Origin of the sequence: Acidiferrimicrobium sp. IK (assembly GCF_025499425.1) — a bacterium.
In the GTDB taxonomy this organism is placed as follows: Bacteria; Actinomycetota; Acidimicrobiia; order Acidimicrobiales; family Palsa-688; genus Acidiferrimicrobium.
The window spans coordinates 647451-703486 of record NZ_JAIMCB010000001.1; the positions used below are offsets into that span (position 1 = coordinate 647451).

55 protein-coding genes (2 of these 55 cut by a window edge) are annotated in these 56036 nt (G+C 71.4%); 33 read left to right on the plus strand and 22 right to left on the minus strand.

Going from position 1 to position 56036, the window contains the following annotated elements; genetic code table 11:
* From K6U06_RS03150 to K6U06_RS03180, 7 genes are all read left to right on the plus strand, one after another.
* Window positions 1-72, plus strand: the 3' portion of a protein-coding gene (locus K6U06_RS03150; protein WP_262320428.1) for a histone-like nucleoid-structuring protein Lsr2. It extends 282 nt beyond the left edge of the window; 72 of the gene's 354 nt are visible here — the last part of the coding sequence; the start codon falls outside the window, past its left edge; the stop codon is at window positions 70-72.
* Window positions 73-286: 214 nt separating this feature from the next.
* Entirely contained in the window at window positions 287-1024 is a 738-nt protein-coding gene (gene rplJ, locus K6U06_RS03155) for a 50S ribosomal protein L10 (protein WP_262320429.1), read from the plus strand.
* Between the two features lie 36 nt (window positions 1025-1060).
* Complete coding sequence (rplL, locus tag K6U06_RS03160) at window positions 1061-1444, plus strand: 50S ribosomal protein L7/L12 (protein WP_262320430.1); 384 nt, start codon at window positions 1061-1063, stop codon at window positions 1442-1444.
* Window positions 1445-1930: 486 nt separating this feature from the next.
* Complete coding sequence (locus K6U06_RS03165; RefSeq protein ID WP_262320431.1) at window positions 1931-3160, plus strand: chloride channel protein; 1230 nt, start codon at window positions 1931-1933, stop codon at window positions 3158-3160.
* Between the two features lie 93 nt (window positions 3161-3253).
* Window positions 3254-4663, plus strand: a complete 1410-nt coding sequence (locus K6U06_RS03170; RefSeq protein ID WP_262320432.1) for a UDP-glucose dehydrogenase family protein — start codon at window positions 3254-3256, stop codon at window positions 4661-4663.
* A 147-nt stretch (window positions 4664-4810) separates the two neighbouring features.
* Window positions 4811-5041 (plus strand): hypothetical protein, encoded by a 231-nt coding sequence (locus tag K6U06_RS03175; protein ID WP_262320433.1) that lies wholly within the window; start codon window positions 4811-4813, stop codon window positions 5039-5041.
* Entirely contained in the window at window positions 5038-5817 is a 780-nt protein-coding gene (locus K6U06_RS03180; protein ID WP_262320434.1) for a maleylpyruvate isomerase family mycothiol-dependent enzyme, read from the plus strand. Before K6U06_RS03175 ends, K6U06_RS03180 begins: the two co-directional genes overlap by 4 nt.
* Window positions 5818-5859: 42 nt before the next feature.
* On the opposite strand, the gene K6U06_RS03185 is transcribed toward K6U06_RS03180, so the two are convergent.
* The 3 genes from K6U06_RS03185 to K6U06_RS03195 all read right to left on the minus strand — a co-directional run bounded on the left by K6U06_RS03185 (window position 5860) and on the right by K6U06_RS03195 (window position 8804).
* On the minus strand, window positions 5860-6606 hold the full coding sequence (locus K6U06_RS03185; protein ID WP_262320435.1) for an SDR family NAD(P)-dependent oxidoreductase: 747 nt from the start codon (window positions 6604-6606) through the stop codon (window positions 5860-5862).
* A gap of 81 nt (window positions 6607-6687) precedes the next feature.
* Window positions 6688-7311 carry a TetR/AcrR family transcriptional regulator gene (locus K6U06_RS03190; protein WP_262320436.1) on the minus strand — a complete coding sequence of 208 codons (624 nt, stop codon included), beginning with the start codon at window positions 7309-7311 and terminating at the stop codon, window positions 6688-6690.
* Entirely contained in the window at window positions 7308-8804 is a 1497-nt protein-coding gene (locus tag K6U06_RS03195) for an MFS transporter (protein ID WP_262320437.1), read from the minus strand. Before K6U06_RS03195 ends, K6U06_RS03190 begins: the two co-directional genes overlap by 4 nt.
* Before the next feature lie 236 nt (window positions 8805-9040).
* Between K6U06_RS03195 and K6U06_RS03200 the strand changes: the two genes are divergently transcribed.
* From K6U06_RS03200 to K6U06_RS03210, 3 genes are all read left to right on the plus strand, one after another.
* Window positions 9041-9784: an enoyl-CoA hydratase/isomerase family protein gene (locus tag K6U06_RS03200; protein WP_262320438.1), complete on the plus strand. Its 744-nt coding sequence runs from the start codon at window positions 9041-9043 to the stop codon at window positions 9782-9784.
* 277 nt (window positions 9785-10061) lie between these two features.
* The gene (locus K6U06_RS03205) at window positions 10062-11534 is read left to right on the plus strand and encodes an aldehyde dehydrogenase family protein (RefSeq protein WP_262320439.1); all 1473 of its coding nucleotides are present in this window, start codon (window positions 10062-10064) and stop codon (window positions 11532-11534) included.
* A gap of 216 nt (window positions 11535-11750) precedes the next feature.
* Window positions 11751-12590: a hypothetical protein gene (locus K6U06_RS03210; protein ID WP_262320440.1), complete on the plus strand. Its 840-nt coding sequence runs from the start codon at window positions 11751-11753 to the stop codon at window positions 12588-12590.
* Window positions 12591-13023: 433 nt separating this feature from the next.
* Here K6U06_RS03210 and K6U06_RS03215 read toward each other — a convergent pair whose 3' ends face one another.
* Window positions 13024-13644 (minus strand): hypothetical protein, encoded by a 621-nt coding sequence (locus K6U06_RS03215; RefSeq protein ID WP_262320441.1) that lies wholly within the window; start codon window positions 13642-13644, stop codon window positions 13024-13026.
* Between the two features lie 99 nt (window positions 13645-13743).
* Here K6U06_RS03215 and K6U06_RS03220 point away from each other — a divergent pair, with 99 nt between their 5' ends.
* The 9 genes from K6U06_RS03220 to K6U06_RS03260 all read left to right on the plus strand — a co-directional run bounded on the left by K6U06_RS03220 (window position 13744) and on the right by K6U06_RS03260 (window position 23853).
* Window positions 13744-14217 (plus strand): GNAT family N-acetyltransferase, encoded by a 474-nt coding sequence (locus K6U06_RS03220; protein ID WP_262320442.1) that lies wholly within the window; start codon window positions 13744-13746, stop codon window positions 14215-14217.
* A complete protein-coding gene (locus tag K6U06_RS03225; RefSeq protein WP_262320443.1) occupies window positions 14214-15743 on the plus strand; it encodes an ATP-binding protein in 1530 nt (509 codons plus the stop codon). Before K6U06_RS03220 ends, K6U06_RS03225 begins: the two co-directional genes overlap by 4 nt.
* A gap of 214 nt (window positions 15744-15957) precedes the next feature.
* Window positions 15958-17811 carry a putative bifunctional diguanylate cyclase/phosphodiesterase gene (locus K6U06_RS03230; RefSeq protein WP_262320444.1) on the plus strand — a complete coding sequence of 618 codons (1854 nt, stop codon included), beginning with the start codon at window positions 15958-15960 and terminating at the stop codon, window positions 17809-17811.
* Window positions 17812-17848: 37 nt separating this feature from the next.
* The gene (locus tag K6U06_RS03235) at window positions 17849-18745 is read left to right on the plus strand and encodes an ABC transporter ATP-binding protein (protein WP_262320445.1); all 897 of its coding nucleotides are present in this window, start codon (window positions 17849-17851) and stop codon (window positions 18743-18745) included.
* A complete protein-coding gene (locus K6U06_RS03240; RefSeq protein ID WP_262320446.1) occupies window positions 18742-19959 on the plus strand; it encodes an ABC transporter permease in 1218 nt (405 codons plus the stop codon). The genes K6U06_RS03235 and K6U06_RS03240 overlap by 4 nt, the downstream gene beginning before the upstream one ends.
* A 113-nt stretch (window positions 19960-20072) precedes the next feature.
* Entirely contained in the window at window positions 20073-21008 is a 936-nt protein-coding gene (locus tag K6U06_RS03245; protein WP_262320447.1) for an ABC transporter ATP-binding protein, read from the plus strand.
* Between the two features lie 5 nt (window positions 21009-21013).
* Window positions 21014-21820 (plus strand): ABC transporter permease, encoded by an 807-nt coding sequence (locus tag K6U06_RS03250; RefSeq protein ID WP_262320448.1) that lies wholly within the window; start codon window positions 21014-21016, stop codon window positions 21818-21820.
* Between the two features lie 27 nt (window positions 21821-21847).
* On the plus strand, window positions 21848-23191 hold the full coding sequence (locus K6U06_RS03255; RefSeq protein ID WP_262320449.1) for a sensor histidine kinase: 1344 nt from the start codon (window positions 21848-21850) through the stop codon (window positions 23189-23191).
* Entirely contained in the window at window positions 23188-23853 is a 666-nt protein-coding gene (locus tag K6U06_RS03260) for a response regulator transcription factor (RefSeq protein WP_262320450.1), read from the plus strand. The genes K6U06_RS03255 and K6U06_RS03260 overlap by 4 nt, the downstream gene beginning before the upstream one ends.
* 52 nt (window positions 23854-23905) lie before the next feature.
* Here K6U06_RS03260 and K6U06_RS03265 read toward each other — a convergent pair whose 3' ends face one another.
* From K6U06_RS03265 to K6U06_RS03310, 10 genes are all read right to left on the minus strand, one after another.
* Entirely contained in the window at window positions 23906-24502 is a 597-nt protein-coding gene (locus tag K6U06_RS03265) for a GNAT family N-acetyltransferase (protein WP_262320451.1), read from the minus strand.
* A gap of 30 nt (window positions 24503-24532) precedes the next feature.
* A complete protein-coding gene (locus K6U06_RS03270) occupies window positions 24533-24979 on the minus strand; it encodes a hypothetical protein (RefSeq protein ID WP_262320452.1) in 447 nt (148 codons plus the stop codon).
* Window positions 24980-25052: 73 nt separating this feature from the next.
* The gene (locus tag K6U06_RS03275) at window positions 25053-27512 is read right to left on the minus strand and encodes a SpoIIE family protein phosphatase (protein ID WP_262320453.1); all 2460 of its coding nucleotides are present in this window, start codon (window positions 27510-27512) and stop codon (window positions 25053-25055) included.
* 16 nt (window positions 27513-27528) lie between these two features.
* Window positions 27529-27906, minus strand: coding sequence for a circadian clock KaiB family protein (locus K6U06_RS03280; protein ID WP_262320454.1), 378 nt, complete (start codon window positions 27904-27906; stop codon window positions 27529-27531).
* Window positions 27903-29306: a circadian clock protein KaiC gene (kaiC, locus tag K6U06_RS03285; RefSeq protein ID WP_262320455.1), complete on the minus strand. Its 1404-nt coding sequence runs from the start codon at window positions 29304-29306 to the stop codon at window positions 27903-27905. The genes K6U06_RS03280 and kaiC overlap by 4 nt, the downstream gene beginning before the upstream one ends.
* A gap of 144 nt (window positions 29307-29450) precedes the next feature.
* Entirely contained in the window at window positions 29451-29627 is a 177-nt protein-coding gene (locus K6U06_RS03290) for a hypothetical protein (RefSeq protein ID WP_262320456.1), read from the minus strand.
* Window positions 29628-30491 (minus strand): hypothetical protein, encoded by an 864-nt coding sequence (locus K6U06_RS03295; RefSeq protein ID WP_262320457.1) that lies wholly within the window; start codon window positions 30489-30491, stop codon window positions 29628-29630.
* A gap of 98 nt (window positions 30492-30589) precedes the next feature.
* On the minus strand, window positions 30590-30973 hold the full coding sequence (locus tag K6U06_RS03300) for a MerR family transcriptional regulator (protein WP_262320458.1): 384 nt from the start codon (window positions 30971-30973) through the stop codon (window positions 30590-30592).
* Between the two features lie 255 nt (window positions 30974-31228).
* A complete protein-coding gene (locus K6U06_RS03305; RefSeq protein ID WP_262320459.1) occupies window positions 31229-31504 on the minus strand; it encodes a ribbon-helix-helix domain-containing protein in 276 nt (91 codons plus the stop codon).
* 2 nt (window positions 31505-31506) lie between these two features.
* A complete protein-coding gene (locus K6U06_RS03310; RefSeq protein WP_262320460.1) occupies window positions 31507-31749 on the minus strand; it encodes a hypothetical protein in 243 nt (80 codons plus the stop codon).
* A 192-nt stretch (window positions 31750-31941) separates the two neighbouring features.
* Between K6U06_RS03310 and K6U06_RS03315 the strand changes: the two genes are divergently transcribed.
* The 3 genes from K6U06_RS03315 to K6U06_RS03325 all read left to right on the plus strand — a co-directional run bounded on the left by K6U06_RS03315 (window position 31942) and on the right by K6U06_RS03325 (window position 33741).
* Window positions 31942-32178: an antitoxin MazE5 gene (locus K6U06_RS03315; RefSeq protein ID WP_316044682.1), complete on the plus strand. Its 237-nt coding sequence runs from the start codon at window positions 31942-31944 to the stop codon at window positions 32176-32178.
* Window positions 32175-32504, plus strand: a complete 330-nt coding sequence (locus tag K6U06_RS03320; RefSeq protein WP_410050955.1) for a type II toxin-antitoxin system PemK/MazF family toxin — start codon at window positions 32175-32177, stop codon at window positions 32502-32504. Before K6U06_RS03315 ends, K6U06_RS03320 begins: the two co-directional genes overlap by 4 nt.
* Window positions 32505-32595: 91 nt before the next feature.
* Window positions 32596-33741 carry a sensor domain-containing diguanylate cyclase gene (locus K6U06_RS03325; protein WP_262320461.1) on the plus strand — a complete coding sequence of 382 codons (1146 nt, stop codon included), beginning with the start codon at window positions 32596-32598 and terminating at the stop codon, window positions 33739-33741.
* Between the two features lie 208 nt (window positions 33742-33949).
* On the opposite strand, the gene K6U06_RS03330 is transcribed toward K6U06_RS03325, so the two are convergent.
* On the minus strand, window positions 33950-35242 hold the full coding sequence (locus K6U06_RS03330; protein WP_262320462.1) for a glucosaminidase domain-containing protein: 1293 nt from the start codon (window positions 35240-35242) through the stop codon (window positions 33950-33952).
* Between the two features lie 233 nt (window positions 35243-35475).
* Here K6U06_RS03330 and K6U06_RS03335 point away from each other — a divergent pair, with 233 nt between their 5' ends.
* Window positions 35476-35865 (plus strand): TraR/DksA family transcriptional regulator, encoded by a 390-nt coding sequence (locus K6U06_RS03335; protein ID WP_262320463.1) that lies wholly within the window; start codon window positions 35476-35478, stop codon window positions 35863-35865.
* Window positions 35866-35921: 56 nt separating this feature from the next.
* Here the strand turns inward: K6U06_RS03335 and K6U06_RS03340 are convergent, their stop codons facing one another.
* Complete coding sequence (locus tag K6U06_RS03340; RefSeq protein WP_262320464.1) at window positions 35922-36251, minus strand: hypothetical protein; 330 nt, start codon at window positions 36249-36251, stop codon at window positions 35922-35924.
* Between the two features lie 179 nt (window positions 36252-36430).
* Between K6U06_RS03340 and mrdA the strand changes: the two genes are divergently transcribed.
* Together mrdA and K6U06_RS03350 are read left to right on the plus strand one after the other, a co-directional pair.
* Window positions 36431-38422 (plus strand): penicillin-binding protein 2, encoded by a 1992-nt coding sequence (gene mrdA / locus K6U06_RS03345; RefSeq protein WP_262320465.1) that lies wholly within the window; start codon window positions 36431-36433, stop codon window positions 38420-38422.
* A 97-nt stretch (window positions 38423-38519) separates the two neighbouring features.
* On the plus strand, window positions 38520-39299 hold the full coding sequence (locus K6U06_RS03350; RefSeq protein ID WP_262320466.1) for a class I SAM-dependent methyltransferase: 780 nt from the start codon (window positions 38520-38522) through the stop codon (window positions 39297-39299).
* Here the strand turns inward: K6U06_RS03350 and K6U06_RS03355 are convergent.
* Window positions 39265-40416 (minus strand): alpha/beta hydrolase family protein, encoded by a 1152-nt coding sequence (locus K6U06_RS03355; RefSeq protein WP_262320467.1) that lies wholly within the window; start codon window positions 40414-40416, stop codon window positions 39265-39267. The two genes, K6U06_RS03350 and K6U06_RS03355, sit on opposite strands and share 35 nt — an antisense overlap.
* Before the next feature lie 48 nt (window positions 40417-40464).
* Between K6U06_RS03355 and K6U06_RS03360 the strand changes: the two genes are divergently transcribed.
* Window positions 40465-41220 (plus strand): GNAT family N-acetyltransferase, encoded by a 756-nt coding sequence (locus tag K6U06_RS03360; protein ID WP_262320468.1) that lies wholly within the window; start codon window positions 40465-40467, stop codon window positions 41218-41220.
* A 35-nt stretch (window positions 41221-41255) separates the two neighbouring features.
* Here K6U06_RS03360 and K6U06_RS03365 read toward each other — a convergent pair whose 3' ends face one another.
* Complete coding sequence (locus tag K6U06_RS03365) at window positions 41256-41552, minus strand: UBP-type zinc finger domain-containing protein (protein WP_262320469.1); 297 nt, start codon at window positions 41550-41552, stop codon at window positions 41256-41258.
* A gap of 78 nt (window positions 41553-41630) precedes the next feature.
* Here K6U06_RS03365 and K6U06_RS03370 point away from each other — a divergent pair, with 78 nt between their 5' ends.
* From K6U06_RS03370 to K6U06_RS03390, 5 genes are all read left to right on the plus strand, one after another.
* Entirely contained in the window at window positions 41631-43220 is a 1590-nt protein-coding gene (locus K6U06_RS03370; RefSeq protein WP_262320470.1) for an MFS transporter, read from the plus strand.
* Between the two features lie 169 nt (window positions 43221-43389).
* Entirely contained in the window at window positions 43390-45717 is a 2328-nt protein-coding gene (locus K6U06_RS03375) for a 2OG-Fe(II) oxygenase (protein ID WP_262320471.1), read from the plus strand.
* Between the two features lie 65 nt (window positions 45718-45782).
* A complete protein-coding gene (locus K6U06_RS03380; RefSeq protein WP_262320472.1) occupies window positions 45783-46028 on the plus strand; it encodes a DUF1778 domain-containing protein in 246 nt (81 codons plus the stop codon).
* Window positions 46025-46381 carry a type II toxin-antitoxin system PemK/MazF family toxin gene (locus tag K6U06_RS03385; protein WP_262320473.1) on the plus strand — a complete coding sequence of 119 codons (357 nt, stop codon included), beginning with the start codon at window positions 46025-46027 and terminating at the stop codon, window positions 46379-46381. Before K6U06_RS03380 ends, K6U06_RS03385 begins: the two co-directional genes overlap by 4 nt.
* A gap of 72 nt (window positions 46382-46453) precedes the next feature.
* On the plus strand, window positions 46454-47260 hold the full coding sequence (locus K6U06_RS03390) for an alpha/beta fold hydrolase (protein ID WP_262320474.1): 807 nt from the start codon (window positions 46454-46456) through the stop codon (window positions 47258-47260).
* Window positions 47261-47280: 20 nt separating this feature from the next.
* On the opposite strand, the gene K6U06_RS03395 is transcribed toward K6U06_RS03390, so the two are convergent.
* Together K6U06_RS03395 and K6U06_RS03400 are read right to left on the minus strand one after the other, a co-directional pair.
* Complete coding sequence (locus tag K6U06_RS03395) at window positions 47281-47634, minus strand: TfoX/Sxy family protein (RefSeq protein ID WP_262320475.1); 354 nt, start codon at window positions 47632-47634, stop codon at window positions 47281-47283.
* 24 nt (window positions 47635-47658) lie between these two features.
* Complete coding sequence (locus tag K6U06_RS03400; protein WP_262320476.1) at window positions 47659-48231, minus strand: DinB family protein; 573 nt, start codon at window positions 48229-48231, stop codon at window positions 47659-47661.
* Between the two features lie 130 nt (window positions 48232-48361).
* Here K6U06_RS03400 and K6U06_RS03405 point away from each other — a divergent pair, with 130 nt between their 5' ends.
* On the plus strand, window positions 48362-49126 hold the full coding sequence (locus K6U06_RS03405) for an SDR family NAD(P)-dependent oxidoreductase (RefSeq protein ID WP_262320477.1): 765 nt from the start codon (window positions 48362-48364) through the stop codon (window positions 49124-49126).
* Window positions 49127-49192: 66 nt separating this feature from the next.
* Here K6U06_RS03405 and K6U06_RS03410 read toward each other — a convergent pair whose 3' ends face one another.
* Both K6U06_RS03410 and K6U06_RS03415 read right to left on the minus strand, forming a co-directional pair.
* Window positions 49193-51634 carry an HAD-IC family P-type ATPase gene (locus K6U06_RS03410; RefSeq protein WP_262320478.1) on the minus strand — a complete coding sequence of 814 codons (2442 nt, stop codon included), beginning with the start codon at window positions 51632-51634 and terminating at the stop codon, window positions 49193-49195.
* A gap of 428 nt (window positions 51635-52062) precedes the next feature.
* Window positions 52063-52782: a DUF4389 domain-containing protein gene (locus tag K6U06_RS03415; RefSeq protein ID WP_262320479.1), complete on the minus strand. Its 720-nt coding sequence runs from the start codon at window positions 52780-52782 to the stop codon at window positions 52063-52065.
* A 449-nt stretch (window positions 52783-53231) separates the two neighbouring features.
* On the opposite strand from K6U06_RS03415, the gene K6U06_RS03420 reads away from it, so the two are divergent.
* On the plus strand, window positions 53232-56036 hold the 5' portion of the coding sequence (locus tag K6U06_RS03420; protein ID WP_410050976.1) for a DNA-directed RNA polymerase subunit beta. 714 nt of this gene lie beyond the right edge of the window; only the first 2805 of its 3519 coding nucleotides appear in the window; the start codon lies at window positions 53232-53234; the stop codon falls past the right edge of the window.

A 56036-nucleotide genomic window follows, 5' to 3' on the forward strand; every position in this document is an offset into this window, starting at 1 on the left:
ATCAGCGACCGAGGCCGTATCCCCGGCGAGGTCCGCGAGGCCTACGAGGCCGCGCACAAGGGCAAGCGCTGAGCCTTCCCGCCCCGAGGCGGGTAGCCGGGCCGGACCGGCTCGGCTACCCTGTAGTCTCTGTTGTGCATAGGCCGCTCACGCGGTCGCTGAAGCCGTAGAAATCCGGTGCGTCCCGCGGGACGCCGAAGTGGGCGAAAGCCCAGCCTGACGAGGCGACCTGACTCCTCCTGGAGTGTCGTCGCGCGTCAAGCCCGACATGTGAAGGAGGTGACCCATGGACAATCCGAGAGCCGAGAAGGTGGCCGTCGTCGACGAGGTGCGACAGCACTTCGACGAGGCAGACGCCGCGATCCTCACCGAGTACCGAGGCCTCAAGGTCAAGGAGCTCGCCGATCTGCGTCGTAGCCTGGCCCCGGCCGGCGGTGAGTACCGGGTCTACAAGAACACCCTGGTCCGCTTCGCGGCACGCGACGCCGGCCTGGGGGACCTGGAGCCGTTGCTCGAGGGTCCGACCGGCATTGCCTTCGTCAAGGGTGATGCCGCGGCGGTAGCCAAGTCGCTGCGGGACTACGCCCGCACCCAGCCGCTGCTGATCATCAAAGGCGGCGTCCTCGGTGACAAGGTCCTGACCCCGGCGGAGACCACGGCCCTCGCCGACCTCCCGTCGCGTGAGGTCCTCTTGGCCCGCTTCGCCGGCGCTCTGGCAGCGCCGATGCAGCAGCTCGCCGGGCTGCTCCAGGCCCTGCCCCGCAACCTGGCGTACGGCCTGGCCGCACTGCGCGACCAGAAGGTCGCCAACGGCGAGGGTGGCGCACCCGACGCGGCCGCCGAGCCCGACGCGGCCGGCGAGGCCGCCGAGGGCAGCACCGACGCAGGCGCCGTCGCCGCCGAGCCGGCGGAGGCCGCTGCTGAAGCTGCCGCCGCCGACGCCGAATCCAGCGCTGCCACGCTCGACGACGCCGAGTCGCCGGTCCTGGCCGCAGAAGCCGTAGACCCCACCCCGCCCGAGTAGTCACCCACCTTTTTTCCCAAAGGAGAAGCACCCAGAATGGCAACCAAGGAAGAGATCCTCGACAGCATCGCCGCTCTCACCGTCCTCGAGCTCTCAGAGCTGCTGAAGGACTTCGAGGAGCGTTTCGGCGTCACTGCGGCGGCCCCCGTCGCTGTGGCCGCGGCCCCCGCCGGCGGTGGCGGCGACGCCGCTCCCGCCGCTGAGGAGCAGGACGAGTTCGACGTTGTGCTCACCGGGGCCGGCGACAAGAAGATCCAGGTGATCAAGGAAGTCCGGGCCCTGACCAGCCTGGGCCTCAAGGAGGCCAAGGACCTCGTGGACAGCGCCCCCAAGCCTGTCCTCGAGAAGGTCTCCAAGGAGGACGCCGAGAAGGCCAAGGCCCAGCTCGAGGGCGCCGGCGCCACCGTCGAGCTCAAGTAGCCAGCACCAAGCTCGAGTAGTTCTGTAGCACCCCGCCGCGACCCGGCCCGGCTCTGGCAGTCAGGCCGGGTCGCGGCGCGTCCGGGCAGCGTCGACCGGCGAAGCGTGCCAACCCCGCCGCCGGCCGGTCGCTCCGGCGGAAAGGCGTCAACAACCCGAGGGTGCGTAAGCCCGGAGGCCGAAGGGTACGACCAACCCGTCCCGGACAAGACCCATGTCCATCCCGCCGCTCGCTCCCAGAATCGCTGGTAGGAGACCATTTCTGCGTCCATGGAGGATCCGGCCCCGGTCGGCCAAAGCGAGCGCCCTCACCGACCCCGAGGCTCGTTTGGTCGACCCGCCCGCCTGACTTGGCGGCGTCGGTGGCCGCCGCCGGTTGACCCTCGGGGGGACCGGCAGCCGAACGCCCGGCGGGCCTTCGCCGGTTACCAGCCGCGGTTTTGGGTGGGGTTGGCCCTCACGGGTGTCGGGGCTGGGATCGGGGCGATGACGCTGATGGGGGTCCTCCACCTGGTTCAGCACGCGGCGTTCGACTACCAGAGCGGCGGCTTCTCCGCCGCGGTCGCTGCCCGCAGTGATCTGCGCCGGGTGGCGGTTCTCGTCGCCAGCGGCGTGTTCGCCGGGCTCGGCTGGTGGGTGCTGCGCCGCCGGGCGGGGGGCACCGGGGGCGAGCCGACCAGCTCGGTGTGGTCCGGGCAGGGTGATCTCTGGCTGGGTCCGACGGTGACCAGCGGGGTCCTGTCCGAGGTGGTGATCGGCATGGGGGCTTCCCTCGGACGCGAGGCGGCTCCCCAACACGCCGGGGCGGCGTGGGCGTCGTGGTTGAGCCGACGGTTGAGTCTTTCGCCCGACCAGAAGGTCGTCCTCGTCGCTTGCGGCGCCGGCGCTGGGGTGGGGGCGGTCTACAACGTGCCGCTGGCCGGCGGCGTTTTCGCAGCGGAGCTGTATCTCGGCTCGCTGACGTTGACCGCGGTGGTGCCCGCCTTGATCGCCTCGGCTATCGCCACGGCGGTGGCTTGGATCACGCTGCCCGCGGGGCCCCTCTACCAAGTACCGGCCTTGCCCACCCCGTCGGCTTCGACGTTGGGGTTCGCTCTGTCGGCCGGGTTGTTGATCGGGGGGATGTCGGCCGGGTTCGTCCGGTTGATCGGATGGGCCAGCGACCACCGGCCGGAAGGTTGGAAGCTGCTCGTCGGGCCCGTTTTGGCTCTGGGTGTTCTCGGCTTGTTGTCCGTCGAGTACCCGCTGCTGCTCGGCAACGGGCGGGACCTGGCCCAGTTCGCCTTCGACGGCCGCGGAGCGGTGTTGACGTTGGTTGCGTTGGCCGCGCTGAAACCGGTGGTGACGTCGATGTGCCTGCGGGGCGGGGCGTCGGGCGGACTTTTCACCCCGACGGTCAGCTTCGGTGCGGTGGTCGGAGCGCTGCTCGGCCACGCATGGGCGCTGGCGTGGCCCGGGTCCTCGCCGGCTACTTACGCGGTGATCGGCGCGGCCGCCATGTTGGGGGCGGCCATGCAGGCGCCCGTGTCGGCGTTGGTGTTCACAGTCGAGCTCACCGGCACCGCCGGCGCCCAGATGGTGGCCCTGGCGCTGGCGGTTGCCGTCGCGGTGGTGGTCAGCCGCAGCCTCGAGCGGCGCTCGATCTACTCCGCGAGGCTCTCCGCCGGGGCGGACGCTGAGGCGGGCCCAACGACTGAGCGCCGCCCCGGGGACTGAACCGGCCGGGAGCGCCCCGACGGAGGTCTCGAGCCACGCCGGAGCGCAGGTGGGCGGCGGCCGGCGGCCCGGCGGCGTGCCAGACTGGTGGCTGTGAGCTCTCGTGTGGCGGTGATCGGGACCGGCTACGTCGGCACGGTCGTGGCCGGGTGCCTGGCCCACATCGGCCATCAGGTGATCGGCGTGGAGTCCGACGCGGCGAAGCTGGTCCCGTTGCGGGCCGGGCGGGCTCCGTTCCACGAGCCCGGCCTAGACGCCCTCCTGGCCGAGGGGATCGGCGCGGGCACCCTTTCGTTCACCGACGACTTCGCCGCGGCGATGGACGGGTCGGACGTGGTCTTCGTGTGCGTCGGCACCCCCTCGGGTCCTGACGGGCTCCCGGACATGACCGCGATGGTCGGCGTCGCCCGCTCCGTCGCCGCCAACCTCCGTCACCACCACGTGCTGGTCAACAAAAGCACGGTGCCGATCGGTTCCGGCCGGTGGCTGGCGTCGGTCATCGAAGACGTGGCCCGCACCCGGATCGAAGGCCTGTTCTCCGTGGTGTCCAACCCCGAGTTCCTCCGCGAAGGCAACGCGGTGCACGACTACTTGCACCCCGATCGGGTGGTTCTCGGCAGCGACGACCCCGCCGCGCTCGACACCCTCGCCGAGCTGTACCAGCCGATCCTGTCCCAGACGCTGCCGGGCGAAGCACCCGGCGAGCAGGTGCCGCTGGTGCGCACCGACTTGGTGACCGCGGAGATGACCAAGTACGCGTCCAACGCCTTCTTGGCCACCAAGATCTCCTTCGCCAACGAGATCGCCAGGCTCTGCGAGATGGTCGGCGCCGACATCACCGAGGTGACCGCCGGCATGGGCCTCGACACCCGTATCGGCGGCCGGTTCCTCGACGCCGGCCTGGGCTGGGGCGGATCGTGCTTCGGCAAGGACGTCTCGGCGTTGATCTCCACCGCCGGCGACTACGGCTACCGGACCCGGATCCTCGAGGCCGCGGTGGAGGTCAACGAAGACCAGCGCAACCTGGTCGTCGAGGCCCTGCTCCACGACTTGAAGACCCTCCGCGGGGCTCGCATCGCCCTGCTCGGCCTGGCGTTCAAGCCCGGCACCGACGACCTGCGCGACTCGCCGGCGGTGGCGGTGGCCGAGCGGCTGGTCCACCGGGGATGCTTCGTCACCGCCTTCGACCCCGTCGTCGGCGCGTTGCCCGGACACCCCGACGTGCGCATCGCCGCCTCGGCGACGGAGGCCGCGTGGCAGGCCGACGCAGTGGTCTTGGCCACCGACTGGCAAGAGTTCCTCGGGTTGGACCTCAAGTCGCTGCGGGCCGAGACCAGAGGCGACTTGTTCTTCGACGGCCGCAACATCTTCGACCCGGGCCTGGTAGAAGCCGCCGGCTTCCGCTACCGGGGCATCGGCCGGGGTGTCCCCAAGACCGTCGAGCGCGTCGCCAAGGAGCCGGCCGAGGGGCGCCCCGCCGGCCAGCCGTCCTGGCGCGACTAGTGGTCCGTCGACTCAAAGGATTGGGGTTGGTGTTGGCATCGTCTTGACGATGCGTGGTGCTCCGCAGTTGCTGGTGACCGAGTCTGAACGCGCCCGTCTGCGGGAGATCGCGAGTTCGCCTCGGTTGGCGCATCGGGCCGTCCGAGCGTGCCCGCCCCCATCGACGCCATCAGCCTCCGGGTCGACCACTGGAACGACAACCCCAAACCGTTCGGGTGGCACGCCCCCGCCGACGAGATACTCGAAAAAGTCCGGCGAGGACGCAAACCCCTGTCACAAGTCAAAGGGCAACGCAGCACTAGCTTCTCTGGTACTGCCGTTCGAGGAGTCAACCTGATGAACACGATCCCCCCACCCGAGAGAGTGATGGCCCGATGACCGATCCCAGGCCCTGGATCGAAGCTGTGCGCCGCTCCCACGACCGCCTAGCCGCTCTCGTGGCGGGCTTGGCCGGCGCCGACCTGGGACGTAGGTCGGCGTGCTCGGAGTGGAGCGTGGCCCAAGTGCTGTCGCATCTTGGCAGCCAGGCAGAGATCTTTTCGTTGTTCGTCGATGCTGGCGTCTCCGGCGCTGACGCTCCCTCACACGAGGCCTTCGCTCCGATCTGGGAAGCATGGAACCACCGCTCACCCCAAGCCCAGGCAAGCGACAGCGTTTCCGCCAACGAGGCTTTCGTGGCCCGTATCGAAAGCCTCGACACGACAGCTCTCGACGGGTTCCTCCTCGACATGTTCGGACGGACCCTCGACGCAGCAGGCTTGTTGCGGATGCGCCTCTCCGAGCACGCGGTACACGCCTGGGATGTGGCGGTCGCATTCGACGACTCGTCCGAGGTGGCCGCGGACGCCGTAGGTCTTCTGGTCGACGGGCTGGGGGAGACCGCGGCCCGTTCCGGCAAGGCCGCCGGTCACCGTCTCGACGCCAGCATCCTGACGAGTATGCCCGAGCGACATTTCAGCCTCCGCGTCGGCGAGGAGGTCCGGCTGGATCTCACCGACGGGCCATCGAGCCCGGCTGCCTCGATCGAGATGCCGGCGGAGGCCCTGCTGCGCCTCGTCTACGGGAGGGTCGACGGCCTCCACCCGCCCCAGGGAGAGGTAAAGGCCAGAGGAGTGACGCTCTCCGAGCTGGCTGCGGTATTCGGAGGTTTCTGATGGCCTCGCGGCCGAGACCTCATGGGGGCCTGACCTTCTAGCTCAGTCCCACATGAGGCCGCCGTCGGCCAGCAGCTCCGCACCCGTGATGAATGAAGACTCATCCGACAGCAGGAACGCTATGGCTGCGGCTATCTCGGACGGAGTGCCGAGACGTCCCATCGGGACCATCTCGCCCCACTGGGCCTGGATGTCGGCCGGGTACGCAGCGATACCCGGTGTCGCAATGGTCCCCGGGCAGATGGCGTTGATCCGGATGTTGCGGCGAGCGTACTGAAGCGCCGCGTTCTTGGTCAGGCCGACGACCCCGTGCTTGGCCGCGGTGTAGGCCGCCATCGACGGGGCGTTCTTGACGCCGGCGTTGGATGCCATGTTGACGATGACGCCGTGTCCCCCCTGCAGCATGGCTCGAAGCTCGGCGCGCAAGCAGAGGAAGGTGCCACGCAGGTCGATGGCCATCACCCGGTCCCAGTCGGCGATCGCCAGCTCGTGGAGGTCGCAGGGATGGTGGGCGACACCAGCGTTGTTGACCGCGAGGTCCAGTCCGCCGTAAATCTCGACGGTACGGCGGACCAGAGCCTCGACGCTCTCCTCATCGGACACATCGCAGGCGACGAAGGTGGCCTTGCCTCCGCCACGGCCGACAGTGTCCACGGTGGCTGCGCCGGCGGCCTCGTCGACGTCCGCCACGACCACGCGGGCGCCGCGACCGGCGAGGTGCAGGGCTGTCGCCTGCCCGATCCCCGAGCCTGCGCCGGTGATGATGACGCTGGAACCTTCGATGCTCATAGGGGTGCTGCTCCATAATCGTCGGATAAAGAGGTCTTCGTCGGGTCGTCGTAGCTGGGGTCGCGGCGGTGCCGCCGCTCGTCATGCACGGGTCAGGATTCTGTCCAGGTCTGCCTGGCTGAGCGGGGGATGACCGAGCTCGCCGGGACCGGGGCGCATCCCGGCTATGAGCAGGTCGAGGTGGCGCCGCCAGGCGTCCGGGGCGTGCATGCGGGTCGTGGCCACGATGGCGCGGATAGAGAACATGACGAGGGTCAGGTCGGTGTTGGTCAGGTCCGGGCGGATTCGGCCGTGGTGTTGGGCTTCGGCGAGCAGATCGGCGATACGCCGCCGGGCCTTGCGGACCATGGCGTGGTCGGTGTTCCACAGACGTGGGAGGCATCCAGGGTGTTGGGCCTGGTAGGCGCTGGACAGCTCCAGGAAGCGCTCGAGCCCGGTGCCGTCGGGCTCGGTAGCGGCCTGGGTGGCCATCTCGATGGTGATGTCGAGGATCTGGTGGACCAGAGCATCGATGAGGGCGTCCTTGGTGGGGAAGCGCCGATACAGGGTTCCCATCCCCACCCCTGCCACCCGGGCCACTTCGGCCACGCTGGCGTCCAGGCCTTGCTCGTCGAAGACCTGGTTGGCTGCTGCCAGCAACCGGTCCCGGTTTTCGACGGCGTCTCGGCGAAGTGGGCGGCTCGGCACCGGGGCCTCGGGGGTCATTCGGACTCGTCACCGGCGAGGGTGCCGGCGGCCACCATGCCCAGCTCAGCGTGGAGCATCGTCGCAGCGTGGTCTCCTGGCCGGGTGGTGGGCCGCCGGGACCTGGGCACGAACCAGGCTGCGACTGCGGCTGCGACCGCCGCCAGGGTGAGGAAGGCGAAACCGGCGGTGTAGCCCGAATTGCTGGGCAGGCCGCCGTGGTGGGCGCTGGCAGTGACGATGCTTCCCATGACGGCAGCTCCGATCGAACCGCCGATAGTGCGGATGTTGGCGTTCATTCCGCTGGCGACTCCGGTCTGACTGGCGGGGACCCCCTCGACCACGAGAGCTGACATCGAGGCATAGGCCATCCCGAAACCGACTCCCTGGATCACCATGGCCAGGAGTATCTCCCACTCCTGCGCCCGCGCCACGGTCAGCAGCACGAAGGTGATGATGCTCACCAGCAACCCGACGACCAGCAGCATCCGGGCCCCCCAGCGCCGGCTGAGGCGGCCAGAGAGGACCCCGAAAGCGAACATGAACACGCTGGAGGGCAGGAGGATCAGCCCGGAGACGGTGATGCTCACCCCGAAGCCGTAGCCGGCGGAGGGGGGCGTCTGGAGGAATTCCGGGAGGAAGGCGAACACGGCGTACATCCCGATGCCGAGCAGCAGGGCGACCAGGTTGGTCGTCCACACCGCCGGGATCCTCATCATCCGCATATCGATCAGCGGCTGGGGCGAGCGGGACTCGACGATCACCCAGGCGCCGGCCAGGGCGACGGCGCCTATCAGCAGGCCGATCACCTTGCCGGAGGCCCATCCCCACGTCGGCGCCTCGCTGATCCCGAGGATCAGCGCCACCAGCCAGGCCGACAGCAGTGCCGCAGCCGACCAGTTGAGCTGGCCTGGTGTCCTGATACGGGACTCCGGCACCACCAAGTGGGCGGCGAGGGCCGCGACGGCCAGTACCCCGGCGGGGATCCAGAAGAGCCAGTGGTAGTCGAGGGCGGCCACGATCGGGCCGGCCAGCACGATGCCCAGGCCGGCGCCAGCGGATGCCAGGGCGGCGATCACCCCGACTGCCCCGGAGACCTTCTCCCCCGGGAACTCGTCGCGGATGAGGCCGAAGGAAAGCGGCAGCACGCCGCCGCCCACACCCTGGATCACCCGGCCCACGAGCATGACGGTGACCGAGCCGGCCACGGCTGAGAGCACGGAGCCGAGTGTCAGGGCGATCAAGGCCACCACCAGCATTCGCTCCTTGCCCAGCATGTCGCCCAGGCGTCCCATGATCGGGGTGAAGATCGAGGCGGACAGCAGATAGGCCGTAAGCACCCACGTCACGGTGTTCTGCGACGTGTGCAGGCCGGCCTGGATCGTCGGCAGCACCGGAATCACGAGTGATTGCAGTAAGGCGTAGGCCGCTACGGCCACCGAAAGCACGCCGAAGGTCACTTGGTAGTGGGTGCGAGGGGGTGCTGCGGGGGCAGCCGGTCCCGTGATCGTCATCGCCGGTTCTCCTTGTATCCGGAGCGAGCGCTCCGGATACAAGGTTACCCGACAAACGGAGCAATCACTCCGGTTATTTGGGACCCTGTGCGCCTTGTGGAGGGTGGGAGAGTGGTGGATGGGCGAACGGGTCCCTATCGCGGCCTGCCGAATACCTACTACTCTTTATGAATGAACGTTCGGAGCGGACTGTCGGGGAAGAGGATGGCTGAGGCAAGTCTCGGGGGCCAGGCCAGATGACGGTCATCACGAAGGTCCTGGGTGCCGCAGCCGTCGTAACGCTCGATTGGCCGGAACGGCGCAACGCTCTCGGCCCCGACGAGGCGGCCCAGGTGGCGGACGCGCTCGAGTCGGCGGCCACCCAGCCTGGTGCTGCAGCGGTGGTACTGACCGGCAGCGGTGCCTTTTGCGCCGGCGGGGACCTGCGGGCCATCATCGAGATGACCAAGGGTGGCCCCGAGGCGATCCGGAGCGGGATCTACGGCAACTTCCAACGAATGGTCCGTGCCGTGCTCGCCTGTCCTCTGCCCACAATTGCCGCGGTCGACGGCGCTGCTGTGGGGCTCGGGATGGATCTCGCGTTGGCGTGCGACATCCGTCTGTGCGGTCCGTCGGGTTGGATGCGCCAAGGGTGGGCGGCGTTAGGACTGGTACCGGGAATCGGGGGAGTGGCCCTCTTCGAGCGCCTGGCGCCTGGAGCGATGTGGGGGGTCCTCGCGGACAACACCAAGCTCGAAGGCGCGACCCTCGAGCGCCTCGGGCTGGCACGGGCTTGCACAACGCCTGCCGTGGACGTCGCCGTCGCGCAGGCCGCTTCCCTGGCGGCCATCGGTGACAGCGCGCTGCGGGCCTATGTGGACCTCAGCCGGCCCCCCGGCGACGTGCTCGACAGGCACCTGTCCCAGGCGCTTGATCACCAGGTCGAGTTGCTCTCCAGCCCCAACTTCGCCCGACGGGCCCAGCAGCTCCTCGCTCGCTGAGGTGGTGACAGACTCTGGGCTTTCAACTTGGCCGGCGGCCTTTTCGACTCATCCCGGCGTGATACCTCGACCAGGCCGCAAGGGCTCGTGCTGGCCGCCCTGAGCGCCCTCTGACCGTCTCCCTTGAGCACCCGCAATCCGCCTGCTATTTTCACTGGGCGTGCAGCGGCCTTGGCGCTGGCTCGACGGGTCCGGTCCGGGACATGGACGGCTGGCATCGGCCCGGGGGCGCGGCGCCGAGGATCGGCGAGAACCGAGCGAGTGAGTGGGGGATCAGATGACTGATGTTTGGAAGAGCCACCTGTACATCGACGGCAAGTGGGTCGACGCCAGCAGCGGAGAGACGATCGCGGTGGTCAACCCGGCGACGGAGGCGACGATCGCCGAGGTGCCACAGGCCTCCGTGGCCGATGTGCAGCGGGCCATCGACGCCGCCCGGCGCGCCTTCGACGACGGCCCGTGGCCCCGGATGGAGCCCCGCGAGCGGGCTGCGGTGCTGCGCCGGATGGGCGAGATCATGCGCCGGCGCTCGGCGGAGCTGATCGCGCTCAACGTGGCGGAGGCCGGGTCGACGCAGATGCTGGCGGCGTTCTTGCAGGTGGGGCTCCCGATCGACCACCTCCTCGACATGGCCGACCGGGTGCTGCCGGCCTTCGCCTTCGAGGAAGGGGTGCTTCCTTCTATCGGTCAGGGGATCGGCCAGGGCGTGGTCGTGCGCGAGCCGCTCGGCGTCGCCGCGCTCATCACCGCCTACAACTTCCCGTTGTTCCTGAACCTCTTCAAGCTCGGCCCGGCGCTGGCGTCTGGCTGCACGGTCGTGTTGAAGCCGTCTCCCTACACGCCGCTCGAGGCGCTGGTGTTGGGCGACGTGGCCGAGGAGGCCGGCCTGCCCCCCGGGGTCTTGAACGTGGTCACCGGCGACATCGCGGCCGGCACCGAGCTGACGACCAACCCGAAGGTGGACGCAGTGTCGTTCACCGGCTCCGACGCCGTCGGGCGTCAGATCTACGGCCAGGCCGCGCCGACGATGAAGAAGGTCATCCTCGAGCTCGGCGGCAAGTCCGCGAACATCCTCTGCGACGACACCGACTTGGACAAAGCGGTCGTCGATGTCATCGGCGGCTTCACCACCCACTCCGGGCAGGGGTGCTCGCTTCTCACCCGGACCCTGGTGCACGAGTCGATCCACGACGAGCTCGTCGCGCGGGTCAAGGCGGCCCTCGACTACATGAAGGTCGGCGACCCGGCCGACGAGTCGGTGACGATGGGCCCGCTGATCCGCGAGGCGCAACGCCAGAAGGTCGAAGGTCTGATCAGGGCCGGGCTGGATGAAGGCGCGCAGCTGGCCTACGGAGGCGGGCGGCCGGCGGGGCTCGACAAGGGGTTCTTCGTCGAGCCGACGCTGTTCGTAGGGGTCGACAACACGATGACCATCGCCCGCAAGGAGTTCTTCGGGCCGGTGGGTGTCGTCATCCCCTTCCGCACCGACGACGAGGCCGTGGCGCTGGCCAACGACAGCGACTTTGGCCTCGGCGGCGGCGTGTGGTCCGGAGACCCGATCCGGGCATATCAGATCGCCCGGCGGATCCGCACCGGCATGGTGACGGTCAACGGAGGCGGCGGCGGCCTGAACCCCAACACCCCCTTCGGCGGCTACAAGCAAAGCGGGCTCGGCCGGGAATGGGGCGCCGCCGGGCTCGACGAATTCCTGCAGCGCAAGAGCATCGTGTGGAGCGCCGGCCGGCCCTGACGGGCCGACCGTCGCGCCCCTGTCTCAACCACGCCCACCATGACACGCCAACCATGAACGGAGCCGGTCCTGCCAGTTGAACTGCCTTTCGAGTCGAACCTCCTCTTCGGTCCCGAGGACGACCGCCGCCATCAACCGGGTCCGACCGGAGACTGGACCGAGACCACCTGGTGGTCCTTCAACGTTCCTGAGCGGTCCCTGGCGGGATGGCTCTACGTGCAGGCCCGGCCGAACCTCGGGACCAGCGCCGGCGGGGCGTTCGTCTACGACACCTCGGCGTTCGAATCCTGGTCGCTTCCCTACTTCGGGTGGTCGTACTACGACCGGCTGCCCGAGACGTGGGACTTCGACGACGTCACGTTCCGCAACGGCGTTCGGGTCAAGATGCTCGAGGCGGGTATGCGATACCAGCTCGGCTACCAGTTCCGGGACCAGAAGGACTTCACCGCCGATCTGCTGTTCGAGGGCCTGACCCCGCCGGTGCCGCACCTCCAAGGCGCCCCGCCCTTCACCGGGTCGTCGCACTACGACCAGCACGGTCGGGTCACCGGCACGCTGAGCCTGCGCGGTGAGGCGATCGAGGTCGACTGCGTCTCGGTGCGCGACCGGTCGTGGGGGCGAAGGCCGGAGTTGCTCGGCCGGATCGGGCGCCTCAGCTACGCGTTCGGCGCCAACGACGCCGGCGAGGCGTTCCTGGCCTTCTGCGCCCCGCCCGCGGACAACCACCTCCTCGAGGTGGAAACGCTGACCTCCGGCTACCTCCTGCGTGACGGGTCGCTGCGCCGGCTCGCGTCGGTGCAACGCAACAACGTTCGCGACCGGGTCACCGGCGGCGTGGAGCGCATCGAGCTGGTCGGCGAGGACACCGACGGTCGTCGTTTCCGGGCGGTCGGGCAGCGGCGCAGCGCCATGGCGTTGCCCACCGGGGCCCACGTGACGATCAACACGTTCCTCGAGTGGGAGATGACCGGCGGGACCGGGTGGGGCGAGGACCAAGACGTGTGGCCCTTCGCGAGCTTCGCCGACCGTCTCCACGGCAAACCCGCCACTAGCTGACCCTCCGACCCTCAGGGCGTCGGGGCCCTGGGGGTATCTGGTTCCGGGTGGGGAGCACCACCCCGGCGGCGAGCGAGGGGGAGTCGCTCGAGCCGTCGAGGTGGTGCGATCTTCTGCGCCCGCTCAGGTCCCGGCGCAGTCACACCACGGCGCGCTCACAGCCCGGGGCGGTGACGGCCCGCTCGACGACGCCCAGGCCGGCCGTCTGCCTCACCAAGCCCCGTCGACCCGCCCCCGGCATCGCGCATCCCTCGGCCCCCGGGAGGTTGGCGCCGGCGGCTGGGGTTCACGCCCTGACTTTAATAGATGACGAATTAGTCGAGGCGGGTGTCGGTGGCCGTAGCGAAGCCCTAGCCCCGATCGGGCTCTTGGTCTCTGGCGTCGCCGGCGCCGGGAGCCCGCCGGCCGGGCCGCAGAGGAGACCGCCGAGCGGTTACGCCCAAAACGCCAGGCGGGCCGCGAAGAAAAACGGCACCCCGGCGACGATCAGCACCGCCACCCGCAGCCACGCCGGCGTCGCCGGCGAGTGGTACAGGGCCTGGTGGATGGCGGCCACCGGGGCGTTGGGCAGCGTGGTGTGGGCGGCCAGCACCCGCGGCAGGGTCTGGCCGCAAAGCAGCCCGGCCAGCGCGGCGAGCGGAGCGACCACCAGCGGGCCGGTGGCCGCCACCGCGATCCCGGCCACCGCCAGGGCCATCACCAGGGTCCCCGACGCCACGCCGTGCCCCTGGTAGACGTACGCGGCGGCGCCGAGCGCCACCAGCAGCACGGCGATCACCGCCCGCAGGCGGAGGGTGGAGCGCGCCGCCACGATCAAGACCAGCGCGGTGATCCCGGGGAGCGCGACGGCCACCAGGGCGGTGACGACGACCACCGCGCTGTGCGGGGCGCCGTGCTTGGCCGCCGAGGTGAGCAACTTGTTGCCGGCGGAGCCGACCAGACGCTGCGCGGTGTCGGCCAGGCTTCGGGCCGCGCCCGCCAGGTAGGGGGCCCGGCCGAGCGACAGGGCCAGCCCGGCGGCGACGCCGACGACCATCCAAACCCGGCCCTTCACCGCCCGGGTCCGCTCGTGGTGTCGTGAAGAGGGGGCAAAGGCACGGAGCGAGGGTAGAGCCAGGCTGCGATGGTCGTGGAGCGTTACCATTCACCGGCGATGGAACAACTGGCCCGCGTCGAGTGGCGTGCCGCCGATGCCGCCGTGCCCCCCGCCGCGACGCTCATCGAGGAGATGATCCTCGAGCTGGTCGGCTGGTACGGCCGCATCGACGGCGCCGGCGCGCCCAGCGCCACCCCCGGGGACTTCGCCCCGCCGGGCGGGATCTTCCTCGTCGGGTGGGCTGACGGCGAGGCGGTCGCCGGCGGGGGGGTCAAGCGGTGGGACGCCGACACCGGGGAGATCAAGCGGATGTACGTCGTGGCGAAGTGGAGAGGGCAGGGGCTGGCGGGCGGCTTGCTCGCAGCGCTCGAGGACGCGGCCCGGGGCCTCGGCTACCGGCGGGTCCGGCTCGACACCGGCCGGTTCCAGCCGGTCGCCCAGAGCCTCTACGAGCGGCGCGGCTACCTACCCATCCCCGACTACAACGCCAACCCGCACGCCTCTTTCTGGGGCGAGAAGCAGCTGCTGTGAGCGACGACGACCGCCTGAGCCTGGAGCCGATGCTCTCCAGCGTCGCCCGGGCTCGGGTGATGGTGGGGGAGGTGGCCGCCCGCCACGGCTTCGACCCGGTAGTCGCCGGCGACGCCGCGCTGGTCGTGTCGGAGCTGGTGACCAACGCGGTGCTCCACGCCCGCACCGCTGTCGACCTCGCGGTCGGCGTCACCGACGCGACGGTGCGCATCGAGGTCACCGACGCCAGCGACATGCCGGTGTTCATCCCCCCGCCGTTGCCGATCCTCGTCCCTGAAGACGAGATCTTCGACGAGCCGGTCGTCCCCGACCTCGACGACCTGATCGACGCGCTGGCCACCACCGGCCGGGGCATGGAGCTGGTGGCGTCGATCTCCACCCGGTGGGGGGTGACCGCCCACGCCGAGGGAGGCAAGACGGTGTGGGCCGAGGTCGGTATCGACCCGGCCGGAGGGCCCGCCGCCCCGGCGCGGGCGGCCGGTGCCAGCGGGGCCGCCCCCGGCCTGGACGCAGCCGGGCTGCACCCGGCGGTCGCCGAGGACGGCGCCGGCCGGTCGGTGCGCCTGGTCGCGGTCCCGCTCCGCCTCATCGCCGACTCCGACCGCAACTTCGACGACACCATCCGCGAGCTGCAGGTCATCGCCCTCTCCGACGGCGTCGACCCCGAGGTCGGTGAGCTGGCTCGCTCCGCCACCCAGCTGCTGAGCGAGCTGGGCCCGCTGCGCTACGGCGGCCAGGAGGCGCTCCACGCGGCACGCGACCGCGGGGACCGCCTGGCCGACCTGCACCTTGCCGTCGGCCCCGACACCCGCCGCCACCTCCGGGCCCTCGACGCGCTGCTCGGCGCTATAGCCGCGGCCCGCTCCACCGGGAAGCTGCTGGTGATGGCCCCCATGCCGGAGGTGGTGGCGTTCAGGCTCTGGTACCACGACGAGGTCCTCCGCCAGCTAGGCGGCCAGCCGGCGCAGCCGTGCCCGTTCCCGGTGGTCCGCCCGGATTCGAGCACCCGTCCCGCCGACACCCTGAGCGACCGCCGACTCCAGCTGCTGAGCGCCCTCGAGGAACGACTGGCCGGCGCCGGCGACCGGCGAAGCGTCGCGGAGGTCGCCCTCGAGCGGGTCAGGGCCGACACCGGGGCAAGCTTCGCCAACCTGCTGCTCGTGGAGCCCGACGGGGCGCACGTGTCGGGCATCCACCGGGTCGGCTACGAACCCGACGAGCCGCAGGGTTTGCGCTACGCGGTCAGCCACGACAACCCCATCTCGGAATCGGTGCGAACCGCCGAGCCGGTCGTGCTGCGCACCCGCGACGAGCGCCTGACCCGCTACCCCCGGCTCATCCCCTCCAAGCCGGTCGCCGACAACCCGACCGCGGTGTGGGTGCCTCTCGGCGCGACCGCGCCGGCGTCAGGGGTGCTGGTGGTCGGCTTCGGACGGGCCCGGGACTTCACCGACAAGGACCTGCGCTACCTGCTGGAAGTGGCGCGGGTGATCCACCAGCGACTCGCCGAGGTCGGCCCCGCCTGATTCAGCGAACGGTCCCGGCCGGGCAGCGTCGTATTGAACCGATATCGCCGCTGCTGTCCGCATCAGTTTACGGAAAATAGGAAGGTGCGTCGGCGCGTGGCGGTCGACAAACCCGGAAACATTCCGGGTTGTCCCGCCCGGTCGGTACACTCCGTCGTTAGCGCTGCGGAGACCGTCAAACAGATGGCGATCGTCCCGGGCGCTTGGAGGGCACATGGCGACGGACCGGGAGCTGGCGGAGGTCCTCCGTGACTTTGCCCGCACCATGGTCACCGACTTCCCGATCCAGTCGATCCTCGATCAGCTGGTGCACCGAATCGTCGACATCATGCCTGTCAGCGCGGCGGGGGTGACGTTGATCTCAGACGGCGCCCGGCCCCGCTATGTGGCGGCGTCCGACGCGTCCGCGCTGCAGTTCGAGCAGCTGCAGACCGAGCTCGACGACGGGCTCTGCATCGCCGCTTACATGACGGGGGAGGCCGTCGCGGTGCCGGACCTGGCCGGCGACACCCGCTTCGAGAAGTTCAAGGCCAGGGCCCTGGCGGAGGGGCTGGTATCTGTGTGGACCTTCCCGCTCCGCCAGGGTGACCGCCGGCTCGGCGCCCTCGACCTCTACGGGCAGGCCCCCGGCGTGCTCGACGACGCCGCCATGGACGTCGCGGAGACCCTGGCCGACGTGACCTCCGCCTACCTGGTCAACGCCCAGGCCAGGGCCGACCTCGAGGACTCCTCCGCGGCGTTGGCGCACCGGTCGCTCCATGATCCGCTTACCGGGCTGCCCAACCGGGCGCTGCTCTTGGACCGTTTGGACCGTGTCCTTCGCAGCAGCGGCCGTTCGGCGAGCCGGGTGGCGGTCCTCTACGTCGACTTGGACCGGTTCAAAGACGTCAACGACGACCACGGGCACCGGGTCGGCGACGAGCTGCTGGTCGCGGTGGCGACCCGCCTGGCCGGGATGCTCCGCCCCGGCGACACCCTGGCTCGCATGTCAGGCGACGAGTTCGTGATCGTCTGCGAGGACCTCGAGGACGAGCGCCAAGCGGAGGTGATCGCCGCCCGCATCGTGACCTCCCTCGCCGCGCCTTTCGCGCTGAGCGGCGTCGAGGTGACCATCTCGGCGAGCGCCGGCGTCGCGTTCGCCGGGCCCAGCACCGGGTTGGTCCCCGAACGCCTCCTCCACGACGCCGACATCGCCATGTACCAGGCCAAACGCCAAGGCGGTCACCGCCACCAGGTCATCGACCTGCGGGCCGCGGCGGACGCCCACGACCGCCACGCCCTAGGCGGCGACCTGGTCGGCGCGGTCGGGCGCGGCGAGATGCGCCTCGACTACCAGCCGATCGTCTCCGCCGTCGACGGCCGCCTCGCCGGGGTCGAAGCGCTCCTGCGCTGGGACCACGCCCGGCGCGGCATCGTCCCCCCGGCGCTGGTCGTCCCCCTAGCCGAGCGCGCCGGTCTGATGGTCGACATCGGTCGCTGGGTGATCCAGACCGCTTGTGAGGACCTGAACCGCTGGAGCCTCCTGCCGGCGGGCGCCGCGATCAGCGTCGCGGTGAACGTCTCGGCGCTGCAGCTGATGCACCCCGCGTTCGTGGCGACGGTGGCCTCGGTGGTGGAAGCCACCGGAGCCGACCCTCGACGGCTGACCTTCGAGATCACCGAAGGGATCCTCCTCCAGGACAGCGCGCCGACCGGCACGGTCCTCTCCGAGCTCAAAGCGCTGGGGGTGAACCTGGCCCTCGACGACTTCGGCACCGGCCACTCGCCGCTCACCTACCTGCGGGCCTTCCCCGTCGACGTGGTCAAGATCGACCGGGCTTTCGTGTCCAACTTCCTCGAGGACGCCTCCAGCCGGGCCATCATCGCGAAGGTCATCGAGCTGGCCCACCTCCTCGACATGACCGTCGTGTCGGAGGGCGTCGAGACCTCCGAGCAGCACGACGGTCTCGTGTCGCTCGGCAGCGACTACTGCCAGGGGTTCTACTTCGCCCGGCCGATGCCCGCCGCGACCCTCGAGGCGCTGCTGCACGACCCGCCCGGATCGTCGCTGCGCTTCCCTTCGCGCTGAGAGTCCCGCCCGCGGCCGGCGGGTTACGCTCGCCCGCATGGGTGGCCCGCTCGAGCTCGACGGCGTGACCCGTCGCTACGGGTCGCTGACCGCGCTCGACGGCCTGACGTTCTCGGTCCCCGCCGGCGAGGTCGTCGGGTTCCTCGGCCCCAACGGCGCCGGCAAGACGACCGCCATGCGCGCCGTGCTCGGCCTGACCGACCTCGACGCGGGGAGCATCCGCTGGAACGGTGCGACCGTTGACGCCGCCGCCCGGCGCCGCTTCGGGTACATGCCCGAGGAGCGGGGCCTGTACCCGGGGATGCTGGTGGGCGAGCAGGTCGAGTACCTCGGCCGGCTGCACGGGATGAGCCGCGTCGACGCGTCTCGCGCCGCGGCCGGGTGGCTGGAGCGCCTGGACGTCGCCGGGCGGGCCGGTAGCAAGGTGGAAGCCCTCTCCCACGGCAACCAGCAACGGGTCCAGCTCGCCGCGGCGCTGGTCCACGACCCGGAGCTGTTGATCCTCGACGAGCCGCTGGCCGGGCTGGACCCGGCCGGGATCGACGCCATCGGCGCAGTGCTGGTGGCGCAGGCCCGGGCCGGGCGGGGAGTCGTGTTCTCCAGCCACCAGCTGGACCTGGTGGAGGACCTCTGCTCGTCGGTGACCATCATCGACCGGGGCCGGGTGGTCGCGGCCGGTTCCGTCGACGAGCTGGCCGGCAGCGGCCCCCGCCGGTTGGTGGCGCGCGTCGAGGGCGACCGCGACGCCCGATGGGTACAGGAGATTCCCGACGTGGAGGTCTCCGAGATCGACCGCGGCGCGGCCCGGCTGGTGCTCGGCGAGGCGGTGGACACCAACTGGCTGCTGTCGCGGGCCATGGCCGCCGGCCGGGTGACCGAGTGGAGCTTCAAACGCCGTCGCCTCTCCGAGGTCTTCCGGGAGGCGGTGGGATGAGCCGCCTCGACGCGCTGGTCGCCCGGGCCGGCGACGTCGGCCTGGTCGCGGAGCGCGAGGTACGCCAGCGGATCCGGGGCCGGGTGTTCCGGGTCGGGACGCTGCTCATCCTGCTCGGCGTGGCCGCCGCCATCGTCATCCCGGTGGCCACCAAGACCGCGGCGACCGCCGAGCAGGTCGGCACCGTCGGCGCCGCGCCGTCGTCGCTCGACGCCACGGTGAGGGCCGCCGCGGCCGGGGCGGGCAGCGCGGTGGTGGTGGTCCCCCAACCGGACCTGGCCGCGGGCGAGGCCGGACTGGCCGCCGGCCGCCTCGACGTGGTGATCGTCGACGGCCGCCAGCTGGTCGTCGACCGGGCGGTCGGCACCGCTGACACCTCCGCCACCGCCACGCTGGTGCGGTCGTTGTCCCGGGTGCTCGGCGTGGAGCAGGCGCTCGACGCCGCCGGGCTGTCCGAGCCTGAGGCATCCCAGGCTCTTCGAGCCCCGCCGGTCCCGGTGCGGGCCCTGCGTCCCGCGGCCGCGCCGAAGGCCAAGGCGAAATCCCTCGGTCCGTCCATCGTCGGCTTGGTGCTGATCTTCGTCATGCTCACCCAGTACCTGACGTGGACGCTGATCGGGGTGATGGAGGAGAAGTCCAGCCGGGTGGTGGAGGTGCTGCTCGCGGCGGTCGGGTCCGGGAAGCTCCTGGCCGGCAAGGTCCTCGGGATCGGGCTGGTGGCCTTCGCCCAGGCCGCGGTGATCCTGGCCGTCGCGCTCAGCGTCGCGGCGGCGGTCGGCTCGGATCTGCTCAAGGGCAGCGGACCGCTCGAGGTGGTGAGCACCCTCGTGTGGCTGGTCCTCGGCTACGCCTTCTACTCGTGGATCTACGCCGCGGCCGGGTCGATGGCCGAGCGCCAAGACCAGGTGCAGAGCCTGGCGTTCCCGCTCAGCCTCCCGATGATCTTCGGTTACGTGGTGGCGCTCAGCTCGGCCGGGTCCTCCGCCCCCTCGGGGCTGGTGAAGGTGCTGGCCTACCTGCCGCCCACCGCCCCTTTCTCCATGCCCGTACTGGTCGGGATGGGCCCCGCCGCCTGGTGGCAGTTCGCGCTGTCGGTCCTGGTCAGCCTGGCGGCGACGGTCGCCGCGGCCCGCCTCGCGACGCGGGTGTACCGCCGGGCGATCCTGCGCACCGGCCGGCGGGTGCCGCTTCGCGAGGCGCTCTCCGCCCGCTGACCGGCTCGGGGGGGTGGGGCTAGCCCCACCATCCACCTGCGGGTACCCGGCGCGCGAAGACGCCCCCTAGCGGTATTCCGCCGGCGGGCCGCCGGGCTTACCGTTCGGACCTGATGATCACAGTCCACTCACTCACCAAACGGTACGGGGCGACAACCGCCGTCGACCAGCTGACCTTCGAGGTCCCGCCCGGTGTCGTCACCGGGTTCTTGGGCCCCAACGGGTCGGGCAAGTCGACCACCATGCGGATGATCATGGGCCTCGACATCCCCGAATCGGGGACCGCGCTGATCGACGGTCAGGTCTACAGCGAGCTGGCCTGGCCGATGCGCCAGGTCGGCGGCCTGCTCGAGGCCAAGGCGTTCCACCCGACCCGCACCGCCCGCAACCATCTGCGGTGCCTGGCGCTGGCCAACGACATCCCGCTGCGACGCGTCGACGAGGTCCTCGACCTGGTCGGGTTGACCTCCGTCGCCGGGCGCCGGGCGGGCAAGTTCTCCCTAGGCATGGGCCAGCGGCTGGGGATCGCCGCCGCGCTGCTCGGCGACCCGGGGGTGCTGCTCTTCGACGAGCCGGTCAACGGCCTCGACCCCGAGGGCATCCGCTGGGTCCGCAACCTCCTCCGCGATCTCGCCGCGGAGGGCCGCACCGTGCTGGTCTCCAGCCACCTGATCAGCGAGATGGCCCTGACCGCCGACCGTCTGGTGGTGATCGGCCGGGGCCGGCTGATCGCGGAGACCGGCGTCGCGGACTTCGTGGCCCGAAGCGGCACCGCCGCGGTCCGCCTGGTCACGCCGGACGTCGCGGCGTTCAGCGCCGCGCTGGCCGCCGAAGGCGCCTCGGTGGGCGCCGGGGAGGACGGGTCGCTGACCGTGGAGGGGCTCACCGCCCCCCAGATCGGCGACCTGGCCGCCCGCGACCGGCTCCGGGTCCACGAGCTGGTGCCGATCCTGGCGTCGCTCGAGGACGCGTTCATGGAGCTGACCCAAGACGAGGTGGAGTACCGCCCCTCGACCAATGCCGGCGTCGCAGCCGGCGCCAAGGAGTGATGGAAATGTCCCAGACCGCCCTCGCGCTGCCCCCCGGCCGCTACCGGTTCAGCAACGCAGTCCGCTCCGAGGTGGCCAAGATCGCCACCCTCCGCTCGACGGTGATCACCCTCGGGTTGACCGTCGTCGCCGGCCTGCTCGTCACCGGGTTGGTCACCAACGCCGCGCTCGGCCACAGCCCCGGCTACTACATGGGATTCGACCCGACGTCGGAGGCGCTGACCGGCCTGATCGTCGCCGCTCTCACCGGCGGCGTGTTCGGGGCGTTGCTGATCACCGCCGAGTACTCGAGCGGCACCATCAGGGCCACGCTGGCCGCCATTCCCCGCCGCCCGGTCCTGCTCGGCGCCAAGACGGGCGTCACCGCCGCGGTCATGCTGGTGTTCTGCGAGCTGCTCAGCTTCGTGTCGTTCTTCCTCGGCGAGGCGATCCTCTCCGGCGGCGGCGCCCCCTCCGCCAGCCTCGGTTCCCCCGGCGCGCTGCGGGCGGTGGTGCTGACCGGGCTGTTCATCGCCTTGATGACGCTCATGTCGTTCGGGTTCGGGCTGATCTTCCGCAGCACCGCGGCCGCCATCGCGTCGTTCGTGGCGGTGGTGTTCGTGCTCCCGCTGGTGATGCACGGCATCTCCGAGCCCGACGTGCGGTACCTGCCGACGCAGATCCTCACCGACTCGGTGATGCGCACCGTCAGGCAGGGGCCGGGCGGGGTCATCCACCCGCTGTCGCCGACCGTCGGGATCCTGCTGATGGCCCTGTACGCGGCCGTCGCCATGGGCGCCGGCGCCCTACTCTTCCTCCGGCGGGACGCCTAGAGCAGGCGCACGCCGGAAGGAGGGTTGTTGCTCATCCGGATCCCGCAGGAGCAAGCCCGACAACTCCGGCGTGCGCTCGAGCTGGTCGGCCGCGAGCCGTTCCGGAGGCGGAGCTGGGCGGAGCTGGGGTTCTTCCTCGCCAGCAGCGCCCTGACCCTGGCCGCGCTCGTCGTCCTCGGGGCGTTCGGTCTCGCCGGTGTCGGGCTGACCGTCGTGCTCGTCGGGGTGCTGGTCCTCGCCGGCGGCCTGCGCGTCGGGCGGGGCCTCGGACGCTGGCAGCGGGCGCTGGCCAGGCAAGCCCTCGGCGAGGACCTGGCCGAGCCGGAGCCGTTCAGCCCACGCCCCGGCTTCTTCGGGTGGCTGCGGGCGTCGCTCGGCGACCGGGCCGCGTGGCGGGCGGTCATCTACTTCGTCGCCAAGGTGCCCCTCACGATCTTCGGGATCTGGTTCGCGTTGAGCGTCTGGGTCGAGGCGTTGCTCGCGCTGGCGTCGCCGCTGACCGGCGGGCCGGGAGGGACGAGGTTCGGGGTGCTCGGCCGGACGCTCGGCCCGGGCCACAGCGGCGGGCCGGGCTGGCTCGTGAACCACGGCCGGGTGTTCGCGGTCGGAGCGGTGCTCTTCTTCGTCGCCCCGTGGACGATGCGGGCGGTGGTCGCCCTCGACCGAGGCCTGATGCGCCTCCTCCTCGGGCCTGACGCCGCGACGTCCCGGGTCAGGACCCTCGAGGAGTCCCGCTCCAAGACCCTCGACGCGGCCACCGAAACCTTGCGGCGCATCGAACGCAACCTCCACGACGGCACCCAAGCGCAGCTCGTCGCGCTGGCCATGCGCCTCGGGCAGGCCAAAGAGAAGCTCGACCAGCTCGACGACTCGGCGCCGCCCGGCGACTTGAGCGCGCTGCGCCGCCTGGTCGACGACGCCCACCGCGGCGCCAAGGAGGCGATCACCGACCTGCGGGACCTGGCCCGCGGCATCCACCCGCCGGCGCTCGACACCGGCCTCGAAAACGCCCTCGCCACCCTGGCGGCCCGCAGCCCGGTCCCCACCGCGGTAACGGTGTCGCTGCCGTCGCGGCCGACGCGCAGCATCGAGGCGATCGGCTACTTCTGCGCGGCGGAGCTGCTAGCCAACGTCGCCCAGCACGCCCACGCGTCCCGGGCGTCGCTCAGCTGCGCTCAGCACGGGCCGTGGCTGCGCATCGTCGTGCGCGACGACGGGCGGGGCGGCGCCACGGTGTGCCGGCTCGGCTCCTCCTCGAGCGGCCTGGCCGGTCTCGCCGACCGGGTCGCCGCGGTCGACGGGCACCTGAGCATCGGCAGCCCTCCGGGCGGCCCGACCGTCGTCACGATCGACCTGCCGGCGCGCGGATGACCGCGCTCGGGACCTCGGCGCGCGTCGTGATCGCCGAGGACTCCGCGGTCTTGCGCGACGGGCTGGTCCAGCTGCTCACCGACCGCGGGTTCGCGGTCCTCGCCGCGGAGCGCGACGCGGTCGGCTTGGAACGCGCCGTGACCGCGGACCCGCCCGACGTGGCGGTGGTCGACATCCGGATGCCGCCGACGTTCACCGACGAGGGCCTCCAAGCCGCGCTGCGGCTGCGCCGCAGCCACCCCGAGGTTGGGATCTTGGTGTTCTCCCAGTACGTCGAGACCCGCTACGCCGCCGAGCTCCTCGCCGGCGGCGCGGCGGGGATCGGCTACCTGCTCAAAGACCGAGTCGCTGACGTCTCCGACTTCGTCGAGGCGCTGGTGCGGGTGGCGTCGGGCGGCACCGCGCTCGACCCTGAGGTCGTCACCCAGCTGATGGGCGCGTCGCGCCGCACCGACACGCTCGGCGCGCTGAGCGGCCGGGAGCGCGAGGTGCTGACGTTGATGGCCGAAGGCCGCACCAACTCGGCGATCGCCGCCGCGTTGACCGTCTCGGAAGGCGCGGTCGAAAAGCACGTGGCGAGCATCTTCGCCAAGCTGGACCTGCCGGCGACCTCCACCGACCACCGCCGGGTGCTGGCCGTGCTCCGCTACCTCGAAGGGTGACCGCCCGCGCCCAACGCCCGACCTGTCCCACGATCGGCCTCACCGCCACCGCCTAGACGGTGGCGGCGCGGACCGTGGCCGGCTGGACCGTGGTGGACACCACCCAGCGGTGCCTGCCGATCATCCGGTCGCGGGTGAAGCCCAACTTCTCGTAGGTCGACACCGCCCCGTTGAACAAGAAGCCGGCGGGCACCGACCCGGCGTCCTCCGGGTATCCCTCCACCGTCCCGCCGCCCAGGCCGGCGATGAGCTCCAGCGCCCCGGCCAACGCGGCGGTGCCCACCCCCCGGCGCCGGCGTCCCTTCCCGACGAAACAGCACGCGATCCGCCAGTCCGGTTCCCGGGCCAGGCCCTTGTCGTACGCGGCTCGGCTCTTGATCCTCGGGACCTCCGCCGGCGGTCCGAACTGGCACCAGCCGACGCAGTCCTCGCCGTCGAACACCAACGCGGCGTGCGCGGTCCCGGCCCGTACCCGCTCGAACTTGCGGTTCCGTTTGGCGTCGGGAGGCACGCCCTTTTCTCCGCCCTCGGGATGAAAGGAGAGGCACCAGCATCCCCCGAATACGCCGTTGTTGGCCTCCACCAGCGCAGCGAAGGCGTCCCACGTCGAGCGGTCGAGCGCCTTGATGGTGTACGCCGGTGCGCCCATGCCCGGACGATACCTACGCCCGCCGGCCGGTCAGGTCTTGGCGGTGGCGGGGGAGAGGACCGCCTGACAGTCGGTGGCCAGGGCCTGCGCGGCGGTGCCGGTGGTCGGGTCGTTGGAGCCCACCGCGACGTCAAACGCCCGGGCGTCGGAGGCCAGCTTGGCGAACGCCGCCCGGTCGGCGCCGGCCGCCGCGCTGGCCGCCTGGTCCACCGCCGCGACGCGCGGTCCGAGCGCCTCGGGGGTCAGCTTGCCGGCCTGAAGGTCGCTGACCAGGCTGGCGAAGAGGGTGCAGGACTGGCGGGCGGCGCCGAGGGCGGAGGAGCCGGCCGCCGGGGCGCCGGCCGTGGTCGGAGTCGTGCCGGCGCTCTTGGAGGGTACGACACCGACGGCCAGGCCGATCACCGCCACCACGATCACTGCGAGCAGGGCCACCGCCCGGCGGTGGGTGCGGCTGGTGCGGGAAGGGGGGCGGGCCATCGTCAGGCTCTCCCCGAGCGCACCGGGCGCCAATCACCCGCCCCGCCGGCGGAGCGCCGAGACGGGAGGGGCTTCACGCCTCCCGTCGCAGCGCGAACCACACCGCCTTGCCCGGCCCGCCGGCGTCGGTGGCCGCGGCGGGGCGGATCCCCCAGTCGTCGGCCAGGGTCGCGACCATGTACAGGCCCCGGCCGCCCTCGTCTAGGGGGCCGGCCTCGCGGGGCGCCGGGATCCGCCCGTCGCCGTCCTCGACGGCCAGCTCGACGCGCTCATCGGAGAACTCGATACGCAGGGTGCAGGGGCCGACGGCGTGGCGGACCGCGTTGGTGACCAGCTCGCTGACGAGCAGCACCGCCAGGTCCACCTGGGCGCCCCACCCCGCCGAGGTGAGCACGTCCGCAGCGAACCGGCGGGCCCGCCCGACGCTCTCCGCGGCGGCGCCGAACGCCATCCGGTGGACGCCCGACGTCTGGCGCTGCGGGCGGAGGACCGCGACGAGGATGGCCACGTCGTCCTCGCGTCCCGGCATCGGCACCAGCGCGCTGACCAGCCCCTCGCACACCTCTTCGGCGCTGCGTCCCGGCAGGCCGACCGCCGCGGTTTTGAGCAGATCCAGCCCGGCGTCGAGGGAGCTGCCGCGCCGTTCGACCAGCCCGTCGGTGTAGAGGACCAGCACGTCGCCGGCGTGGAGGAGCAGGGAGTCCTCGTGGGCGTCGCCGCCGTCGGTGACCCCGAGGAGGACCCCCGAACCGCCGGAGAGGAGCCGGGCGGCGCCGTCGCGGACCAAAAGCGGCGGTGGATGCCCGGCGTTGCTCCAGCGAAACGTGCTCGACGGCCGGTCCAGCACCCCGAAGATGCAGGTGGCGTAGGACACGCCGAGCGAGCCCATCGCCCGGTCGACTCGCGACAAGGTGAGCGCCGGGTCCTCGTAGCCGTCGTGGGCCAGCACCCGCAGGGCGCTTCGCAGCTGACCCATCGACGTCGACGCGCTCACGTCGTGGCCGACCACGTCGCCGATGGCGATGCCGGTGGTGTCCTCGTCGAGGATCAACACGTCGTACCAGTCGCCCCCCACCGACGCCCCGTCGGTCGCCGGCAGGTAGCGCACCGCGATGTCGAGGCCCTCCACCGCGGGGACCGTCGTCGGCAGTAGCGCCCGTTGCAGGGTCTCGGCGATCTCCCGCTCGTGCTGGAACGCCCTGGCGTTGCTGACCGCCAGCGCGGTCCGCCGGGCGACCTCCGCGGCCAGGGACAGGTCGTCGCCGTCGAGGGACCGGCCCTCGCTGGTGGCCAGGGCCAGCACGCCCATGACCTCGCCGTGGGCGTCGATCGGCACTGCCAGCCCGGCGCCGAAGGGCACGTCGAGGGCGGCCGACAGCGGGCCGGGGGGCGTGTCGGCGGCTTCCAGGCCGAGCATGGCGCCGAGGGTGGTGTGCTCGGTCAGCCGTCCCCGGCCGCCGCTGGCGGCCCGTCCCAGGCTGGCGAGGTCCGCGCCTGCCGCGGCGAGGGCCGGTTTGGCGTCCACCAGCTTGTGGAGGTCCCGGTGGAACACCGACAGGTGCTCGCTGCGTCCGCCGCCGCCGAACAGCGCCAGCGCGCACCAGTCGGCGACGCTCGGGGCCAGCACCCCGGCGAGGCGGTCGAGCATCTCGTCGAGGTTGAGGGTGGTGGTGAGCACCGAGCTGGCGGTGGCCAGGATCGACAGCCGCTCCCGGGCTTCCTCGGCGCGCCGGAGGAGCACGACCCGATCGGCTTCGGCCCGCTTGAGCTGAGTGATCTCCACCGCGGTGAGACCGGCGCCGACCAGGGTGTCGCCGGCTCGGACCGGGAAGTAGCTGACCGAGAAGTGCCGGACCCCGCCGCCTGCTTCGAGTTCCCGCTCGATCAGCCGGCCGGCGACGACCCGGCCGGTGCGCAGCGTCGAGGCCAGGTCTGAGGCGATCTCCGGGACCACCGGCACGACCTCGCCGAGCGTCCCGCCGACGTGCTCGGCGGGGGTCTTGCCGCTTAGCACGGCGTACGCGTCGTTGACCCGGACGTAGCGCAGCTGCGTGTCGAACACTGCGATGGCGACCGGCGCAGCCCCGAGGATCGCTTCGAGCAGGCCGAGGGCGTCCTCCGCGGTGGCGCGCGCTGCGTGCTCGGCGCTGAGCAGCACCGACCGCTGCTGCTCGGCGAGACCCTGGTCCATCCCGTCGGTGGCGACCCACGCCGCGGCCCCGCCGGCGCCGGCCGCAACCAGGCGGAACGAGCTGACCAGCAGAGCCCCGTCCCGGCGGCGGACCCGGGCGTCGCCGTCCCACGACTGGCCGCTGGCGACGCCGGCCAGCAGCTGCTTGAACATGGCCTGGTCGTCGGGGTCGAAGAGCGCTTCGAGCGCCGACACGCCGAGCACGTCCTCGGCCCGATGCCCGTAGAGGACCTCCGCCGCCACGTTCCATCCCGCGACCCGGCCGTCGGGGTCGATCAGCACCACCGCGACCGGCATGACGTCGAGGATGTCGCCGACGGGTAGGCCCTCGGCGCCGCTCACTGGGCGCGCACCGGGGTCAGCGCTCCGGGCGGAGGTCCAGGCCGATCAGCACCCGCTCGGTGTTGGACAGGTCGCCGATGATCTTGCGGACGGGTTCGGGCAGGCGCCGCTCCAGCGTCGGGATGGCGACGATCTGCTCGCCGCGGGCCAGCTGCGGCCGCTCCAGGAGGTCGATGACCTCGATGGAGTACTGACCGGCGAGGTGCTCCTCGCAGATCCGGCGCAGGTTGGCCAGCGCCGCGGCCGAGCGGGGGGTTTCCCCGGCGACGTACAAGCGCAGCTCCCACGTCTCGGGAGGAGGGCTGTCGGCCAGCGCTCCGGGCGCTCCCGCGGTGCCGATCGGGCCGGGCGACGCGCCGTTCGCGTCGCCTGCCGTCGGGTGGCTGTCGGTCATGGGGCAGCCTCCGCTACTGCGTCCAAGATGTCGATCCCGTCCTCGCTCAGCTCGAAGCCTCGCACGTGGTGGGAGTGTGCCATGCCGCGGGCCTTTTGGATGAACAAGCTGCGCCGGCGTTGCGCGCCGTTCTCCAGCATCCGCAGGTGAACGAAGTTGTCGATCAGCGAAGACAAAGCGGTGTCCTCCCCGAGGGGGTGGTTGAGGCTGGTGAACACCGCCGTCACCTGCCGGTTCTTCAAGTAGTCGACGATGCGCATGAGCAGAGCCTTGATGTCCAAGCCGCCGCCGAGCGCGGTGAAGTCGGTGACCGGGTCGAGGACCACGACGTCGGGGTCGTGCAGCTCCACCTGCTCGTAGACCGTGGTCAGGTGCCGTTCCAGGCCCAGCTCGGTCGGGCGGTTGGCGTGGACCCGCAGCAGCCCTTCGTCCATCCAGTGGTCCAGGCGCAGGCCGACCGATGACATGTTTCGGGCCAGTTGGGCGGCCGACTCCTCGAACGCCATGTACAGGCACTTCTGCCCCCGGGAGCACGCGGCGTCCGCGAACGCAGCGGCGAAGGTGGTCTTGCCGGTCCCCGACTCGCCCGACACCATGGTGACGCTGCCCCGGAACCAGCCGCCCCGGCCGAGCATCGCGTCGAGGCCCGCCACGCCGGTGGGCACCGCTTCGGTGCTCGCCGGGTGCTCCAGACCGAAAGAGGTGACCGGCACGACCGAGAACCCGGTCGCTCCGATCACGAAGGGGAACTCGTTGGTCGCGTGCGTCGACCCTCGCAGCTTGACGACGCGGATGCGCCGCACCGCCATCTGGTCGCTGACTCGGTGGTCGAGGGAGATGACGCAGTCGGCCACGTACTCCTCGAGGCCGTGGCGGGTGATCGACCCGCCGCCGGACTCGGCGGTGATCACCGAGGTGACCCCCTTGCCTTTCAGCCACGCGAACAACCGGCGCAGCTCGGAGCGCAGCCGGGCGGTGTCGTCGAGCGCGGCGAAGAGCACCTCGAGGGTGTCGAGCGCGACCCGTTTGGCGCCGACCTCGTCGATGGCCAGCCCGAGGCGGATGAACAGCGCCTCGAGGTCGTAGTCGCCGGTCATGTCGATCTGCTCGCGGTCGACTTTCACGTAGTCGACGACCAGCTTCCCCTCCGCTTGCAGGCGGTCGAGGTCCCAGCCGAGCGACGCGACGTTGGCGGCCAGCTCCTCGGCGGTCTCCTCGAACGCCAGCAGCACCCCGGCCTCGCCCCGCTCGACGCCGCGGACCAAGAACTCCGTGGCGAGCAGGGTCTTGCCGCAGCCGGCGCCGCCGGCGACGAGAGTGGTGCGTCCTGCGGGCAGGCCTCCGTCGGTGATCTTGTCCAGCCCGTCGATACCTGTCGGGCAGTGCGTCAGCCCCGCCATTCCGCTCCTCGCCGCAACACGGCGTGACTGTACCCAACGGCGACGAAAACCAAAGAGCCGACACCAGGGGCGTTCGGCTGTGGGTGGCCAGCAGGATGTGTCCACTGGCGGACAACAGCGACTGCCCGCAGACGGCCACTGCCCTCACTCAAGGTGAGAGCGATCGCCGAGCCGCTCGCAGCCCGAGCCGTTGATCGGCTCGGCCTTGCTGCTCGCGGGGCGCTGCTGGCTGGACTCCCAGATGGTCTGCTCTGCTCGGCTCGGCGGGTCGCCGTGGATGTCCCTGTCGTCCACGGCCTTGACCGCCCGTGCCGGACGCACCTACTCCGAGAGTGGGTCCGGGTCGCTCTCCCAGGTCCAAGGAGGCCGGTCGATGTACTCGGCGGCAGTCATCGCATCCCAGGTGGTGGGCGCGACCGCGATCATGAACCCGCTGCCGGCAGTAACGGCGGCCGCCAGTTCCCCTCGGAGTTTCTTGGCAGCTGCGTAGGCGGCTTTCGAGTCGATGGCTGAGGCTGCGGTGTCGAACAACCCGGCGTCCCTGGCCAGGCTCTCGGTCAGGACCGGGTACAAGGTGACGGTCTTGCCGGCGGCGTTGACCAACCAGGCGTCGGTAGCGCCGACCAGCTGCTGAGGCAGGGTCCGCTTGCCCTGGGCGGTGGTGTCGAAGCTGTTCGCGAGCCTCGCGACGACCTTGGCTGCCCTCTTCAGCACTTGCTCTTCGACGTCGTCGGGGTGCGCAGCTCTGGCGTAGCGGCGCCCAGCCCACAGGGCCAGGCGTCCCTGTTGCGGGCCGGTGAGGGGCCGCAGCGTCGCCACGTCGGGGTGCACGAGGGCGGTCTTGTCGACGGAAGCGACGTAGCGCTGGTCGGCGACGGGACAGAACGCCTTGTCGCCGGTGCGGCTGCACATCTGGGCGAGCTTGGCGGCTGGAAGGGGGAACTCTCGGGGGGAGGAGCCGCCGTGGCGGAGCTGCGCGTAGCGCGTCGGGTCGACCAGGGTGACCGGGCACACCGTCAGGCACGGCTCGATGGTCGGGTCCCGGACGATGTCGCAGGCCCCGGAGAGCACCACGTACCAGCCGACCTCGCTGTCGACCGTCAGCGCCCACAACTTGTCGGGAGCCGGGGCGTCCACGCCCGCCGACTCGAGGACGCCGGCCGGCCCACGGCCGACGATGCTCACCGCCCCCAGGGAGATCAGATCCCCCTGCGCAAGGCTGTCGAGAACCTGCGCGAGTCGGCGAGCGTCAGCGGGGCGCAAGCCGCGCCCGCTGCTGCTCGTCACGCCGAGACGGACGTCAGGGTTACGCGGCGGGCGTGGGTGACCAGTGCCTCCAAGGCGGCGGGGGTGCCCGTGGGGACGGCAGGCCCGTCCCGCTCCTCGGGCCGGGCTGAACGCAGCGCTGCGTGGAGCGCCGCGTGCGGTGACCGGCTGGCCTCCACCCCCCGGCCGAGACCAGTCGGGCGGGGCCGGGTGAGCTCCCCGACCAGCTCGGAAGCGTCGGGATACAGTGCTAGCTCAACCTCGGCGAGGTCGTAGCGGTAGTGGCCGCCGGGGGTGACGTCGGCGGGCACTCGGCCGGACCGGGCGTAGCCTTGGATGGTGGCTGCGCTGAGGCCGAGCGCTTCGGCGATTTCGCTGCTGGTGGCGACACGGCGGGGCATCACATCACGACCTTCACGGCTTTCACGGATTTCACGGATTTCATGATAGTGCCGGGGCGTGCCGTCCTTGTCAAGGGGCGCCAAGGAGCCGCCGGGGAAGTATGGGAGGATCCAGCCCGACCCCGGGACAGAACGATCCATCCCGAGCCCACTCCCGCGGACATGTGGAAGCGCCGAGTCGGCGCTCTGGCGTGTGCGTCGGGGATGGCTTAACGGCGGTGGGTAGCGCGGAACGTTGCGACGGGATGCGGCGAGTCAGCTGGCGTGTAGGTATTGGCGGACAGCTTGCCGGATGGCCTCTGAGACACTGATGTGCTCCTCCGCCGCTCGGAGTATCAGCTGGCGTTTCAGGTCTGGGTCCAAGCGGACTGATTCCACGGAGGCGGCTGCAGAGCCCATGGTTGGACGGCCTCCCCGGCGGCGGATGATCTCGTCCACGTCGTAGCCGGCTTCGGCTTCATCAGCCATCGCCTGGACCATCTCGTCGGTGATCGCCGTCCCATCCTTCTTGTGTCCATGATCTTTGGTCATGTTCATTCTCCTGGCGGTAGCAGTCGGCGATATTTAGCTCTCATGGCCATCGCGTGGATGACAGCGGGGCCTTGGGGACGATCGATGACGATCAACTCGAGCAGGTTTCCCGACCGGTTCGGGCCGATGACCAGGTAGCGAATCGGATCGTCGGCCACTTCCTCCACGACCGTGGCGTGACGCACGGCGTGATCCATGTCGACGTCGTCGATCCCGTGCTTTCGAGCCGAGGGCAGAACATCCACACGTTGGTATCGTACTACGAAACCAGGCGCCCCGAACGCTCAGATCGGGACATGCTCTCTTGCGCCGGCCATCGGCCTTGCGACCTATGCGGCGTGTGCGCTGGTCGTCCAACCGAGGTGTGGTCGTCGGAAGAGCCGCAGACTCCCGCTGGCCAGATCCCATACGTGCCATATCGATGGCATACTTATGGCATGGCGCGGGTCAGGGTCAGCACGACAGTCGACGAGCAGCTGCTTGCTAGGGCTCGGGGGGCACGAAATGGTGTCGGCGATGCTGCCCTGATCGATGAGGCACTCGCCGCTCTTCTAGCCAAGCACCGCGCCGCCGAGCTTGATGCCGCCTACGCCGCCTACGACGAGCACCCCCTCGACGAAGCCGACGAGTGGGGTGACCTGGCGTCGTTCCGGGAGGCTGCGGCGGCATCGTGAGCGAACTGCCAGTGCGAGGCGAGGTGTGGTGGTGCGAGTTGCCCGGAATCGGTCGTCGTCCCGTGGTGGCTCTTTCCCGCGACGCCGCGATCCCGCGACTACGACGGACGCTGATCGGGCCCTGCACGACCACGATCCGAGGGTTGCCCAGCGAAGTAGTTCTGGAGCCCAACGAGGACCCAGTGCCTCGGCGTTGCGCCATCAATTTGGACTCCGTCGAGAGTGTGGCGGTGGCTGCCTTGGTCCAACGGGTCGGCCGCTTGGCCGACGAGCGCATGCGTCAAATCTGTGCCGCTCTTGAAGTCGCCGTCGATTGCGGTCGGTAAGGACGCAAGGACTCCCACAGCCGGACGAGCACCTCGGGATGCACAACGACAGCCCTGGTGTTGTCGCGCCGCTTCCCAAGCACCACTGACTGTGGTCGCGGAGACCGTCGGCTTCCTCACCGTCTACGGGCGGTTTCTGCTGGCGCCGGCACCGACATTCGGCTGCGGGTGGCGCGGACAGATTCGCGGAGCGGCTCACGTGCGGCTCAAGGAATGCGCCGGAGGTGTCGACGCTGTAGCCATCGAGGACTTGGGAGAACGCGTGTCGCCGGGGATGCCAGTCCTGTCGTCGGGTATGGATTTCGACCAGGCCAGCGCCGCGGTGGTCGAGTACCTCAAACAAGCGATACCGATGGACAACTGGTCGGTGAGCCGTTACGACGGCGACAGCCAGGTCTTCCTCACCGTCCGAGATGACAGCTACGGGATCGGGCCGGGGACGGCGATCCCCTGGTCGAACACCATGTGCCAGTACGCCATGGTCGGCGCCGGGCCCGACATCGCGCCGGACTGCCAGAGCGTCCCGGCCTACGCCGCCGTCGCCCTCGACTTGGGGTTCGAGATCGGGACGTACGTGGGGTTCCCGATCCGGACCGCCGACGGGAAGCTGTTCGGTTCTCTCTGCGGCATCGACCCGGCGTCCCGCTCCCCGGAGCTGGTCGCTCACCGCCCGCTTCTGGACCTGCTGTCGATGCTGCTCGGGACGGTCCTGCAGGCCGACCTGACCCGCGCCGAGCAGACCCGACAGCTGCAGCGGGCCGCGGTGATGGCCGAAAGCGACCCGCTGACCGGCATGGTCAACCGGCGGGGTTGGGCCCGTTTCGCGGCGATGGAGGAGGAGCGCTACCGGCGCTTCGGAGATCCCGGCTGTGTCATCGTGATCGACCTCGACGGCCTCAAGTTGGTCAACGACACCGCCGGGCACTCCGAAGGCGACCGCTACCTCCAGCGGGCCGCGGCGGCCATGTCGGCCACGGTCCGCCAGTCCGATCTGGTGGCCCGGTTGGGCGGAGACGAGTTCGGGGTGCTGGCCGCGCGCAGCACCGAGGACGAGACCGCGGTCCTAGTCGCCCGGCTCCGGAGGACCCTCGAGGCGGCCGGGACGCCGGCGTCGGTCGGTCACGCCGCCTACACCTTCGCCGCCGGGATCACGGGAGCCTGGGAGGCTGCCGACAGGGCCATGTACGAGGACAAGCGTCGGCGGGCGGGGTCCAGTCGTCCGTCGTCGCCCGGCTAGCGATCCTGGACCGAGTGCACGGTCGCGATGGACAGATCCCGCCACCGAAGGCGTCCGTTTCCGACATCCAGTTGTCCCCGGCGCCCGGTGGACAACTGGACACCGAGCCGGCGAGCAGCCATCGGGCCCGCAGCCATCGGGCCCGCAGCCATCCTCGCCGCGATACCGAGCCCCGCCGCCGGGCTGGGGCAGCCATCGGGCCCGCGGCTCAGCCCTTCGGGTGGTCCAGCGCCCAGGCCAGCATGCTCTGGTAGACGCTCATGATGGTGTGCCCGTACTGCGGGTCGCTGGCCCACTTCCCGGTCAGGGACTGGAACGTGGCGCAGCAGCCCCGGTCGGGCTGGGTCTCGGGGGTGAGGACCGCCACCGCCAGCGGCCGGGCCAGCTGCTGGGTGGTGAGCGCCCCGTCGGCGAAGGAGTGCAGCAGCTGGATCTGGCCTCGCACGCCGAGCTGGGGGGAACCGAACGCCAGCCCGGTGCCGCACGCGTCGCAGTGCCCGATCCCCGCGTAGTTGTTGAGGGTCACCGCGTCGTTGGAGGAGAACCCGGCCGTCTCGACCATCGCCTGCGCGAACGCCACGTCGCCTCGGACCCCTTCGGCCGCTCCCTCGCTCAGGTACCAGCCGGCCAGCTGATCGATCGGCGCCGGCGTGAGGTCGGCCCACCCCTCGGCGTTGTACCAGCCGACGATCTGCGCGGCGTCGAGGGCGGCGGTCCCGACGATGCTCGGCGTCCCGTCGGCGGGCGCCCCGGGCGGGTTGGCCAGCGCCGCGACCGCGGTGCTCAGCGCGGCGGTGTCCGCAGTCAGCACCGCCTGGTCGACCGCGACGGCGGTGGTGGTCAAAGACACGGTGGCTTGGTCCTGGTCCAAGATCGTCACTCGGTTCTGGCGCAGCGACGTGGCCCGGGTCAAGGTGGCGCGGTCCGCGGCGACGTGGGTGGTGTCGGCCGCCACCGCCTTGATGTCCGCCCGCTGGTCGGATTGGCGCTGGTGGAGGTCGGCGATCAGGCCGTCGGTTCCGATCTTGATGACCTCGGTGGCGAACTCCTGCTGCTGCTCTTGGGCCAGCCCGTCGGGCCCCTGCACCGAGGTCACCTGCGGCCCGACGTACAGCTCGACGCCGATCGCCCGGAGCCGGACCCGGTCGGCGGCGATGGCGGCGGTCGCCGCGTCGCGCGCCGCGGTGTCGGTGCCGAGGGTGGCGGTGTCGCGCCCGAGGGCGGCAGTCGCTTGGACGGTGAGCGTCGCGGCCTGGGCGAGCAAGTCTTGGTCCGCGGCGGCGCGCTGGCGGGCCCCGTCGAGCTGCGACTGGGCGCCGGCCAGCGCCTGGGTGGCCGAGGCGATGACCGGTTGGTGCTCGGCGGTCACCACCGCGACTTGCTCGTCGAGGACGCTTCCCGCGGCGTAGGCGGAGGCCGGCGCCCAACCGCCGGCCGCTACCAGCGCGCCGGCAGCGACGAGCGCCGCGGCCCGTGCCTTGTGCCAACCGGTTCGGGACATTCGGCGCGCCTTACCTGCCCATCTGAACTTCCGCCCGGCCAGAGGGTACACGCCCCGGGCCGCCGCGACGGGGTCCCCCCGCGCCGCCCGAGAAGATGACACGAGCCCCACCCGGGAGGCGGGCGCGGCCCAGCCCGGAGACTGACGCGGCCACCGGCCCCGGACCGGTAAACTAGCCGTCCCCCTTGGGTACGCAGGTCCCGGGGCACCGGCCGCCCCGACGAGGAGTTGCAATGGCACAGACGTCCGCCGCTCAGACGACCACCGACACCCACCGCGCGCAGCTGGAAGCGGCGCGCACCGAGCTGGAGGGGCGCCTGGCGTCCCTGCGCTCCGAGCTGCAGGCCGTCGAAGAGGGCGACGCCGACGTGTCCTTCGACGAGGAGGGCGGCGAGGGCTCCGGGGTCTCCGTCGACCGGGACCGCCTGGTCTCGCTGATCGCCACCCTTGAGGCGCAGCTCAACGACACCGACGCGTCGCTGGCCGCGGTCGTCGCCGGCACCTACGGGATCTGCGAGTCCTGCGGGGACCCGATCCCCGCCGAGCGCCTGGAGGCGGTCCCCAACGCCCGGCTGTGCGTCAGCTGCAAGGCCGGCGGGATCAGCGGCCGCCGGGCTTCCTGACCGACTGACTGGCTGGCCGCTCAACAGGCAGCCGGCAGGCCGACCGGCGCCAGCTGCTAGGGCTCGATGACCAGCCAGCCTCGCCGCTGCAGCTCCGCGGCGAGCAGCGGCGACGCCAGCCGCTGGAGGGTCGCCTCGTCGGCGGATGGACGCCCGGTCGGCGCCGGCGTGAACGGCTCGGCTCGGTCGTAGGCCTCCGCCTCCAGCTGCTCGATGAACGCCGCGGCCTCGTCCCGGGTCATCCGCCCGGCGGCCTGACGCTGGTTGAACCCCATCGGCCCGCGGGCGTCGCGGAAGTCGGTGTGGCCAGCCGCTTGAAGCAGGGCCAAGAGCTCCTGCATCTGCTTCGCGGTCGCCGGTGGTCCTGCTGCCTGCCCGAATGCCATGCCGCAGTCTGGCCCAAGGGTGCGACGCTCACCCCGCAGCGACGCTCACCCCTCCGCCGCACCCACCCGCCGCGGTGCTCACCGGGCGGCGGCGCCCCGACTGACAAGCGGCGGCCACCGCTGGCGCCGACAGCTTCGCCTTCAGGGCCGCTTCAGGGTCAGGAAACGACAATCCTCCGGTGAGGCTCACGCGCAGCAAAGGGGTCCTCCGACCTAGGCGCCGGAGCGGGTCAGCGGCCGCCAGCGACGCTTCGCCGCCGTCCCCGCAGCTGCGGCTGAAAGTGGTCGCAGTGGTGGTGGCGTGCCTCTTCGCTGCGCTGTTCGCCCGGCTGTGGACCCTCGACATCATCAACGCCCCGAGCGCGCAGGCGGCAGCGGCCAGCAACGCCGAGCGGACGATCTCCCTCCCCGCCCCGCGCGGCTTGATCCTCGACCGCAACGGCAACGTCTTGGTCGGCAACGTCGACGAACCGGTCATCGACGTCCTCCGTCAGACCGCCATCCAGCACCCGGCCATGGAGGAGCGCCTGTCGGTCCTTCTCGGCATGACCCTCGCCCAGCTCACCCGGGCGTTGAACAACCTCTCGGTCAGCCCGTACGCGCCCGTGCCGGTGCTGCCGAACGCGTCACCCCAACAGATCCTCTACGTCCAAGAGCACCAGGCCCTGTTCCCCGGGGTGACAGCGACCACCGAATCGGTCAGGGCGTACTCGCCGATGGGAAAGGCCGCGGCCAACATCGTCGGCTACCCCGGAAGGATCACCGGCTCGGAGTACCAGCGGCTCAAGTCCCAGGGATACCAGCCCACCGACGAGATCGGCCAGACCGGGGTGGAGGCCACCTACGAGAGGGTCCTACGGGGCACTCCTGGGGTCGAGAAGGTCGCGGTCGACTCGCAGGGGCAGGTGTTGAGCGTGCTCAGCGTCACCCCGCCCGTCCCCGGCCGCAACCTCCGGCTCTCCATCGATGGCACCATCCAGATGGCCGCCGAGTCCGCTCTGGAGCAAGGGATCGCCGCCGCCCGGACCACCAAGGCCAACTCGGGCGGCACCTACCGGGCGACCAGCGGCGCCGTGGTCGTCGAGGACCCCAACAACGGCCGGCTCCTGGCCCTCGCCACCGCCCCCCAGTACGACCCGAGCCAGTTCGTCGGGGGGATCAGCCAAGCCGCCTACGCGGCGCTCAACAACCCCGCCGCCCACTACCCGCTCATCGACCGCTCGATCGCCGGCGAGTACAACCCGGGGTCGATCTTCAAGCTTGTCACCGCCACCGTCGGGATCAACGACGGCATCATCACGCCGACCTCGGTGTTCAACGACAACCAGGGAGGCCTACGCGTCGGCAACCAGTTCTTCGCCAACGACGGTCATCAGTCCTACGGCCCGGTGCAGCTCCCGAAGGCCATCACCGTCTCCGACGACGCGTACTTCTACCACATCGGTGAAACGCTCTGGAACGGCCGGGCCACCTACGGCGGCACCGCGTTCCAGCGGACGGCGCGCCTCTACGGGTTCGCCTCGCCGACCGGCGTGGACCTGCCCGGCGAGTCCTCCGGCTACGTGCTCACCCCCGCCCAGAAGGCCAAGCTCCACGCCCAGTACCCGAAGGCGTACCCCTACGGCAGCTGGTACACGGGAGACAACGTGCAGTCCGCGATCGGCCAGGACGACCTGGTCGTCACCCCCCTGCAGGCCGCCAACGCGTACTCGGCGTTCGCCAACGGGGGCACGGTGTGGTCGCCGAAGGTAGCCATGGACGCGGAGACCCCGGCGGGCAAGGTCGTCGCCCGCTACACGCCCAAGGCCATCCACAAGATCACCTACACAGCCGCCGAGCACGCGTCGATGCTGGCCGGGTTCAGCGGCGTCACCACCAGCCCGCTCGGCACGGCGTACGGCAGCTTCGGCCAGGTGCACTTCCCGGTGCCGGTGGCCGGCAAGACCGGAACCGCTCAGGTCAGCGGGGTGAAGCGCGGCCAGCCCGGATACAAGCAGCCGACGTCGGTGTTCGCGTCGTTCGCGCCGGCCTCCGCCCCGAAGTACGCGGTGGTGTGCTTCGTCGCCCAGGGCGGCTACGGCGCCAGCGTGTCCGCTCCGATCGTGGCCAACGTGTACCGGACGCTGTTCCACTTGCCGGCTCCGGGCGCGGCCCCGGCCAGTGGCGGGTGACGCCGAGGGTGCTGACCTTCGGCGTCGCCGGCCGAGGCGCCCCCGATACCCCCTCCTTTTAACCGTGGCTTCAGCATCAACGGCGGATAGTGGCAAGGTGCACGTAACCCAGCCGAAACCCAACTCCAAGGTAGAAGAGACACCGTTCGGCCGTCGGGTCGCGCTCAACACGCAACGGCGGAGGTGGGGCAACGCCGCCCACCACTGGGAGCAGCACGGTATGGCCGGGCTGCGCACCGTCATCGACGCCGTACTGGCGGAATCCGGCCAGGAACGGCTGGGTGTTGTCGTCGACGTCGGGGCCGGCACCGGAGCGTTGAGCCTGCCCCTCGCCGCTCAGGCTGACCGGGTGATCGCCGTTGACGTCAGTCCGGAGATGCTCGACGAGCTCGAGTCCGGGGCCATCCGCCGGAATATCGGCAACGTCGACGCCACGCTGGCGCCGATCGAGGAGTTCGAGGTCGAGCCGGGCAGCGTGGACCTGGTGGTCTCCAACTACGCCCTCCACCATCTGCTGGACCGGGACAAGAAGGCGTTCGTCCAGCACGCCGCGACGTGGCTCCGCCCCGGGGGGCGTCTGGTCGTCGGGGACATGATGATCGGGCGGGGCGCCAGCGCCGCGGACCGGGCCATCATCAGGTCCAAGGTGCGCACGATGCTCGGCCGCGGCCCCGGCGGCTGGCTGCGCCTGGCCAAGAACGCGTGGCGTTTCCTGACCCGCACATCCGAACGGCCGATCTCGATGGACGCGTGGGCGGCGCTGCTGCGCGATGCCGGGCTGGTCGAGGTCACCGCGAAGCGAGTCGTCGCCGAGGCCGGGATCGTGACCGGCCGGCGGCCGCTCAGCCCGCAGGCGATCCCGGGCAGTACCCGCTGACCGGCACCGCCGGCCCGGCGACCAAGGTGCTGGTGCCGGCCTGCGACCCGTCGACGGTGATCGCCGCGAGGGCCGACGCCGAGTGCTTCAGGTAGGCATCCCAAAAGTCGGTGGTGACCCGGGTCACCACCGACTGGTAGGCGGCCGCCCGAGCCGGCGGGGCCTGGTACGGGCCGGCCGCCATGTACGGCGCGTGGTGGCCGGCCCCGAGCAGGTCCAGGTAGTACCTGGCGGGACCGGCGGCGTCGTAGATCTGCTCGCTGCACGCCGGGAAGTTGATCGGATCGGAGCTGCCCTGCGCGACGAGCACCGGCAGCGCGCCCGGGGCGTCGTAGGAGCCTCCGAAGCTGGCCAGTTCGGCCCCCGACAGGACCTCCGCGGCGCGGACGGTCGCCACGCGGCAGCAGCTGTTGGCGGCCACCGCGTCGGTGACGTCGCCGCCGTCGGAATGGCCGGCGATCCCAACGCTGCTCGCGTCGGGGACGCCCGAGAGGACGCCGGTTGAGGCGCTTCCGGCCCGAAGCACCGCGGTGATCACGGCGCTGAGGTCCGCGGGGTGATTGACGATGTCGTTCTCGTCGACACCCCCCGCCGCTCCCGGGTCCGTCGCCGGGTAGGTGGGGTCGGCTACGACGTAACCGGCGGCTGCCCAGTGCTCGAGCAGAGCAGCGTAGGCCTCGGCGCTGATGTCGAAGCCCTGCGAGAAGACGATGAGGGGAAAGGGGCCGCCGGCGCGCACGGCGGGGGCGGAGGGGCCGCTGGCCGTCGCCGGGTAGCGCACCGTCGTCGGCAGCTGACGGGACCCCTCAACCACGGTCAGCTCGGTGCGACCCACCGGGTATGGCCGCCCCGCCGGCCGCCCGGCGGTGGTCGGCGTAGACGTCGGGGCAGGGTGCCCGGCGGGCGACGTGACCGCCACCCCAACCCGGTCACCATGGCGGGCACCGCTGGCGCCGCCGCGAGAGATGACCTCCCCCGCGACGACCGCCACCACCAAGGCGGCAAGGACCGCCATCGACCGCCGGCGCCGCACCCGCTGCCTGCGGCGGGCGAGGCGGAGCCGGGCGTCGACGGGGCGAGAATCGTGGACGCCACGGGGCGAACGAGCGCGATCCAAGCGCCCGAACCTACCGGCAGGCCGGCCCGCGGCGGGGTCGGGCGCTGAATGCACGAGCAGGCCAGGACCGGGCCTGACCGGCCGCAGATCCGCTCGCTGCGGGCCGCGGACGCGTTGGCCGCCGCGCTCCTCCACGAAGAGGTCCTCGGCGCGGAGTTCGTGGCGCGCTGCGGTGCCAAATTTCTCCGCCGCTACCACGAGGCGTGGGTCGACAGCATCGGGGGTGTGGCTCTCGGCGCCTTCGACGATCGCGGTGTGCTGGTCGGGGTGCTCCTCGGCGCGGTCGATCCCGCCGCGCACACCGCAGCGATGGTCCGCCGTCACGGCTTCGCCATGGCCGTGCGGTTGATGGCGGCGGCCGCGACGCGTCCGCGCCTGGCGAGGGACCTGGCCGTGACTAGGGTCGGCCGCTACGCGCACGGGCTGTGGCGGGTGGTGGGACGCCCCGCTTGGCAGTCGCTCGCCCGTCGCCTTGGCGCTGCCCGACGGCCGGCCCCGCCGCTTCGTGCCCTAAAAGAAGCGAACGAAGCGCGAACCGGCGAGGTGACCCACTTGCTCGTGGCCCCGTCTCAACAAAACCGGGGGACTGGGCGGGCGCTGCTGGACACCGCTTTGGAGCGGGCCCGCCGGGCCGGTCTCGATGAGGTCGTGCTCGTCACCCTCCCAGACGACCGCGCCCGGGGGTTCTACGAGCGGCTCGGATGGTGGGCCGACGGCGCCGTGTCGAGCCGGAGCGGAGAGGCGTTCGTCCGGTACCGCTACCCGCTCCGAGGGCCGCCCCGCGGCGCGCGCCGCCCTCGGTGACGGGGACGCTTCAGGCGCTCAACCAGGCCCGGCGCTCACGCCGGGTGGGACGGGCTGGGGCCGTCCGCCGGCAGCTCGAAGGCCACCTCGTCGAGGTAGCACCAGTACCAGTCCTCGCCCGGCTCGTAGGACTGCATGACGGGATGCCCGGTGTCGCGGAAGTGGACCGTGGCGTGGGTGCCGGGGGAGCTGTCGCAGCACCCGACGTGCCCGCACGACGCGCACCGGCGCAGGTGGACCCACTGGCCTCCCGTCGCCAGGCACTCCACGCACCCGTCCCCGCTGGCCGAGGGGGTGGTGATCTGATCTAGGTGGCTGCAGGTGTCGCTCACGTGGGCCTCCGCACTGGTCGCGTCGTGTCACCATACGCCCGGGTAGGAGGAGAGCGAATCCCCCGACAGGAGCTTCAGATGGCCGCCAGCGAGTCGACGACGCGCCCCGAGGCGGTGGCGTTCGGCACCGCCCGAGGCCGGTGGGTGATCGCCGCCGCGGTCCTCGGTTCGGGCGTCGCGTCTCTCGACGCCACGGTGGTCAACATCTCGCTTCCCGCCATCGGCCGGTCGTTCCACACCGGGCTCGGCACCCTGCAGTGGGTGCTGACCGGCTACTCGCTGACCCTCGCCGCGTTCTTGCTCCTCGGCGGTTCGCTCGGCGACCGCCACGGCCGCCGGCGGGTGTTCGCGGTCGGCGTCGTGTGGTTCGCGGCGGCGTCCGCGCTCTGCGGGCTGGCCCCGAGCTCCCAGGTGCTGGTCGGGGCCCGGGTCCTGCAGGGGATCGGCGGGGCGCTGCTCACCCCCGCCAGCCTGGCCATCTTGGAGGCGTCGTTCCGGCCCGAGGACCGGGCCCGGGCGATCGGCGCCTGGTCGGGGCTCGGCGGCCTGGCCTCCGCGGCGGGACCGCTCGTCGGCGGCTACCTGCTGGCCGCCGGGTCGTGGCGTTACGTGTTCTTCGTCAACCTGCCCGTCGCCGCCGGGGTGCTGTGGGTCACCGCCCGCCACGTCCCCGAGTCCCGCCGGGCCGCAGCCGGCGGCCGCCTCGACGCCGGCGGCGCCGCGCTGGCGGTGGTGACCCTCGGCGGGCTCACCTACGGCCTGATCGAAGGGCCGACCGCCGGCTGGGGCGCCCCGCTGGTGGTCGCCGGCCTGGCCGTCGCCGGGCTCGGCGCGCCGGCTTTCTTGCTCCTCGAACGGCGCCAGGCCGACCCGATGCTCCCCCTCGAGATGTTCAAGCACCGCCAGTTCGCGGCGGCCAACGCGGTCACCTTCGTGGTCTACGGGGCGCTCGGCGGGTCGCTGTTCCTGCTCCCCGTCGCCCTCCAGACCGTCGACGGCTACTCGCCGCTGTCGTCGGGGCTGGCCCTGCTCCCGGTCACCGCGTTGATGCTGGTGTTCTCGCCTCGCTCCGCGGCGCTGGCCGCCCGGATCGGCCCCCGCCTGCAGATGAGCGCCGGGCCGGTCGTCGCCGGCGCCGGGCTGCTGCTGCTGGTGCGCGCCGTCGACGGGTCCAGCTACGTGACCTTTGTGCTGCCGGCGGTGGCCTGCTTCGGCGCCGGGCTGGCCATCACCGTCGCCCCGCTGACCTCGACCGCGATGCAGGCCGCGCCCGGCGACCACGCCGGCGCGGCGTCCGCGGTCAACAACGTCGTCGCTCGCGCCGCGGGGCTGCTGGCGGTGGCCGTCCTGCCGGTCCTCGCCGGGCTGGCCGGCGCCCGGTCCCTGTCGTCGCACGCGTTCGCGGCCGGCTACCGCAGCGCCATGGTCATCGCCGGCTGCACCTGCATCGCCGGCGGCCTGCTCGCGGCGTGGAGCATCCGCAACCCGGGGGAGGGGAAAGGCGCGGCGCGGCCCCGCCGGTGGCCGGCTCGGAGATGGCACTGCGCGCTGGACGGCCCGCCCCTAGACGCGCCCGGCAGCCGACCACTGCGAGCGACGGGGGGTCCGGCTCATGATCGCACCGACGGCAAAGGTGGCGCCTCCCGCTGCTCACGACGACCGAGCTGACTGGTCCGCAAATGGCGATCAGGGTCGCCTTCGACGAGTCGGCCCTCGGGTCGCATCTCCTCTAGGCCGCCCAGGACTCCGTCGACTCGCACTCGGCCGGCGGTGAGGAGATCGGCTGTCGCTCGTCGTGGGCAGGCCGCCCGACCCGGCTTCCCTACACTCACGGGCCATGGTTGATCCTGCCCGCGACCGCCTCGCCGGCCTCCTCGCTGGGATCACGGCCTCCGGGGCGTTCAGCGCGGCGCGCACCGCACCGGCCCGCGACCTGCACCTGGAGGTCCGAGGGATAGGGCCCATCGGTTTGCCGGTGACCCAGGCGCAGGCGAGGGAGCTGTGCCTCATCAGTCGACCAGCGCGCTATGGGCGGGGGGAGCAGACGCTCGTCGACCGGAGCATCCGCGACACGTGGGAGGTCCCCAAGCGCAGGGTGATAATCGACAAGCGACGCTTCGACGACACCATGCGTCCGGTCCTCGACCGCCTGGGTCGGGAGCTCGGCCTTCCGTCTGGTCGCGCGTTGAGAGCGGAGTTCCACTCGATGCTCGTCTACGCGCCGGGTCAGTTCTTCGTCCCCCACCAGGACTCCGAGAAGACCGACGACATGGTCGCCTCGCTCGTCGTCGGCCTGCCTTCGAACTTCACCGGCGGAGCGCTCACGGTCCGCCACCATGGTGAGACGGCGACTTACCGGGGATCGAAGAAGGCCCTCTCGTTCGTGGCCTTCTACGGCGACTGCCGCCACGAGGTGAAGCCGGTCAACTCTGGCTACCGGGTCGTCCTCACCTACAACCTGCTGCTCGACGCCCGGCGCCGGTCCTCCCCGGAGGCGCCAGACGCCGAGCTGATCGCCAGCCTGGTCCGGTGCCTCGAAGAGCATTTCGGACCCGACGCTGCGCCAGATCGTCTGGTCTACCTGCTCAACCATGAATACACGCCCCGCGGGCTCGGCTGGTCACGCCTGAAAGGCGCTGATGTCCAGCAGGTGAACCTGCTCCGCGCGGCGGCGGAGGCCGCAGGGTGCGACGCGGTGCTGGCGCTGGCGGACGTGCACGAGACCTGGAGCGCCTTCGAGCCCGATCGGCGATCGTGGCATCGCCAGGCGCGCTACGGCTGGACCATCGACGACGAGGACGACCTCGGCGAGAACGGTGGCGACGGCTACGAACTCGACGGCTTGATCGAGTCTGAGATCACCCTGGAGCAATGGGTCGACCCGTCCGGAGATCGGCTCTCGGACTTGGGGCTACCCGTCGGAGATCGCGAGGTGTGCGCCTCGAGCGGCTCGGACGCCTTGGACCCGTACCAGTCGGAGTATGAGGGCTACATGGGGAACTGGGGGAACACCCTGGACCGCTGGTACCACCGGGGAGCGGTCGTGGTGTGGCCGCGCAGCCGGGCGTTCGCCGTCCGGGCCGAGGCATCGCCGTCCTGGGCGCTCGACTCGATCGTGACCCACGTACGCAAAGGTGACGTGAGCGCCGCCCAGGAGTCGGCGGCCATGCTGTCGCCGTTTTGGGAACGAGCAACCAGAGCGATGGAGGCGAGCGGGTTTTTCGTCAAGACCCTGCGGGTGGCCCGCCTCGTCGACGATCCGGCGCTGGCAACCATGCTGCTCGGTCCGTTCCGAACCGAGATGCTCACCCCCGGCAATGCCAAGGCGCTTGGCGCCCTGCTCGCTGGCTACGGAGAGGCCTGGGCGAAGGACCTCGTGGCGGGCTGGTCGGCACGGCGCCGCTTCCACTACTCGAAGGGCCGGTCCCCCCGGGATTGGATCGTCATGCTGCCCGAGCTGTGCGTCGCGCTCCAAGAGTCCGGTGACGGCGGGACGGTGGCGGCTCGGCTCCTGGTTCGCGACGCCTGGAAGTGGCTCGCCACCACCATCGGGCAAGGCCTCGACCAGCCGGCGCGCAGCAGGCGTGAGGAATCGCTGTCGCAGATGGTGCGCCCGGTCGCGGCGCTACTGGAAGCAGCGGCGCTGGTTGGCGCGGTCGAGGTGCGCGACGAGGCGGTCGAACTGCTCTGTGGGGAGGATGAGGACATCGCCCGATGCGCCATCGGCATCCTGCGGGCGACCCCGACGCACCAGTGGCCGCCGACCGGCCTCGACACCGTCGCCTCGCACTTAGCCGTCGCCCTCGAGGGTCGAATGAACCGCCCCGCCCGCGCTGATGGCGACTGGTCGGTCGAGCTGCAGAAGGGTTGCGGCTGCGAGCTGTGCGGCACTCTGCGGATGTTCCTCCAAGACCGGTGCAAAACGACGTTGGAGTGGCCGCTCGCCCAGGAGCGCCGGTCCCACGTCCATCGCCGCCTCGACGACGCCGAGCTGCCCGTGACTCACCAGACCCGACGGCAGGGCCGCCCCTACACCCTGGTGCTGACGAAGACCGAAGCCGTGTTCGAGCAAGACCGACAACGTCGCCGGCGGGACGACGCCGACCTAGCTTGGCTCAAACAGTGTCAAACCGTCTCCTACACGGCATCGATCGGCGGCTCCTAGCTGGGCCGAGTGGTCCGATACGCGCGTAGGCGCCCGTGTTACCCCGACGTGTTACGATGCAGTGTATGGGTGAGACGCTGACCATTCGCCTGAACTCAGAAGACCGGGCAGCGCTGGAAACAGCAGCCCGTGGTCAGGGCAAGGGGCTGAGCGCGTTTGTGCGGGAGATCGCCGAGGCCGAGGCCCGTCGGGTGCGGCGAGAGGCGATCCGGGCGGATGGAGATCGGGTGGTGGCTCATCTGGCCGAGCACCCCGAAGCACGAAGCGAACTCGACGAGTTCGGGACGCCGCAGACCGACCTCCTCCCGTGAGCCGGCACGCCGCCGGCAGCATCGTCGTGGTTGATTGGCGCGCCGGCTCCCTACCCCAAGAGCCCGGCAAGCTCCGTCCTGCGGTAGTGGTCGAAGACCACGAACTGTTCCCCGATGACTATCCCAACGTGCTCGTGGTCCCCCTCACCCGGGATGAGGGGCTGGCGCACCGGTCGTTCGCGGAGCGGATCGAACCAAGCGCCGACAACGGCGTCGCTACGACGTGCTGGGCATTGGCCCATCACGTCACCAGCGTCTCGCTACGCCGCGTCAACCTGACTGCCTCTCGGATCACCTCCGAGCAGCTGTCGAGCATTCGGACCCGCATCAAAGTTGCAGTCGGCTCCGACTGAACAGCGGGCGCCTCGACCGCACGGCCTGCTACGGGAGCACCGCCCTCATGGCCCGACGGTCATACTGGCGGCGTGCAACCCCAGCGAAGCGGTTATGTCCCCGTCGACGGTGTCGAGGTGTACTGGGAACGCTACGGGGAGGGAGCCACGCCGCTGGTGCTCGTGCACCCCGGGTTCGGGCTGATCAGCGGCTGGGGCCCGGCGCTGGCGGCGCTGGCCGAGCGCCGCCCGGTGGTGGCGATCGAGCTGCAAGGCCACGGCCACACCGCGGACGTCGACCGGCCGTTCAGCTTCGACGGGTTCGCCGACCAGATCGTCGGGGTCATCGCCGCGTTGGGTCCCGGCCCCGTCGACCTGCTCGGATACTCGCTCGGCGGGCTGGCCAGCCTGGCGTGCGCGCTGCGCTACGGGGACCTGCTGCGCCGCTTGGTGCTGGTGTCGGTGCCGTGCCGGCGCGACGGCTGGTTCCCCGAGGTCCTCGACGGGATGGAGCGAGTCGGCGCCGCGGGGTTCGATCAGATGCGCCACTCGCCGATGTACGCGGCGTGGCGGGCGGTGACCCCGAACCCCGACGGGTTCCCGACGCTCATGGACAAGACCGGAGAGCTGCTGCGAGGCCCCTACGACTGGACCGAGCAGATCCCCGGCCTGGGGATGGCGACCATGCTCGTCTACGCCGACGCCGACAGCATCCCGCCAGCGCACGCCGCGGAGTTCTACGGGCTGCTCGGCGGCGGGCTTCGCGACGCCGGCTGGGACGGGTCGGCGCGCTCCCCCCACCGCCTGGCGGTCATCCCCGGCACCACCCACTACGACCTGTGCCAAGCACCGGAGTGGGCCGGGATGGTCGACGGGTTCCTGGCCGGCCGCGCCGGCTGAACGCCCGGCGCCGCTTTCTCCTACCGCTTCGGGCGGCGAGGAGGCTTGGCCGGCAGGGACCGGGCGTGGTCGACGCCGAGGGTCACCCACCTCTGCAGCTGCCGGGTGGTGCGCACGTTCTCCGCGCCGACGCGCAGCCATCCGGGCATCGGCCGGCCCTGCATGACCGCCGTCTGCGCCGCGCCGGACGCGACCAGCTCGTCGGCTCGGGCCGGGTCGACGCGTACCAGCACGCCGCCGCGCCCGCTGGCGGAGATCGCCAGGTGGCCGCCGACGAGGAACGCCAGCCCCCCGAACATCCGCGTCTCGCTGACCCCGGGCCCGGTGCCGACCAGCTCCCTGATCCGCTCCGCGAGGTCCTCGTCGTAGGCCACAGGCGTGATGGTAGGAGCCTGCGCTCAGCCCATCGTCTTCGCGCCGTCGATCGCCTCGCGGAGGATGTCTGCGTGGCCGGCGTGCTGGGCGGTCTCGGCCAGGATGTGCAGGAACGCCTGGCGGGCGGACCACACCGCGCCGGGCTCGAACCACGGCCGCTCCGGCAGCGGGTGAGACAGGTCCAGGGACGCCACCCGGTGCAAGACCGCGGCGGTGGCGGCCGACACCTCCTCGTAGCGTTCGATCAGCCCGGCGAGGGTCTCGCCCTCTTCCATCCTGAAGCTGGCCGCGTGCGCGGCGAACGTCTCCGGTCCGGGGTCGCCCATCGCGGCGGCGCCCTCCTCGACGAACGCGGCCCACAGCCGTTCGACGTGGGCGACGTGTTTCACCAGGCCGCCGAGGCACAGCTCGCTGACGGTGGTGCGCCGGGCCGCGTCGCGGTCGCTGACGCCTTCCATGGTCTTGAGGAACAGCGCCCGGTGCATGCGAAGCGCCGCGGCCAGGTCGGCGCGCTCGGCCGCGTCCGCGCTGCGAGTGTCGGTCGCGTTCGCGGCGGTCGGGGTGGCGGTGGTCGGGTCGGTCATCTGATCGGTCATGGCGCCAGCCTGCGCCCCTTAACCGGCCATCTGCTGACCGGTTCCAACGAATCATTCGAACGGGTCGGTTCAACGGATCGGTAATGGAGGGGTCCTCCGCTAACGGTGGGGGTGCGGTAGGAGTGGTGACATGGCATCCACCCTTGAAGGAACAGTTGCGCTGGTCACCGGAGCCAGCTCGGGTATCGGCGAGGCGACCGCCGAGGCGCTCGCCGCGGAGGGCGCCGCGGTCGCGGTGGTGGCCCGCCGCCAGGACCGCCTGGACGACCTGGTCGCCAGGATCACCAAAGACGGAGGCCGGGCGCAGGCGATCGCCGCCGACGTCACCGACCGGGCCGCCGCGGAGGCGGCCGTCGCCGGGACCGTCGACGCGTTCGGTCGCCTCGACATAGTGATCAACAACGCCGGGGTCATGCTGCTCGGTCCCGCGGTCGGCGCCCCGATCGAGGAGTGGGAGCGGATGGTCAGCCTCAACCTCACCGGGCTGCTCTACGTCGCCCACGCGGCGGCCCCCCACCTCCTCGCCGCCGCCGACGACGAGCCCCGCCGGGTCGCTGATCTGGTCAACATCTCCTCGGTCGCCGGGCGCGTCGCCCGGGCCGGCAGCGCGGTGTACAACGCCACCAAGCACGGCGTCGGGGCCTTCTCCGAGGGCCTGCGCCAGGAGCTCACCGGACGCCACGTCCGCGTCGGGCTGGTCGAGCCGGGCGCGGTGGAGACCGAGCTGGCCAGCCACAACCGCCCGGAGGTCCTCGCGAACATCCAGAAGCGTTTCGGCGGCATCGAGCGGTTGCAGTCCGAAGACATCGCCCGGGCCGTGCTCTACATGGTCACCCAGCCCCGGCACAGCGCGGTCAACGAGATCCTGATCCGCCCCACCGAGCAGGAGGGCTGACCCGGCGCGCGCCGCGCCGGCGGGTCAGCGCCGGCGGGTCAGCGCCGGCGGGTCAGCGCCGGCGGGTCAGCGCCGGCGGGCGAGCAGCGCCGCGCCCACCGAGATCAGCGTCGCCGCGGCGGCGCCGAGCGCCACGCTTTGGAGCACCACCACGCCGCCCGGCCACTGGTCGACGCTGAAGAACGTGTTGACCCCGGGGGTGACGAAGCTGGCCGCCAGCGCGGCGCTGACCGCGGCGATCACCGCCACCTTCCACGCCGCCAGCGGCCGGGCGGCGAGGACCAGCACCCAAAGCGACACGACGCTGGCGGCCATCACCGCCGCGCTGCGGGCCGGGGCGCCGGCGGTGCTCTCCGCCCGGGCCAGGGCGTAGGCGACCAGGATGGCCACCGCCGCCAGCGCGCCGGCCATCGCCGAGAACCGCACCACCCGGCCCACGAACCCGGCCTCGAAGCGCTCCTCGCTCGGCGCCAGGGCCAGGAAGAAGCCGGGGATGCCGATCGCCAGCCCGCTGATCAGCGTCAGGTGGCGGGGCAGGAACGGGTAGGGCCACCCGGCGACCGCGACGACCAGCGACACGACGATCGAGTACACGTTTTTGACCAGGAACAGCGTCGCCACCCGCTCCACGTTGTGCAGCACCCGCCGGCCCTCAGACACCACCGAGGGGAGCATCGCGAACTGGTCGTCGAGCAGCACCACTTTGGCGACCCCCCGGGCCACCGCCGACCCCGACCCCATGGCGACGCCGAGATCGGCGTGCTTGAGCGCCAAGGTGTCGTTGACGCCGTCGCCGGTCATGGCGATCACGTGACCGCCGGAGCGCAGCGCGTCGACCATCTCCCGCTTCTGCTCGGGGGTCACCCGGCCGAACACCCGGTGGCCGGCGACCGCGGCGGCCAGCGCCGCCGGTTCGGCGGGCAGGCTCCGGGCGTCGAGGGCGGGGAGCGCCCCCTCGACGCCGACCGCGGCGGCGACCGCCCCCGCTGTCGCCGCCGCGTCCCCGGAGATGACCCGGACCTCGACGCCCTGACGGGCGAAGTAGCCGACGGTCGCCGCCGCGTCGGGGCGGATCCGTTCCCGCAGCCACACCGCGGCGACCAGCACCAGCCCGGCGGGCAGGGCGTCACCGGCGAGCGGCGCGTCGGTGCGGGCCAGGACCAGCACCCGGTCCCCGGCCGCGGCCCTGGCGGCGACCGACGGGCCCAGGCCGGTGGGGTCGGCGGCGGCGACCATCTCGGGGGCGCCGAGCACCCAGGTGCCGTGCCCGGCGAACGCCGCCGCGCTCCACTTGCGCGCCGAGCTGAACGGCACGTCCCCCGCCGGCTGCCAGCCCGGCGCCGGGCCGACCCCGGCGCCGATCGCGGTCAGGGTGGCGTTGGCGCCCGGCAACGCCCCGAGCGCGCCGAGCGCCCGGCGGCACTCGCCGGCCAGGTCCCCGCCGCCGCCCGCCGGGTCGGGGCCGTAGCGGTCGCCGCCGGCCGCGTGGCAGGGGTCGGGGTCGGCGGCGTCCAGGCCGCCCCACTCGAGCGCCCCCTCGGTCAGGGTGCCGGTCTTGTCGATGCAAAGGGCGTCGACCCGGGCCAGGGTCTCCACCGCCGGCAGCTGCTGCACCAGCACCCGCCGGCGCCCCAGGCGGAGCGCTGCGGTCAGGAACGCCAGGGTGGTGAGCAGCACCAACCCTTCGGGCAGCATCCCCACCAGGGCCGCGACGGTGGCGCGCACCGCCCCCCGCCACGGCTGCACCTGCAGCTGGCGCAGCACCAGGATCGGCCCGATGACCAGCATGACCACCGAAAGCCACCGCAGGATCGAGGTGATGCCGTCCATCAGCTCCGACCCGCTGAGCGAGAACCGGCGGGCCTCCAGCGCCAGGCGCCCGGCGTAGGAGTCGGCGCCGACTCCGGTCACCACCACCCGCAGCGCGCCGCTCACTACCCACGTGCCCGACAGCAGCCGGTCGCCGGGCGCCTTGGCCACCGGGTCGGACTCGCCCGTCGCCAGCGACTCGTCGCACTCGCCGTGCCCCGACGCCACCGTCGCGTCGGCGACCACCTGGTCGCCGGCGGCCAGCTCCATGACCTCGCCGAGCACCACCCGCTCCTGGGGGATCTCCGTCACCCGCCCGTCGCGCACCACCCGCACCACCGGGGCGCTCACCACCCGCAGCGCGTCGAGGGCGGTGCGGGCTCGCAGCTCTTGCACCGTCCCGACCGCAGTGTTGATCACCGCGATGGCCATGAACGTGGCGTCGGGTCCTGCGCCCGTCGCCAGCGACGCGGCCCCGAGGATCGAGAACAGCAGGTTCAGCCAGGTGAAGGTGTTGCGGGCCAGGATCCCCCACCCGGTCTGCTCCGCGCCGGGCCGGGACCGGTTGTCCTCGCCGGCGGCCTCCCGCGCCTCGACCTCCGCGGTGGTGAGCCCGCCCGGGGGCGCCGGCAGGGTCAGCGGCCCCGAGGGGATCACCGTTTCAGGTACCAGCCGGATCGGCGGGTACTCGTCTCGCATCAGCGCAACATACGCCAGGACCCAGGTGGGGGATCACCAGCACCACATCGGCCTCCCGCAACCGCCAGCGGCGTAAGGTCGGCTCGGAATTCCGTGCCGATCGGCTCGGATTTTCGTGCGGGTGGATAGGGCTGGGAGGCCGGCCCCCGGCGTGAACCCTTTCCGGTATTCCGGTCCTCTGCCGCCAGGCGATCTCGTCGGCATGACCACCGACAGCCACCCCCGGATCCAGGTGATGCCGTCCATCAACTCCGACCCGCTGAGCGATAACCGGCGGGCCTCCAGCGCCAGGCGGCTCGGCGTAGGAATCCGCGCCGACGCCGGCCACCACCACCCGCGGCGCGTCGGCCTCTCGCGCCTCGACCTCCGCGGTGGTGAGCCCGCCCGGGGGCGCCGGCAGGGTCAGCGGCCCCGAGGGGATCACCGGATCAGATACCGGCTGGGCCGACGAGCGGGCCGCCCGCTGCCGGCGCCGGCGGGATGCCGGCCATGCCGTGGCCGGGGTCGTCGCCGCCGGGATCCAGCCGGAACGGCGGGTACTCGTCGCGCATGAGCGCAACATACGCGAGGACCCGGAAGCACCACCGGTTGAGGCCCATCAACAAGTCGAACAGCGGGGCCGGGTACTCGCCGCGCACCGCCCGGGTCACCGCCGCGATCACCGCCAGGAGGGCGATCAGCCCGCCGCCGCCGGCCAGGCGCCAGCTTCCCGGCCAGCCGAACCCCCAACCGCCGGCCAGCACGCCGACGATGATCAGGTGGGGGAGCGCCAGCAGCCACCACTTGACCAGCACCAGCCCCCGGGACAGGTGCTCGGGATAGTCGATCTCCAAGTCGGCGGGGAACGCCGGGTCGGGGTCCAGGCTGAACGGCGGGTAGCGGTCGGTTCCGAACGCGCCGGTGGTGTAGAAGAGCACCCGCCACGTCCAGCGCATCACCCCGACGTTGAACTCGAAGATCTTCGGCGGGTACCGGCCGGTGAAGAGGATCGACACGCCGGCCACCACGGTCAGCACCGTCACCACGATCCAAAGCGCCCACAGCACCACGACGTGGGGGATGACCAGCACCAGCTTGGCCACCCACAACCAGCGGCGGGCGGCCGGGTCGACGTGGCCGTCGAGGCGGACCGGGTACGAGGGCTGCATGGCGCACCTCCTTGGGTGACTACCTCCCCTCATCGGACCATCCCGGGCCCGGCGAGGCGTAGAGGACAAGGTCACGACCGGCCCCGCCCACAGTCCCGTCCCGGCGTCCGCCGGGCCGCCGGGGTCGCCGCCGGGGCGATCCGGGCCGCTGTCCAGCACTTTTCCCCACCCTGTCCCCACCTTTTCAACACCCAAACGCTTGACCCCGGCCCGTAAGTGCCTTACCCTCAACGACAAATCCACGATGCCCGCAGAAGGCGGTTGTCTTCTCCTGCCCGATGGCCTACACTGGGCAGTTGCCGTGGTCTCCCTCCCTGCACTCCGAGCCGCTTCGTCGCGGCTCGGCTGCGTTCTCACGGCCAGCTCACCCACCCTCCCCCAGGAGTAGGCCCTTGCCGTCTCGTCCCGCCTTCCGGGAGCGCTTCTCTTTCGCCAACCTTGACGAGGTCATGCCGCTCCCGGACCTGATCTCGATTCAACGTGATTCGTTCAAGTGGTTCCTCGAGCAGGGTCTGGCGGACACGTTCCGCGACATCAGCCCGATCGAGGACTTCTCTGGCTCACTGAAGCTCATCCTCGAGTTCGATCCGGATGATCAGGATCTCCGCCCGCCGCCCAAGTTCACGGTGGAGGAGTGCAAAGAGAAGGACATGACGTACGCCGCGCCGATCTTCGTGCGCGCCCAGTTCCAAAACGCCAACACCGGGGAAATCAAGGAGCAGACCGTCTTCATGGGTGACTTCCCCATGATGACGGACAAGGGCACCTTCATCATCAACGGCACCGAGCGGGTCGTGGTGTCGCAGCTGGTCCGCTCGCCGGGCGTCATCTTCCAGCCCGGCCGCGACGCCAAGACCGTGGTCACCGGCACCATCCACCCCTACCGCGGCGAGTGGATCGAGTTCGACGTCGAGGCCAAGCCCGGCAAGGACATCACCGCCGGCAGCCGGGTGGCCCGCAAGCGCCGCCTCAGCCTGTTCGTGCTCCTCCGGGCCCTCGGCTACACCGACGAGGGCTTCCTCGAGCGCTTCGTCCGCCACTTCGACTTCCTCGAGGGGCAGTGGGAGAAGGAGCGGGAGCTGGCCCCGACCCAGGAGGAGGCCCTGCTCGAGATCTACAAGCGGGCCCGTCCCGGCGAGCCGCCCTCGGCCGAGTCCGCCCGCGCCTACTTCGAGAACGCGTTCTTCAACGGGAAGCGCTACGACCTGACCCGGGTCGGGCGCTACAAGCTGGACCGCAAGCTCGGCCCGGAGATCGCCAAGGCCGAGGAGCTCTTCGGCATCGACCTCGAGCACCCCGAGGAGGGCCAGGGCGTCCTGTCGCGAAGCGAGATCCTCGCCGCGTGCAGCTACCTGCTGCACCTGGCGCAGGGCGAGAGCGGCTACCGCCTCGACGACCAGGACCACTTCGCCAACCGGCGGATCCGCTCCGTCGGCGAGCTGATCCAAAACCAGGTCCGCGTCGGGCTGTCGCGGATGGAGCGGGTGGTGCGCGAGCGCATGACCACCCAAGACGTCGAGGCGATCACCCCCCAGACGCTGATCAACATCCGCCCGGTCGTCGCCGCGATCAAGGAGTTCTTCGGGACCTCCCAGCTGTCGCAGTTCATGGACCAGACCAACCCGCTGTCGGGCCTGACCCACAAGCGGCGCCTGTCGGCGATGGGCCCGGGCGGCCTGTCCCGGGAGCGGGCCGGCTTCGAGGTCCGAGACGTGCACACCTCCCACTACGGCCGGATGTGCCCGATCGAGACCCCCGAAGGCCCGAACATCGGCCTGATCGGCCACCTCGCGTCGTACGGGCGGATCAACTCCTACGGCTTCATCGAGACGCCGTACCGCAAGGTCGTCGACGGCATCGTCACCGAGGAGATCCAGTACTTCGCGGCCGACGAGGAAGAGCAGTACGTCATCGCCCAGGCCAACGCCAAGCTGGCCGAGGACGGCACCCTCGTCGACGACCGGGTGCTGGTGCGTCGGGCGCCGCAGGGTCCCGGCGTGCGCGTCGGCGCCGGCGGCACCACCTACGGCACCACCTCCGAGGTTGACTTCGTGCCGCCCACCGAGGTGGACCTGATGGACGTCAGCCCCAAGCAGATGGTCTCCATCTCCACCGCGCTGATCCCCTTCGTCGAGCACGACGACGCCAACCGGGCGCTGATGGGCGCCAACATGCAAAAGCAGGCGGTGCCGCTGGTCAAGCCGGAGGCGCCGTTCATCGGCACCGGCGTCGAGGCCCGCGCCGCTCGCGACGCCGGCGACGTGCTGCTGGCCGAGGGCAAGGGCCTGGTGATCGAGGTCGGTGGCGAGCACGTAACCGTCGACTACGAGCCGGGCCAGTCCGACTGGGCCGGGGTCACCCTCGGCCGGAAGGTGTACCGGCTGAGCAAGTTCCGCCGCTCCAACCAGAACACCTGCCTCAACCAGCGCATCGTCGTCGACGAGGGCGCCTCGGTCGAGAAGGGTGACGTGCTGGCCGACGGGCCCTCCACCGAGATGGGCGAGCTTGGGCTCGGCAAGAACCTCCTCGTCGCGTTCATGCCGTGGGAGGGCTACAACTACGAGGACGCCATCATCCTCTCCTCCCGCCTGGTGCGCGACGACGTGCTGACCTCGATCCACATCGAGGAGCACGAGGTCGACGCCCGCGACACCAAGCTCGGCGCCGAGGAGATCACGAGGGACATCCCCAACCTGTCCGAGGAGATCCTGAAGGACCTCGACGACCGGGGCATCATCCGCGTCGGCGCCGAGGTGTCCGCCGGGGACGTCCTGGTCGGCAAGGTCACCCCCAAGGGCGAGACCGAGCTGACCCCCGAGGAGCGCCTGCTGCGGGCGATCTTCGGCGAGAAGGCCCGCGAGGTGCGAGACACGTCCCTCAAGGTCCCCCACGGCGAGTCCGGCAAGGTCATCGACGTGCGGGTGTTCTCCCGTGAGGACGCCCACGAGCTGCCGCCCGGGGTCAACCAGCTGGTGCGGGTGTACGTCGCGCAGCGCCGCAAGATCTCCGAGGGCGACAAGCTGGCCGGCCGCCACGGCAACAAGGGCGTCATCTCCAAGATCCTCCCGGTCGAGGACATGCCGTTCCTGGCCGACGGCACCCCCGTCGACATCATCTTGAACCCCCTCGGCGTGCCGTCCCGGATGAACGTCGGGCAGGTCCTCGAGTCCCACCTCGGGTGGGCCGCCCGCTGGGGCTGGGAAGGCAACGAGCTGGCCACCGTCCCCAAGCGGGGCACCGAGAAGAAGACCCGC

Bases quoted from the DNA above. Each gene is read 5' to 3' on its own strand.
- rplJ (WP_262320429.1), top strand. From the start codon at position 287: ATGGACAATCCGAGAGCCGAGAAGGTGGCCGTCGTCGACGAGGTGCGA.
- rplL (WP_262320430.1), top strand. From the start codon at position 1,061: ATGGCAACCAAGGAAGAGATCCTCGACAGCATCGCCGCTCTCACCGTC.
- K6U06_RS03165 (WP_262320431.1), top strand. From the start codon at position 1,931: ATGACGCTGATGGGGGTCCTCCACCTGGTTCAGCACGCGGCGTTCGAC.
- K6U06_RS03180 (WP_262320434.1), top strand. From the start codon at position 5,038: ATGACCGATCCCAGGCCCTGGATCGAAGCTGTGCGCCGCTCCCACGAC.
- K6U06_RS03185 (WP_262320435.1), bottom strand. From the start codon at position 6,606: ATGAGCATCGAAGGTTCCAGCGTCATCATCACCGGCGCAGGCTCGGGG.
- K6U06_RS03190 (WP_262320436.1), bottom strand. From the start codon at position 7,311: ATGACCCCCGAGGCCCCGGTGCCGAGCCGCCCACTTCGCCGAGACGCC.
- K6U06_RS03195 (WP_262320437.1), bottom strand. From the start codon at position 8,804: ATGACGATCACGGGACCGGCTGCCCCCGCAGCACCCCCTCGCACCCAC.
- K6U06_RS03200 (WP_262320438.1), top strand. From the start codon at position 9,041: ATGACGGTCATCACGAAGGTCCTGGGTGCCGCAGCCGTCGTAACGCTC.
- K6U06_RS03205 (WP_262320439.1), top strand. From the start codon at position 10,062: ATGACTGATGTTTGGAAGAGCCACCTGTACATCGACGGCAAGTGGGTC.
- K6U06_RS03220 (WP_262320442.1), top strand. From the start codon at position 13,744: ATGGAACAACTGGCCCGCGTCGAGTGGCGTGCCGCCGATGCCGCCGTG.
- K6U06_RS03230 (WP_262320444.1), top strand. From the start codon at position 15,958: ATGGCGACGGACCGGGAGCTGGCGGAGGTCCTCCGTGACTTTGCCCGC.
- K6U06_RS03235 (WP_262320445.1), top strand. From the start codon at position 17,849: ATGGGTGGCCCGCTCGAGCTCGACGGCGTGACCCGTCGCTACGGGTCG.
- K6U06_RS03240 (WP_262320446.1), top strand. From the start codon at position 18,742: ATGAGCCGCCTCGACGCGCTGGTCGCCCGGGCCGGCGACGTCGGCCTG.
- K6U06_RS03245 (WP_262320447.1), top strand. From the start codon at position 20,073: ATGATCACAGTCCACTCACTCACCAAACGGTACGGGGCGACAACCGCC.
- K6U06_RS03250 (WP_262320448.1), top strand. From the start codon at position 21,014: ATGTCCCAGACCGCCCTCGCGCTGCCCCCCGGCCGCTACCGGTTCAGC.
- K6U06_RS03260 (WP_262320450.1), top strand. From the start codon at position 23,188: ATGACCGCGCTCGGGACCTCGGCGCGCGTCGTGATCGCCGAGGACTCC.
- K6U06_RS03265 (WP_262320451.1), bottom strand. From the start codon at position 24,502: ATGGGCGCACCGGCGTACACCATCAAGGCGCTCGACCGCTCGACGTGG.
- K6U06_RS03270 (WP_262320452.1), bottom strand. From the start codon at position 24,979: ATGGCCCGCCCCCCTTCCCGCACCAGCCGCACCCACCGCCGGGCGGTG.
- K6U06_RS03280 (WP_262320454.1), bottom strand. From the start codon at position 27,906: ATGACCGACAGCCACCCGACGGCAGGCGACGCGAACGGCGCGTCGCCC.
- kaiC (WP_262320455.1), bottom strand. From the start codon at position 29,306: ATGGCGGGGCTGACGCACTGCCCGACAGGTATCGACGGGCTGGACAAG.
- K6U06_RS03300 (WP_262320458.1), bottom strand. From the start codon at position 30,973: ATGCCCCGCCGTGTCGCCACCAGCAGCGAAATCGCCGAAGCGCTCGGC.
- K6U06_RS03305 (WP_262320459.1), bottom strand. From the start codon at position 31,504: ATGACCAAAGATCATGGACACAAGAAGGATGGGACGGCGATCACCGAC.
- K6U06_RS03315 (WP_316044682.1), top strand. From the start codon at position 31,942: ATGGCGCGGGTCAGGGTCAGCACGACAGTCGACGAGCAGCTGCTTGCT.
- K6U06_RS03330 (WP_262320462.1), bottom strand. From the start codon at position 35,242: ATGTCCCGAACCGGTTGGCACAAGGCACGGGCCGCGGCGCTCGTCGCT.
- K6U06_RS03335 (WP_262320463.1), top strand. From the start codon at position 35,476: ATGGCACAGACGTCCGCCGCTCAGACGACCACCGACACCCACCGCGCG.
- K6U06_RS03340 (WP_262320464.1), bottom strand. From the start codon at position 36,251: ATGGCATTCGGGCAGGCAGCAGGACCACCGGCGACCGCGAAGCAGATG.
- K6U06_RS03360 (WP_262320468.1), top strand. From the start codon at position 40,465: ATGCACGAGCAGGCCAGGACCGGGCCTGACCGGCCGCAGATCCGCTCG.
- K6U06_RS03370 (WP_262320470.1), top strand. From the start codon at position 41,631: ATGGCCGCCAGCGAGTCGACGACGCGCCCCGAGGCGGTGGCGTTCGGC.
- K6U06_RS03375 (WP_262320471.1), top strand. From the start codon at position 43,390: ATGGTTGATCCTGCCCGCGACCGCCTCGCCGGCCTCCTCGCTGGGATC.
- K6U06_RS03380 (WP_262320472.1), top strand. From the start codon at position 45,783: ATGGGTGAGACGCTGACCATTCGCCTGAACTCAGAAGACCGGGCAGCG.
- K6U06_RS03400 (WP_262320476.1), bottom strand. From the start codon at position 48,231: ATGACCGATCAGATGACCGACCCGACCACCGCCACCCCGACCGCCGCG.
- K6U06_RS03405 (WP_262320477.1), top strand. From the start codon at position 48,362: ATGGCATCCACCCTTGAAGGAACAGTTGCGCTGGTCACCGGAGCCAGC.
- K6U06_RS03410 (WP_262320478.1), bottom strand. From the start codon at position 51,634: ATGCGAGACGAGTACCCGCCGATCCGGCTGGTACCTGAAACGGTGATC.
- K6U06_RS03415 (WP_262320479.1), bottom strand. From the start codon at position 52,782: ATGCAGCCCTCGTACCCGGTCCGCCTCGACGGCCACGTCGACCCGGCC.